The organism is Microcystis flos-aquae FACHB-1344, assembly GCF_014698375.1.
Taxonomy (GTDB): Bacteria; Cyanobacteriota; Cyanobacteriia; order Cyanobacteriales; family Microcystaceae; genus Microcystis; species Microcystis aeruginosa.
On the sequence record NZ_JACJSW010000090.1, the window covers coordinates 1 to 41,058 of the forward strand.

34 protein-coding genes, 1 tRNA gene, 1 other RNA gene and 1 pseudogene are annotated in these 41,058 nt (G+C 43.1%); 22 read left to right on the forward strand and 15 right to left on the reverse strand.

What is annotated here, in order from left to right:
• Nucleotides 1-357, forward strand: a 357-nt coding sequence (locus H6G48_RS06730) for a DUF4351 domain-containing protein (RefSeq protein ID WP_242034559.1), incomplete at its 5' end; no start/stop codon positions are given.
• A 29-nt stretch (nt 358-386) separates the two neighbouring features.
• Here the strand turns inward: H6G48_RS06730 and priA are convergent.
• A complete protein-coding gene (gene priA / locus H6G48_RS06735) occupies nt 387-2,876 on the reverse strand; it encodes a primosomal protein N' (protein WP_190720350.1) in 2,490 nt (829 codons plus the stop codon).
• Nucleotides 2,877-3,490: 614 nt separating this feature from the next.
• On the opposite strand from priA, the gene H6G48_RS06740 reads away from it, so the two are divergent.
• The 4 genes and pseudogenes from H6G48_RS06740 to H6G48_RS06755 all read left to right on the forward strand — a co-directional run bounded on the left by H6G48_RS06740 (nt 3,491) and on the right by H6G48_RS06755 (nt 6,461).
• Nucleotides 3,491-4,624, forward strand: a complete 1,134-nt coding sequence (locus tag H6G48_RS06740; RefSeq protein WP_190720354.1) for an RNA polymerase sigma factor, RpoD/SigA family — start codon at nt 3,491-3,493, stop codon at nt 4,622-4,624.
• A 115-nt stretch (nt 4,625-4,739) separates the two neighbouring features.
• Complete coding sequence (locus H6G48_RS06745; protein ID WP_190720357.1) at nt 4,740-4,943, forward strand: ribbon-helix-helix domain-containing protein; 204 nt, start codon at nt 4,740-4,742, stop codon at nt 4,941-4,943.
• Nucleotides 4,944-5,103: 160 nt separating this feature from the next.
• Nucleotides 5,104-5,283 (forward strand): annotated as a pseudogene (locus H6G48_RS26160) (type II toxin-antitoxin system RelE/ParE family toxin); the annotation flags it as partial.
• 17 nt (nt 5,284-5,300) lie between these two features.
• Nucleotides 5,301-6,461, forward strand: coding sequence for an aminotransferase class V-fold PLP-dependent enzyme (locus H6G48_RS06755; RefSeq protein ID WP_190720360.1), 1,161 nt, complete (start codon nt 5,301-5,303; stop codon nt 6,459-6,461).
• A 190-nt stretch (nt 6,462-6,651) separates the two neighbouring features.
• On the opposite strand, the gene H6G48_RS06760 is transcribed toward H6G48_RS06755, so the two are convergent.
• Entirely contained in the window at nt 6,652-7,428 is a 777-nt protein-coding gene (locus H6G48_RS06760; RefSeq protein WP_190720363.1) for an RNA polymerase sigma factor SigF, read from the reverse strand.
• A 572-nt stretch (nt 7,429-8,000) separates the two neighbouring features.
• Nucleotides 8,001-9,077, reverse strand: coding sequence for a Holliday junction branch migration DNA helicase RuvB (ruvB, locus tag H6G48_RS06765; RefSeq protein ID WP_190720365.1), 1,077 nt, complete (start codon nt 9,075-9,077; stop codon nt 8,001-8,003).
• Nucleotides 9,078-9,100: 23 nt separating this feature from the next.
• Between ruvB and hisF the strand changes: the two genes are divergently transcribed.
• From hisF to H6G48_RS06785, 4 genes are all read left to right on the forward strand, one after another.
• Nucleotides 9,101-9,865: an imidazole glycerol phosphate synthase subunit HisF gene (gene hisF / locus H6G48_RS06770; protein ID WP_190720367.1), complete on the forward strand. Its 765-nt coding sequence runs from the start codon at nt 9,101-9,103 to the stop codon at nt 9,863-9,865.
• 244 nt (nt 9,866-10,109) lie between these two features.
• Nucleotides 10,110-10,310, forward strand: a complete 201-nt coding sequence (locus tag H6G48_RS06775; RefSeq protein ID WP_190720369.1) for a hypothetical protein — start codon at nt 10,110-10,112, stop codon at nt 10,308-10,310.
• A gap of 119 nt (nt 10,311-10,429) precedes the next feature.
• Nucleotides 10,430-10,502: transfer RNA gene (locus H6G48_RS06780), tRNA-Ala, on the forward strand.
• Between the two features lie 130 nt (nt 10,503-10,632).
• Nucleotides 10,633-11,730 (forward strand): AI-2E family transporter, encoded by a 1,098-nt coding sequence (locus tag H6G48_RS06785; RefSeq protein ID WP_190720428.1) that lies wholly within the window; start codon nt 10,633-10,635, stop codon nt 11,728-11,730.
• 105 nt (nt 11,731-11,835) lie between these two features.
• Here H6G48_RS06785 and H6G48_RS06790 read toward each other — a convergent pair whose 3' ends face one another.
• A complete protein-coding gene (locus H6G48_RS06790; RefSeq protein ID WP_190720371.1) occupies nt 11,836-12,675 on the reverse strand; it encodes a reverse transcriptase-like protein in 840 nt (279 codons plus the stop codon).
• 231 nt (nt 12,676-12,906) lie between these two features.
• Here H6G48_RS06790 and H6G48_RS27135 point away from each other — a divergent pair, with 231 nt between their 5' ends.
• The 4 genes from H6G48_RS27135 to H6G48_RS06810 all read left to right on the forward strand — a co-directional run bounded on the left by H6G48_RS27135 (nt 12,907) and on the right by H6G48_RS06810 (nt 15,681).
• On the forward strand, nt 12,907-13,149 hold the full coding sequence (locus H6G48_RS27135; protein ID WP_190720373.1) for an Asr1405/Asl0597 family protein: 243 nt from the start codon (nt 12,907-12,909) through the stop codon (nt 13,147-13,149).
• A gap of 44 nt (nt 13,150-13,193) precedes the next feature.
• Complete coding sequence (locus H6G48_RS06800; RefSeq protein ID WP_190720375.1) at nt 13,194-13,769, forward strand: (2Fe-2S) ferredoxin domain-containing protein; 576 nt, start codon at nt 13,194-13,196, stop codon at nt 13,767-13,769.
• A gap of 293 nt (nt 13,770-14,062) precedes the next feature.
• Nucleotides 14,063-14,917 (forward strand): formyltetrahydrofolate deformylase, encoded by an 855-nt coding sequence (gene purU / locus H6G48_RS06805; protein WP_190720378.1) that lies wholly within the window; start codon nt 14,063-14,065, stop codon nt 14,915-14,917.
• A gap of 113 nt (nt 14,918-15,030) precedes the next feature.
• Nucleotides 15,031-15,681, forward strand: a complete 651-nt coding sequence (locus H6G48_RS06810) for a DUF3782 domain-containing protein (RefSeq protein WP_190720382.1) — start codon at nt 15,031-15,033, stop codon at nt 15,679-15,681.
• Between the two features lie 36 nt (nt 15,682-15,717).
• Here H6G48_RS06810 and H6G48_RS06815 read toward each other — a convergent pair whose 3' ends face one another.
• The 6 genes from H6G48_RS06815 to zds form a co-directional block, all read right to left on the reverse strand.
• A complete protein-coding gene (locus tag H6G48_RS06815) occupies nt 15,718-16,989 on the reverse strand; it encodes an MFS transporter (protein ID WP_190720385.1) in 1,272 nt (423 codons plus the stop codon).
• 9 nt (nt 16,990-16,998) lie between these two features.
• An RNA gene (gene ffs, locus H6G48_RS06820) (signal recognition particle sRNA small type) lies at nt 16,999-17,095 on the reverse strand.
• Between the two features lie 86 nt (nt 17,096-17,181).
• Nucleotides 17,182-18,318, reverse strand: a complete 1,137-nt coding sequence (locus tag H6G48_RS06825; RefSeq protein WP_190720388.1) for a DUF58 domain-containing protein — start codon at nt 18,316-18,318, stop codon at nt 17,182-17,184.
• A 388-nt stretch (nt 18,319-18,706) separates the two neighbouring features.
• A complete protein-coding gene (locus H6G48_RS06830) occupies nt 18,707-19,726 on the reverse strand; it encodes a long-chain acyl-[acyl-carrier-protein] reductase (protein ID WP_012267666.1) in 1,020 nt (339 codons plus the stop codon).
• A gap of 147 nt (nt 19,727-19,873) precedes the next feature.
• The gene (locus tag H6G48_RS06835; protein ID WP_190720391.1) at nt 19,874-20,569 is read right to left on the reverse strand and encodes an aldehyde oxygenase (deformylating); all 696 of its coding nucleotides are present in this window, start codon (nt 20,567-20,569) and stop codon (nt 19,874-19,876) included.
• Nucleotides 20,570-20,796: 227 nt separating this feature from the next.
• Entirely contained in the window at nt 20,797-22,257 is a 1,461-nt protein-coding gene (zds, locus tag H6G48_RS06840; RefSeq protein WP_190720393.1) for a 9,9'-di-cis-zeta-carotene desaturase, read from the reverse strand.
• Nucleotides 22,258-22,393: 136 nt separating this feature from the next.
• Between zds and H6G48_RS06845 the strand changes: the two genes are divergently transcribed.
• Nucleotides 22,394-24,832, forward strand: a complete 2,439-nt coding sequence (locus tag H6G48_RS06845) for a glycosyltransferase family 39 protein (RefSeq protein ID WP_190720396.1) — start codon at nt 22,394-22,396, stop codon at nt 24,830-24,832.
• Nucleotides 24,833-25,695: 863 nt separating this feature from the next.
• Here H6G48_RS06845 and leuC read toward each other — a convergent pair.
• The 3 genes from leuC to H6G48_RS06860 all read right to left on the reverse strand — a co-directional run bounded on the left by leuC (nt 25,696) and on the right by H6G48_RS06860 (nt 30,829).
• The gene (gene leuC, locus H6G48_RS06850; RefSeq protein ID WP_190358647.1) at nt 25,696-27,096 is read right to left on the reverse strand and encodes a 3-isopropylmalate dehydratase large subunit; all 1,401 of its coding nucleotides are present in this window, start codon (nt 27,094-27,096) and stop codon (nt 25,696-25,698) included.
• A gap of 279 nt (nt 27,097-27,375) precedes the next feature.
• The gene (locus tag H6G48_RS06855; protein WP_190720399.1) at nt 27,376-28,374 is read right to left on the reverse strand and encodes an MraY family glycosyltransferase; all 999 of its coding nucleotides are present in this window, start codon (nt 28,372-28,374) and stop codon (nt 27,376-27,378) included.
• A 157-nt stretch (nt 28,375-28,531) separates the two neighbouring features.
• The gene (locus H6G48_RS06860; protein WP_190720402.1) at nt 28,532-30,829 is read right to left on the reverse strand and encodes a RelA/SpoT family protein; all 2,298 of its coding nucleotides are present in this window, start codon (nt 30,827-30,829) and stop codon (nt 28,532-28,534) included.
• A gap of 223 nt (nt 30,830-31,052) precedes the next feature.
• Here H6G48_RS06860 and patD point away from each other — a divergent pair, with 223 nt between their 5' ends.
• From patD to H6G48_RS06880, 4 genes are all read left to right on the forward strand, one after another.
• The gene (patD, locus tag H6G48_RS06865) at nt 31,053-31,409 is read left to right on the forward strand and encodes a heterocyst frequency control protein PatD (RefSeq protein WP_002759645.1); all 357 of its coding nucleotides are present in this window, start codon (nt 31,053-31,055) and stop codon (nt 31,407-31,409) included.
• A gap of 75 nt (nt 31,410-31,484) precedes the next feature.
• Nucleotides 31,485-33,110 carry a dipeptide ABC transporter ATP-binding protein gene (locus H6G48_RS06870; RefSeq protein ID WP_190720406.1) on the forward strand — a complete coding sequence of 542 codons (1,626 nt, stop codon included), beginning with the start codon at nt 31,485-31,487 and terminating at the stop codon, nt 33,108-33,110.
• Between the two features lie 115 nt (nt 33,111-33,225).
• A complete protein-coding gene (locus tag H6G48_RS06875; RefSeq protein WP_242034560.1) occupies nt 33,226-33,411 on the forward strand; it encodes a hypothetical protein in 186 nt (61 codons plus the stop codon).
• Entirely contained in the window at nt 33,405-35,540 is a 2,136-nt protein-coding gene (locus H6G48_RS06880; RefSeq protein ID WP_190720409.1) for a glycosyltransferase, read from the forward strand. Before H6G48_RS06875 ends, H6G48_RS06880 begins: the two co-directional genes overlap by 7 nt.
• A gap of 85 nt (nt 35,541-35,625) precedes the next feature.
• On the opposite strand, the gene H6G48_RS06885 is transcribed toward H6G48_RS06880, so the two are convergent.
• Complete coding sequence (locus tag H6G48_RS06885) at nt 35,626-35,781, reverse strand: hypothetical protein (protein WP_190720412.1); 156 nt, start codon at nt 35,779-35,781, stop codon at nt 35,626-35,628.
• Between the two features lie 31 nt (nt 35,782-35,812).
• On the opposite strand from H6G48_RS06885, the gene H6G48_RS06890 reads away from it, so the two are divergent.
• Both H6G48_RS06890 and H6G48_RS06895 read left to right on the forward strand, forming a co-directional pair.
• A complete protein-coding gene (locus tag H6G48_RS06890; protein WP_190720415.1) occupies nt 35,813-36,778 on the forward strand; it encodes a M48 family metallopeptidase in 966 nt (321 codons plus the stop codon).
• 233 nt (nt 36,779-37,011) lie between these two features.
• On the forward strand, nt 37,012-37,278 hold the full coding sequence (locus tag H6G48_RS06895; protein ID WP_190720417.1) for a DUF6761 family protein: 267 nt from the start codon (nt 37,012-37,014) through the stop codon (nt 37,276-37,278).
• A gap of 95 nt (nt 37,279-37,373) precedes the next feature.
• Here H6G48_RS06895 and dacB read toward each other — a convergent pair whose 3' ends face one another.
• Nucleotides 37,374-38,264, reverse strand: coding sequence for a D-alanyl-D-alanine carboxypeptidase/D-alanyl-D-alanine endopeptidase (gene dacB, locus H6G48_RS06900; protein ID WP_190720419.1), 891 nt, complete (start codon nt 38,262-38,264; stop codon nt 37,374-37,376).
• 280 nt (nt 38,265-38,544) lie between these two features.
• Here dacB and H6G48_RS06905 point away from each other — a divergent pair, with 280 nt between their 5' ends.
• Together H6G48_RS06905 and H6G48_RS06910 are read left to right on the forward strand one after the other, a co-directional pair.
• Nucleotides 38,545-39,525, forward strand: coding sequence for an ABC transporter ATP-binding protein (locus H6G48_RS06905; RefSeq protein ID WP_190720422.1), 981 nt, complete (start codon nt 38,545-38,547; stop codon nt 39,523-39,525).
• 137 nt (nt 39,526-39,662) lie between these two features.
• On the forward strand, nt 39,663-40,769 hold the full coding sequence (locus H6G48_RS06910; RefSeq protein ID WP_190720425.1) for a universal stress protein: 1,107 nt from the start codon (nt 39,663-39,665) through the stop codon (nt 40,767-40,769).
• The last annotated feature ends 289 nt before the right edge of the window (nt 40,770-41,058 follow it).

A 41,058-nucleotide genomic window follows, 5' to 3' on the forward strand; every position in this document is an offset into this window, starting at 1 on the left:
GCTTCTTTAAACTTATTGTATAATCTGAGTAGAAATTTAGAAGCGTTATCGAAAAAAACACAGGAGGATAGGGAGTTTATTATGCGTTTAGCTCCACTTTACCAACAGGATAGAGAACAAGCGGTTCAAGAGGGACTGAAAAGAGGACTACAGCAAGGTGTACAGCAGGGTCTTGAACAGGGTAGAATTCAAGAAGCAAATCTTGTTATTAGACTTCTTCAACGACGTTTCGGGGAAATACCGCAAAATCTAGAAGAAACCATCCGTAATCTTCCTGTGGAGCGCTTAGAAGACTTAGGACTCGCTTTATTAGACTTTGACACTTTGACGGATTTAGATAACTGGTTGCATCCGTGAGCAATGGCGATCATCTCATTCAACCTTGATTATTCTATAGTTAAGGGGTCCACATCGATCGCCATACTTACCTTGGGTAAAACTAAGCTTTTCAAAGGACGCAAAATACCACCGATATCCGCCTTTTCTCCTGATAATTTTAACAGAATTTGCCAGCGATAACGGTTAGCCACGCGCATAATTGTTGCGGGTGCAGGTCCCAAAATATCCCAATCGGAACCCAAATTATTAACACATTCCTCTGCGACATTTTCGGCACTTTTCTGGACTGCTTCCCCATCTAAACCACTAAAGCGAATTAAGACTAAACTGCCGTAGGGAGGATAATTTAAACTCTCTCTGTGCATTAATTCCGTCTCGACAAAACCCTCATAATCGTGGGTTTGCACTGCTCTAATCACGGGATGTTCAGGGGTATAGGTTTGGATAATTACCTTTCCTTCTCTTTCTCCCCTTCCTGCTCTCCCTGCTACTTGGGTGAGGGTTTGAAAAGCGCGTTCGGAGGCGCGATAATCGGAGTGATAAAGTAAACCATCGGCAGCCATAATTCCCACTAGGGTAACTCGCTCGATATCTAATCCTTTGGTGAGCATTTGGGTTCCGACTAAGACATCGAATTCACCATCAGTAAATAGTTTTAATAGTTCCCGGGGAGCATTTTTGTTGCGGGTGGTATCACTATCAAAACGCAAGCAGCGCAAATCAGGAAATTCTTTGCTTAATTCTTGGGTGACTCGCTGAGTGCCAGTACCGAAAAATTTTAGATAGGGAGAACCACATTCAGGACATTGTTTCGGATGAATGCGACCATAGTTGCAGTAGTGACAGCGGAGTAATTCTTGCGCTCCCGGTTCGGTGTGGTGGTAGGAGAGAGAGACATCACAGTGGGGACATTCCAGCACATAACCGCAACTTCTGCAAGATACAAAAGTACTATGTCCCCGACGACTGACGAATAAAATTGCCTGTTCTCCCTTGTCGCGCAGGGTTTCCAGAGATGAACGCAGGGATTGACTAAACAGGGAACGATTGCCTCGTTGCAATTCCCGTCGCATATCGACGATTTCCACCCGGGGTAAGGGGCGATTTTGGATGCGATCGGGCAAAGATAGGTAAAGACTAGGATTAACTTGGGATTCTAGCCATGTTTCTAGGGATGGTGTGGCCGAGCCTAAAATTACGGGACAATGGTTTAATTGAGCGCACCATTTAGCCACGGTACGCGCGTGATAGGTGGGGAGTAATTGGGTTTGTTTAAAGCTGCTATCGTGTTCTTCATCGAGGATAATCATGCCTAGGTGGGGTAAAGGGGCAAAAATCGCCGATCGCGTCCCGATAATGACTTGCGGGGTTCCTGTCAACATCTGTCGCCAGGTATCGTATCTTTCTCCTTCCGAGAGGGCGCTATGATAAACATAGACTCGATCGCCAAAACGGGCCACAAAGCGATCGGTTAGTTGCGGTGTTAATCCAATTTCGGGGACTAAAACCAAGGCAGATTTACCCGCTGCTAAGACAGGTGCGATCGCCTGTAGATAGACTTCTGTTTTACCCGATCCCGTCACTCCGTGTAAGAGGACGCTTTCACCACCTTTCAGGGTTTGAATGGCTTCTAGGGCTTGTTTTTGACTAGAAGTGAGTGTTTTTGGTTGATCCCTGCTCATAATCGCCGAGGATAAGCGCAGAAATTCCCGGTCCTCAATCACCACATAACCCTTGTCAATTAGTGGTTTAAAATGTTTTGTCCCCGCAAGTTGTGCCAATTCTGGCAGCCACATTTCTCCACCCTGGTGGCGTAAAATTTCGACAATTTTGCGCTGATTTTCGGTTAAATCAGCAGGAAAGTCGGTTATTAGCAGGGTAATGGCTTTTTTTTGTTTAATATTGGGACTTTTGGGTGCTTCTAGATAACTTTCCACCCAACCGCGCTTAACTAAGTCTCGAATACCGTAATTAGCATTTTTGACTTTTTCTTGCAGGTATTTCGCCGAATAATCGCCTTCTTTTTGATTCTTGAGCAGGGATAAAATCTGACGGGAGAGGGGAGTACAAAAAACTTCCCCACCGGGGGGAATAGCTTCTGGTTTTAATCTGATGCGACGTTGGGAACTTCGCAGTAAACCCTTAGGTAAAGCGACGCGAACAACGGTGATTAAATCCGTCGCGTAGTATTGGGCGATTTTCGTCAATAACTGCCAATAATTATCGGGGAAAAAGCCCTTAGCAATCACATCTTCCACGGGACGAATTTGATTTTCTTCTAGTCCTGCGGGCAAATTTTCGAGAAATCTAAGAGCAATTCCCCCAATTACCTGAGAACCGAAGGGAACGCTTAAAATATCGCCAATTTCTACCGTTAAATCCGGGGGGACACTATAGGTTAATATTTGCTGATCCTCTTGACTATCTCTAGGATAAGGGCGATCGACCAAAACCTCTAACCACGGTTGCCCAGTTGTGGTTAATTGGTAAGGTGTGCGAGGTTCCGCTACAGTTAGAGTAGCACAGCGATCGAGCATGGTTATCAGTTATCAGTGGGAAGTGGCAAGTGGCAAGTGGCAAGTGGGGAGAATGAGGTATTTAAATTATAGTTTAAAGCTTGAGGGGAATAAAAATAGCTAATTTTCTCTAAAAACAGTTTAAATATTGCTTTTTTGCCCACAAATTTTGATTTTTAACTCTTGCAGTCTCCCCAAAAGAATTTTTGGCCACCCTTAAGCATTGATAAAGTTAATGATAATTATTGACTATTAGCTATTGAATCAAAGCATAGTTAGTCAAAACTTGAGAATAGTTCTCAATAAAAAAAGCGAAGAATAGTCATAAAAAGCTGACTGCTATCTTGATTGTTAAGAAGCGTGATCTTTATCTAGTCAAATACCAAAAACCTTAGTTAGAGTGTATGAGTAGAAACACAAAAAGCTTCTCCTATTCACCAGAAAATCTTATTGTCTGGTTCGGCGATTTGTAACCATCGACACAGAATCGCGCAATTGTATCCCAGAAATGGCCGCCATTAATTAAGAAAACGTTTAAAAAATCTGCTCCCCGAAAATTCAATGTAACAATCAGCCCATTGGGAGAAATTGAGTTTTTCCCTGCTATTATAATCCCACTCCATCCATAACTGCTTATGAAAATCTCTAAACTAGCCTCTGATGATAATTTTAATCAAATCATTGCCCTGGAGACAAATCCTTTAGAACTAGACAGCGTGGATTTTGCTGAAAGAACTGACGAAGATCTGACTGAACCTTTACCGGAAACCCTAAAAACCACTCGTAAGGGTAGTGGAACTGGATACGATAAAGGCAGCAATGAAGATACTGTTGGGGCATTTTTTAAAGAAATGGCGCGTTATCCCCTGCTTAATGCGGAAGAAGAAATTGAATTAGCCTACTCGGTTAAGTTTCTGATGGAAGCGGAAGAAGTGCGCCAAAAACTACAAGAAAATTTACATCGTCCCCCGACGAAAACGGAATGGGCAAGCGCTTTACAATTAGATAATGAACGTCAACTGGAAAACCGTCTTTATCGCGGACGAACAGCTAAACGGAAAATGATTCGTTCTAATTTGCGCTTAGTGGTTTCTATCGCTAAACGCTATTTAAATCGCGGGGTTCCTTTCTTAGATTTAATTCAAGAAGGTGCGATCGGACTCAACCGTGCGGCCGAAAAATTCGATCCCAATAAAGGTTATAAATTCTCTACCTATGCTTATTGGTGGATTCGACAAGCAATCACCCGCACCATTGCTAACGATGCGCGGACAATTCGTTTACCGATTCACATTGTTGAAAAACTCAATAAACTCAAAAAAGCGCAGCGCATTCTCAAGCAAGATTTACAGCGCAATCCCAATGAACGGGAACTTGCGGAAGCGTTGGAAACGACTCCCGAACAATTGCGGCAATTATTACAATTGCGTCGTCAATCTCTCTCTTTAAATCATCGTGTAGGGAAAGGAGAAGATACGGAATTAGTGGATCTGTTGGAAGATGATGATCTACAACTTCCCGAAGATAAAATGAATGAGATGATGATGCGTCAAGAAATTTTCGCAGTTTTAAGTGATGTTCTCACGGAACGGGAAAAAGATGTTATCTCCCTCCGTTATGGTTTAGCTACCAGTCAACCCTATACCCTAGAGGAAGTGGGGGGAATGTTCAATTTATCTCGGGAACGAGTACGTCAAATTCAAACTAAAGCGATGCGAAAATTGCGTCGTCCTCAAGTCGCGCGTCGTCTGAAAGGATGGTTACATTAATAATTTTTTCTAACTCGTTCTCTCCTCTCTCCTTTTTCCTGGAGAGCTTTTTTTGTCGATATTTAGCTTAAAATTAAGGTAAAGTTGATTTTCTCAGTAGATAGTCATAATACCTATGAACCGACATCTCCAACGGAAAGTGAAAACGGGAAAATATCAATCTCCCCAAGAAGTCATCGACTTTGCTTTGCAGTTACTCGATGAATACGAACAAATAACTGATGCGGAATGGAGAGAAGATATTCGGCAAAAAATAGATAAAGCTATCGGGAGCATCAGAAAATCATCCTCTCATAGATGGAGAAACTTTTGTCACTGAAATTATCCATCGTTTTCAAACCATGGGAGATTAATCTAAGATGGGTCGTTATGTCATAAATATACTAGCTAGTCAGGATCTGAATACAATAGCTGATTACTTTGCTAGTAATAATGTGGAAGCTGGTGAGATTTTTTTTTAAGAATTTAATCGCAAGTGTCAGCAATTAGTTTTATTCCCCCAAAGTGGTAAAAGCTATGCTTATATCCCTAAGGATTTAAGAGAATTATCCTTAAAAAACTATATTGTTTTTTATCGTGTCTTAGGAGAAGATATTGAAATTCTTAGAGTTATTAGTGGTCGTCGTAATTTCTCAGCTATTTTTTCTAGTTCTGAATAATTTTAAATTAATTCAATATGTCCAAAAACTCTTGGTTAATTCCCGATGATATTTATTTTCTCAACCATGGTTCCTATGGTGCAACCCCTAGAATAGTCTTGGATTATCAGCAACAATTGCGGGAACGAATGGAAAGGCAACCTTTAGCATTTTTGGGGAGAGAATTAGAGGGTTTATTAGATATTGCTAGGCAAAAATTAGCAGATTTAGTCGGTGTCAATAGCGATGATTTAGTCTTTGTTCCCAATGCAACCACAGCAGTGAATGCGGTATTAAATTCCTTAATTTTTCAGGAAAATGAGGAAATTCTGATCACCGATCAGACCTATAATGCTTGTGCTAATGCAGTTAAACATATAGCTAAAAGATGGGGTTTAAAGGTAATTATCGCTAAAATTCCCTTTCCCGTGCAGTCCCCTTTAGAAATTAGTCAAGCAATTTTAGCATCAGTTTCTCCCCGGACAAAATTAGTAGTTTTAGATCATGTCACCAGTCCCACGGCCCTAATTTGGCCAATCGCAGAAATTGTGCAAGAATTAAATAATCGGGGCATTGATACTCTCATCGATGGCGCTCATGCTTTAGGTTTTTTACCCCTTAATATCGGGGCAATTAATCCCACCTATTATACTGCTAATTGTCATAAGTGGTTATGTAGTCCCAAGGGGGCTGCTTTTCTCTATGTGCGCGGGGATAAACAGGCAATAATTCGACCTTTAACTATTAGCCATGGAGCGAATTCCCCTCGACAAGATCGCTCCCGTTTTCAGTTAGAATTTGCTTGGATGGGAACCGATGATCCCACCGCTTATTTATCAGTGCCAAAAGCGATCGAGTTTTTAAATTCTCTCTCTATTGATGGTTTACTGGGTCTGATGGCGAGGAATCGTAATTTGGTTTTAAAAGCCAGAAATTTGCTTTGTCATGCCTTAGAGGTCAATTATCCCTGTCCAGAATCAATGATCGGATCAATGTCTTCAATTCTGATTCCTAGTTATGCTTGGGCAGCAGAAGATTTATCTAGGCAACTGTGGGAAAAATATCAGATTGAAGTGCCGATAATTCCCTGGGGAGAAGCATCATTAATTGTGAGGATTTCTGCTCACTACTATAATTCGATCGAGCAGTATGAATATTTAGCTGGGGTTTTAAATTACTTGCTATTGCAGCAAAGATAAGCGGGGAGCGGGGGAAAAAATCCATAACTGAGTTTTTAAAGTTGGATTGGGAGTTAATGATGCTATTAAAAACGGATTTGGTATGAAAACTCAAATCCGATCCCTGATAGCTGTCTCGGAGTCTCGGAGTCTGGGAGTCTCAACCAGGAAATTAATTTTGCACAACTACTGATGATAACCGATAATTGGTCTAAAATACTTCCTGGAGCATGGTTTCCTTGAGCATTTCTAAACCCTTTTTCACCCGACGGGAGACGGTAACAACACTAATGCCTAATTGTTCGGCGGTTTCCCGTTGAGTAAGATCCTTAAGGAAGACAAATTCGAGAATATGACGGGTTTTGTCTTCTAATTGAGCCAGTGCCTGTTGTAAACGAATGCGATCCTCTTGACAAAGTTGAAAGCTGCGATAACGGGGATCGGGAACGATGTCTTTTAAACAAGTATTATTATCTTCATCGTTATTAACCGTCGCATCGAGACTAAGAGGTTCACGATTTTGGAAAGCCAGTTTTACCTCTTGCCATTCTTCGAGGGAAATATTTAAAGCGCGGGAGATTTCCGTATCATTGGGTTGACGATTGTAGAGGGACTGGAAATCCCGACGCACATTTGTCGCTTGTCTGCCTAAATCTAACCAACGACGAGGAATACGAACTGTATAACCTTTATCGCGCAGATGGTGTTGAATTTCGCCGCGAATATAGGGAATGGCGAAGGAGCTAAAAGCATGACCTTTGCTGCTATCAAAACGATTGATCGCCCGAATTAGCCCCATACAGCCAACCTGCACTAAATCTTCGTAATTTTCATGGCATTGATTAACCCAATGATGAGCTTCCCTTCTGACTAATCCTAGGTTTAACTCCATAATTTGATCCCGTAACTTATTATCTCCCGTTTTTTGGTATTTTTGAAACAGGGTAAGAGTTTCCAGTTTAAGATTTTCTTTATTTAGGACAGACATAGGGCGCTAACAGACTTAAAAAATATTGACTATAAAAGCTCACTATTGCAATTGGCTTTGACAAATCCCAATACAGTCTAGATTAGAAGCGGCAAGCAATGTCAACAATGTAACTTACTACGATCATTATGATACGACCTTTATCTAAAGACTTGTGTGATTTGACGCGGTCGACCAAGTATTTAAAGACACAGATAAGCTGAAACCCAGGTAATTAGGGTTTGCGGCAAAAAGTTGTTACCAGGAGCAGGGCGTGGGGCGTGGGGTGTTGGATGTAGGGTGTGAATTTTCCCCCGGAAAAAGTCTTAATCCAACAAGGTTTTTAGATTTATTCAGCCAGCCCTATCTAGGGTTGGCTGAAAAAGTAGGGGCGAAGCATTCGGATAGAAAATCTACGGTTTCAGCGATAGGTTATTGTCCGAATGCTTCGCCCCTACAGGACGCGATCGCCGATCAAGATGTAAGGTTTTTGAGCCACTAGCTTGAAAATCTTGCAGCTGCTTCGCCAAAAAGCCCCAAACCCGATACCTCGTCTATATTTCACATTTATTCAGCCAGCCCTATCTAGAAAACTAGAACTCAAACAAAGGTAAACTCCGATCCTTATTTTTCGGCAATTTCGCCAGTAAACCTAAATGTTCGTAGGCGGCTGCCGTCACCACGCGACCCCGGGGAGTACGATTAAGATAACCTATTTGTAATAAATAAGGCTCGTACACCTCCTCGATCGTCTTGGCATCTTCTCCCGTGGCTGCCGCTACCGCTTCCAATCCCACGGGTTTACCTTGAAACTGTTGGATCATCGTCTTTAATACTAATCGATCGGTCCAATCTAAACCCATAGAATCGACATTTAATTGATTTAATCCCTCATCGGCTAACTGGGGGCTAATCATAGTTTCTCCCTTCACCTGCACATAGTCGCGCACTCGTTTTAATAAACGATTGGCAATGCGTGGAGTTCCCCGACTGCGACGGGCAATTTCGATCGCACCCGCTTCAGTAATGGGAATATTAAAAATAGTAGCACTTCTGAGAATAATTGCCGTCAATTCCTCAACTGTATAGAAACGCAGACGTTGAATCAGTCCAAAACGATCGCGTAAAGGGGAAGTTAAAGAGCCAACTTTGGTAGTAGCACCGATTAAAGTAAAGGGAGGTAAAGAAATACTGCGAATTTTCGCCGCTTGACCCTTGCCAATCGTCACATCCAGGCGATAATCCTCCATCGCTGGGTATAATAACTCCTCCGTCACCCGATTCAGTCGATGAATTTCGTCGATAAAAAGAATATCCCGGGGTTGAAGATTGATCAGGATGCCGGTAATATCCCGGGGACGCTCTAAAGCGGGGGCGGCGGTAATGCGGCAATTTACTCCCATCTGGGCCGCTAAAATTAAAGCCATGGTGGTTTTTCCTAACCCCGGCGGTCCGTAGAAGAGTAAATGATCGATCGCTTCTTGTCTAGCTTTGGCCGCGGCGATGGTGACTTTTAGATTAGCCTTTAAGTCCTGTTGACCGATATAATCCTCTAGGGATTGCGGACGAATCTGCGCTGCTGCTTTTTCCGTTTCTTCTATAGTGGGATTGGGAGTGAGCAGATTTTCCTCGGCAGCCGGGGGGGAATTGTGCGATCGTTTGATGGCCATTGTTACAATCAAGAGTCTAGGATATGTTAGCGAAGCGGATTTTGCCTTGTTTGGATGTCAATAAAGGTCGGGTAGTTAAAGGGGTTAATTTTGTCAATCTTCAGGATGCTGGCGACCCCGTGGAGTTAGCCCGCTTGTATAATCAGGCAGGGGCCGATGAGTTGGTTTTTCTTGATATTACTGCTACCCATGAAGATCGCGACACGATTATTGATGTAGTCTATCGTACGGCGGAACAGGTTTTTATTCCTCTGACAGTGGGTGGCGGTATCCAATCCTTAGAAAATATTAAAAATTTGTTAAGAGCCGGGGCCGATAAAGTCAGCATTAACTCGGCTGCCGTGCGCGAGCCGAAATTGCTCGATCGAGCCAGCGATCGCTTTGGTCAACAGTGTATTGTGGTGGCGATCGATGCTAGACGACGTAAGGATGGGCATAACCCCGGTTGGGAGGTTTATGTTCGGGGTGGACGCGAAAATACGGGTATTGATGCTTTATTATGGGCGCAAGAAGTGGAAAAACGCGGAGCGGGTGAGTTGTTAGTTACCAGTATGGATGCTGACGGCACGCAAGCGGGTTACGATCTGGCCTTGACAAAAGCGATCGCTGAAAGGGTGGAGATTCCTGTGATTGCTTCGGGAGGAGCGGGTAATTGTCAGCATATCTACGAAGCATTGACGGAAGGGCGGGCGGAAGCGGCTTTATTGGCTTCTTTGCTCCATTATGGTCAATTAACCATCGCTGAGGTCAAAAATTATCTGCAAAATCAACAAGTACCCGTGCGTTAGCCCGAAAATGAGGGCAAGATTTGCAGAACTTAATCTAGTGATTGAGTCGGTTTTCCTGGCAAAGGATTTCTTCAGGCTGCAACCCAAGAAGAGCAAGGTTTAGACCTATTACTGAAAGCTAACGGCCGACGGCTGACAGCCCCGATCGAGAAACTGGCAAAAAATCCCTGTTTTTAACTTCAGTCCGATTATCCCTGGGGAAAATTATGTATTAGAATAGATGAAAGTTAACAAAATTTAAAATATGTTAGTTCCGATTCTCATCTTTGACCTCGGTCTTGTGGCTTGGTCATTGCATCTGATGCAGCAAGCGTTCGACAAGCAAGAGTTTTCCTTGATGCTGGCGGGAACCTTAGTGGCAGCAGCGGCAGCAGCTATGTTAGTAGTTTATTTCCTCATGGGTCACTGTTTAACCTATTTAACCCAAATTTCGGCTCCTGTCTAAATGGGGGCGATTGTTTCACCATTGTCTTATCAGCGATCGCCTTGGCAGTGACAAATTTTTTTCTCGTCACCCCTTGACAAAATAATTCTATTTAAGCTATATTCAAAAATGGTCTTCGCGGGGTTATAGCTCAGTTGGTAGAGCACCTCAATGGCATTGAGGGGGTCAGCGGTTCGAATCCGCTTAGCTCCATAAGGTTAGGATAAGAGTTTCAGGGTTGCTTAGACCAGAAAAGTAACGAGGAGATGCTAGATTGAAAGAGGATTTCTGGTTAGAAAAGTCTCTTTTTACCTCGATACTCTCTCAGGACAAAATTAGTTATATGATAGAGCTTTTTAAGCAACTACCTCGTTGGTTGCGGCTAAGTCTAGTTTTTCCGCTCTTATTTCTCAATGGTTGGTTATTATTCCAATTATTTAGCTATCTAGAACCCTTAGTCAGTATTTTTGTCACTGCTAGTTTACTAGCTTTTGTCTTAGATGTTCCCATCAAACTGCTGCAAAGACGCGGGGTTAATCGCAGTGGTTCGATCGCTATTGTCTTTTTAATTGCCCTATTAATTTTGATTGTTTTAGGTTTAATTTTAATTCCCCAGATTGTCGAACAATTAAGCAGTTTAATCAATAGTTTGCCCCAGTGGATCGAGTCGGGAACCGAACAGATACAAAATTTAGAAAAGTGGGATAAAACTCAGAAATATGCGATTTATATCGAGCAATCAATCACCCAGTTATCGGAACGACTAACCAATGTTTTACAAACTCTTAGCACTCAATTACTGAGCTTTGTGCTAGGAACTATCAACAGTATCTTAAACATTCTATTTGTTCTGGTTCTAACCGTCTTTCTTGTTCTCTATGGCGAACAAATTTGGGAGGGAATTTTTAGCTGGATTCCTGCTCCCTGGAATCTCAAATTAAGAACGATTATTCGTCAAACTTTTGAAACCTATTTTGCCGGTCAAACCATTTTAGCGGGAATTCTCAGCCTTGCTCAAATTTTTGTTTTTGTGATTCTCAAGGTTGATTATGCCCTATTATTCGGTGTGGCGATCGGTCTAACTACATTAATTCCTTTTGCCAGTGCCTTCACCATTATTGGCATTAGTACCCTACTGATGTTTCAAGACTTTTGGTTAGGATTAAAAGTTTTGACCCTGACCATTATTGTCGGTCAAATTAATGATAATGTCATCGCCCCTCGGTTAATGGGAGGTATGATCGGACTTAATCCCGTCTGGATTATTCTATCTCTTTTTATCGGTGGCAAAGTGGCAGGAATTCTCGGTTTATTGATAGCAGTTCCCATCGCTAGTGTGCTGAAAAGTACTATCGATATCATCCGCTCGCAGCAGCGGGAAAAAGAACCAGTAGTTTTCCTAGAAGAAACGGTGAAAAATTCCTCAGAGGAGGGCAAATAATAATAAATCCTGTTTTTTCAGTGAACAGTAAACAGTAAACAGTAATGAGTGAATTGAAAACTCACATCTGCTAACTGATAACTGATAACTGATAACTGATAACTGTTATGAGCGGCTAATTTCTTCGAGAATAGCCATCGCTTCTGTCACCCTATCCCTAGGGATAAATAAATGATCGTGATAATAACCAGAAATGACATTGACGCTAATTGCTGCTGCGGCCAGTTTCTCGCTAATTACCGCTAAAAATCCCACCGCCGCTAAACTAGAATGCACAGAAAGAGTAATTTGTCTATAAATATATTTGTACTGTAAATTCTTGCGATCGGCTTGCTGACGGGGAATAATCACCGTTATGCCTTCCTCTTCCTGAAATTGGCAGATAGGGGTTAATTGTAGCTGTTCTAGTCCTGTTGCTGTTAGGGAAGAAAAAACGAATTCTTCGGTATTTAGGACTGGTTTCAGGGATTGGAGCAGAATATCGAGATTAGTTTCGCCTTCCTTTGGTTTTTCTGGCGATTTTTTCGCCGCATCCAGACAATGATTGGCAGCAGCGTCAGCCAAACTATTTTTAGCTCGTTCAATCCAGCGCCAGCTAATGCGATCGAATCGGGCAACTAATTGACAAGCACGCTGATAAAAGGGACGTAAACTATCGCTTTTTACCTTCCAGTCTCCCTTAACTTGATTGATGACTAATTGACTGTCTCCGCGAATTTCTAGGCTTTTTAAGCCTAATTCTTGGGCTTTTTCCAATCCAATAATCAATCCCGTGTATTCGGCCTCGTTATTAGTGGCTCTCTCCATATATCTAGTCGTGGTCAAGGAATTACCCTCGGCTAAAACTATTACCGCTGCACCGGCTGCTCTCCCCGGATTGCCGCGAGAACCACCATCAAAATAGAGAATTGCTGAATTATCGGTTTTTTGAGCTTTTTTATCCATAATTTTCGTCAATAAATCTTGTTATCTCCATTTTTATCTCTTTGACAATTCTAGGCGGTAGCGATTCTGGGATCGGCAAAGCGGACAAGGCAACAATAGCAAGATTTTAGCCGATCGCCGCTACCGGGTAACTTTTTTTCTTCAGGTTATTGATAATTATTTGCAGTTGTCGGTTATACTGAGAACATCAGCCTAGAGTTATATTGCTAATAGTTCTCAATTAAAAGCCCCATGAGTATAGACAAATTGCCATCGGAAGGTGAGAAAATCTTCCCTCTTAGTGCTTGGGAGCGCTGGCAGCTCTACCACCGGCTGCAGGCCCTGGACATTGAAGATAAATGCTCGCTCCATAAGCTTTTGCAGGTTCGCATCGATAGCCCCGCTCAACTTTTACAGCTGTGGATTGTCCTGCGACAGGTAGAGGCTTCCCGAGGCTGTTTAATCGATTGGCTGGAAACCTGTTGGCAGGCATAATCCTTGAGAAAAATTAGCAATCTGAGAGTAAAAAGTGAGAAAGTATGTCAAAATCTACAACTACCATGGTTCCCTTTCAAGTGGTCGGTCAATTCCTCGGTTTTGTCCTCAAGGACGGATATAAGGTAAAATACCTGAGAATCAGTGTTGATAAACGAGAATATTGGTTTAAGCCCGAAAAAACACTGCGAGACCACATACCTCTCAATATTGCTCTCCAATCATGGCTAAAAGTGACGGGAGAAAGTAGTCTTTGTTCAAAGAAGGGAAAATTAAAACTGAGGGTACTAGGGATCGAGCATTTATCTGGCGAAAAAAACCCAGAAGTCGCCCCGGCAAAAGCGAAAAAAGCCACCGTCTTAATCTGTCAGAAGTCCGATTGTTGGAAAAATGGCGGTGCGAGAGTCTGCCAAAGGTTAGAGAGTGATTTAGAGGAAAAAGGACTGGGAGAAGCGGTGAATATTAAATTAACTGGCTGTTTAAAACAGTGCAAAAAAGGGCCGAATCTGGTGGTTATGCCCGATAAAAAGCATTATAATCAGGTAGCTCCCCAAGATGTCCCCTCCCTAATCGAGCGGCATTTTGCCACTTCTGAGCAAGAGAATACTGTATCAGTTTAACCGGAAATTTAATCGGTGATCGCTATTGACAAATGCTCTTTTTTGTGCAAAAAAGAGACTGGGTAGGCTGCCCGCGCATCTAAATTGGTCTATGGGCATAGGGAAACGCCGGAACTGCGGAACGGTAATGCCTCTTAGCTTGTCTAAAATTGTCCTACAGCCGTTCTCCGATAGATGGGGTACGTTTTTGCGACTGAAATCTTTACTTCGGCAAGGTTCAATTTATACTTTACCTTGACGAGAAAGGCCATACATTAGGGGATAGAAAAGTCAATTCTTGCCACCGATAATTTATGACTGGTACCACTGCAACCTTGTTAATTTCTTGTCCCGACCAGATTGGTCTGGTGGCGAAAATCGCTAATTTTATCTATGCTAATGGCGGCAATATTATCCACGCTGACCAACACACGGATTTTTCGGCGGGATTGTTTCTGATGCGGATAGAATGGCAATTAGAAGGGTTTAATTTACCCCGTGGGATGATCGAACCAGCTTTCGCCGCTATTGCCAAACCTTTGCAGGCTAGTTGGTCCTTACATTTTTCCGATACTGTCCCGCGTCTAGCTATTTGGGTGACAAAACAGGATCATTGTCTCCTCGATTTATTATGGCGACAACACGGGGGAGAAATTAGGGCAGAAATTCCTTTAATTATTAGCAATCATCCAGAATTACACTCAGTTGCCAATCAATTCGGTATTGAGTTTCATCATATTCCCATTACCGCCGAAACCAAGATTGAACAGGAAGCCAGACAATTAGAGTTACTGCGGGAATACCGGATAGATTTAGTGATTTTAGCTAAATATATGCAGGTTCTCACTCCAGATTTTATTAACTTTTTCCCCAATATTATCAATATTCATCATTCTTTTTTACCGGCTTTTGCCGGAGCTAATCCCTATCAACGGGCCTACGATCGAGGGGTAAAAATTATTGGAGCCACCGCCCATTATATCACTGCCGATCTCGATCAGGGGCCAATTATCGAGCAGGATGTGGTCAGAGTTAGCCATCGCGATACCGTAGGAGATTTAATTCGTCAAGGTAAGGATTTAGAAAGGGGGGTGTTAGCGCGAGCGGTACGTTTACACTTGCAAAATCGCATTTTGGTTTACGCTAATCGCACGGTAGTGTTCGCTTAAAATGGGATAAGATGTACTGGACAAAAAAGACATCATTGCGGGTTAAAAATTAGGAAGTATCGGCGCAATTGACTAAAATAGCAATAGACCAGAGCAGAAGGAAAAAATTATCTATGGCAACTACATCCGAAGACGTATGGCGACTCTTAGCCGAATTAACTACCGCTCAAAAAGAAACTGACCGACAACTCAAGGAAACTGACAAACAACTCAAGGAAGTTAGTCAACAACAGAAGGAGACTGAACTACTATTGAAGGAAGTTAGTCAACAACAGAAGGAAAACGCCCAACAACAGAAGGAAACTGACAAACAACTCAAAGAACTGGGCAAACAAATTGGGGGACTCGGTGCCAAATTCGGCAGCTTTACCGAAGGACTTGCCCTTCCCTCAATGGAAACGATTCTCAGACAACGCTTTGGTATGGAAGTTGTTAGTCCCAGTGTGCGCGCCAGTAAAGAAGGACAACACCTAGAAATTGATGTTCTTGCCTATAGCAATGGTGAGCTAAATACTGCTTATATCGTTGAGGTTAAAAGTCATGTTAGACAGGAAGATATTACACAATTAAAAAGTATTTTGCAACGGTTTCGCCGCTTTTTTCCTGAACACAAAGATAAAAAACTCTATGGCATATTAGCGGCGGTGGATTTATCCCCAGAATTACGCGAAAAAATTCTGCAAGAAGGGCTTTATGTGGCTCAGATTCATGACCAAGTATTTGAATTAGATATTCCCGATAATTTTCCACCTCAAACCTATTAAATAACCCTGCCCTAGGAAAAACTTTTTCAGTAAGCTTTATTGTAATTGTCCGCGCAGAGCATAACGATCTTTTTCTAAACCAAAAGCGAAGAGAAAAGAATGGCGTATGGTGGGGTTAGAGAGAGTAAAAAAGAGAAAGAGAGCGATAACAGCTAATCCTGACGATAAACTAAACATAGTTTTGTAGGAAATTGCTAAAACCCCCAGAATTGGACCGGCTAAGGCTGTTCCCACATCAAAACCGCCGATACAGATAGAATAGGCCCGGCCGCGTTCTTGGGGCCCAGAGCGATCGGAGATTAAAGCCAGTAACATAGGGAATAAAATCCCCCCTCCCGTACCTTCGAGGATAGCGGCTAAAATTAAATCGGAAGGAGATCGGGCAGAAGATAGAATCAACATGGATAAACCATAGCAAAAAACGCTAATAGTGATGAATAAACCCCGTCCATAGCGATCGCTGGCTCCTCCCGACAAAATCCGTCCGATTACCCCCGATACTGCCGCACAGCTGTAGAATAGACCAGCACTGACAGGAATCTGATTTTCGAGGAGAAACAGGGGTAAAAAAGCGACTAAACCGCCGAATAAAGTACCGACCAATAGAAAAACTAAGGTAGGGACTAAAAAAGCTCGCTCTTGACATAATGCCCAAAAACTGCGCTCGATTGTCTGATTTTCTGCCTTCATTTGGGCTAATTTTTTCTTGAAGTCCGGTTCTTGAATGGAGAAACCCAAGAGAAAGGCGATCGCTCCTGAAGCGGCGGAAACTAGAAATAAACCGTTATAACCGATCGATTCGTAGAGATAACTGCCTAAAGCTGGACCGATTCCCATGCCTAGGGGTGCAGTTAAGCTCATATAACCAATTATCTCTCCCCGTTGACGAACGGGGGAAAAATCCACCACTAGGGTACTGTAACCAGTGGTAAAAGCAGCGATACTGAGGCCATGGTAGGCGCGGACGGCGAATAAAGAGGAAAGATCGCGAAAAAATAGATAACCGAGGGGTGCGGTAGCGGCGACAATAGTTCCAAATAAAACCACTAATTTGCGACTGCGGCGATCAACTAGATTGCCTAACCAACTGCGCGACAAAATTAAACCGATGGCAAAAGACCCCATGACAAAACCGATATCTTGTTTGCTACCGCCTAGGGAGTCAATATAGGTGGGGAGAGTGGGGACGAGAGTGGTGATACTTATCCAGAAAAACAGCGCCGTGACGAAGAGGATGAGTAATTGACGACGAGTTTCGGCAGTAAGCGATCGAAAAGTTTTGAAAGCGTTCACAACAGCGACCGTCACAGGCAACAAAAAGACCCGGAGATCACGCCAGTCACAAGCATCCCGTATTGCTGCTACCTTCCGGTCCTGACAAGGTTAAGGCGTTGCGATCGCATGAGTCCGAGTCTTTTTTATCATAACATCTTTTTCGGGGATACCGGTATTTTTTTCCGGAGAATTTCCTCTCAATCTAGACTGTGAACGGAAATTTCCTCAACGAGGCGGTTTTTGCAATTGTTGTTGTAGAGAAGTTTCCGGTTCGATCGCCAATCCGCTAAACTGTCGGATTAAGAGTGAAGGACTCTCCCTAGAATCGGCAGCGAGGAAAAATAACCAACGGCTGCCGGGGGTGAGTTGTTCGATGGAATTGAAGTTACTTGTCAACCAAATTACAGGTAAATTAGGCAGATTGGCATTTTTTTGACTAGCTTTTGCCTCTATACCGGCTAAAGTTTCTAAAATGATCCTCTCCCCGTGAATTAAACCCGTTTCACCCGTCCAGAGTTTCACATTTAATTGCCGACGATGGGCATAAAAATAGAGGGAAGCAGCGGCAATAATCGCCCGTTCAAAACTGTCTTCTTGCCAATCACAGAGGGTATCCAGACAGATAATCACTTCCTGTCCTCCCGTTAACACTTCTAATTCCCGAATTTGAAATTCTCCCAGACGGGCGCTAGTTTTCCAGTGAATTAAACGGGTAGAATCACCCCGGCGATATTGTCTCAGGTTACGAGTAAGTCCTTGACTAGCCCTTTGATAATAGCGATTATTTTCTAATTTTTGTTCCATCTCTTGACCAAGGGAATCGATCAGGGGACATTGTTGTAAGGGTAAAATTTGGGGATAAACTAAAGCTTTAGCCGCTGCTTGCTGACAACGACGACACCAAAATAAACCGAGAGGGGCTGCTGTTCTTAATTGTACTTCTTGCCAGTGATAAATACCCCGTTTACTGGTGGGTAAATAATAAGTCCAACGATGGCAACTTTTGGAGGCAATCACTTCTATTGGGGTTATTTTTGGCTGATCGAGAACTATAGGCAGGATATCTGTCACTTCTAACAGATTTATCGGCTGATTGCTAGTATTTTCTATCTCTAGGCTAATACTAAGATCGTCTCCCGCACTTACGGGTACAATGGCAAGACGACGCACTTTCAGGGGAAGAAGGGAACGACGGGGTAAAATTATCGATAAAATTAAAACAGCGATCGTCGTGCCACAGATAGCATACAACCATCCCGCCATGGTATTGGTCGCAGCTCCGAAAAAACACAGGGTAATGCCAATGATTACCCCACCACCGTAAGCGGGTAAAATACCGCGATCTTCTAACCAAGTTTTCATAGGGTTTAGTGGTTTTGTCGTCTTTGCTAGAAGGCTAAAAATCAGGCCCACACTTCTATAATTCCCCCAAAAGTCATGAGAAACTATCAAGGATATCGGACTGATCAGCTAAGGAAGTTCTCTTCCTTGCCACTCTTGCCATTTTTCTTAACAAAACTTAACAATTGATGGCAAAATTTTGCTTGCTTTTGTCGGCAGATTTTGGGATAATATTTTTAAAAGAGTTTATTCATAATGGGAATCTAAGCAGTCTGCGATAAACACAAACATCCCATTATAAGACAATCATAACCCAAGCCGCCGGCAAAGTCAAGCACTCACTCCTAATTATTTGTCGCCTAAAACTTCTAATTCCGTGGTCGGTGGGGGGGGGGGTTGGGGATATTAATTAAAATAACAAAGGTTGAAACCCGTGTTTGCGGGAAGCTGCGCCGATTTGTTCCATTTTAGGGACGGTAATTTGATTGCGTCCCCAGGAAAAATTAGTTTGCCAACCCTCCAACTCTAATAAAATCGCCTCGGCAAAACAGGCAAACATTTGACGAGAGGGAATATCCATATTGACGATTTTCATAATTTTCCAGTCAATATCGAGGGAATGCTCGACAATGCCGCCCTTAATCACCGAAATATCGGGGGCATTTAACACCGTGCCTAAATTTTTCGGATAACCACCATCAATAATAATGCAGGGGCGCTTGAGTTTATCTGGATCAATTTCCACCCCTTTAGGCAGACTAGCCACCCAAACAATGATATCAGCCAGGGGTAAAGCCTCCTCTAGGGGGAGAATTTTACCGCGTCCTAACTCCTCTTGCAGAGATTGTAAACGCTCTTGATTGCGTGCCACACATATTAGTTCTTTTGTATCGGTTTTTTCATTTAACCAACGACAAACGGCGCTGCCGATATCTCCAGTTGCCCCGCAAACCACGACGGTAGATTGAGCTAAATCGATGCCCATTTTTTCAGCGAGGGTTTCTACTTGAGTGCAGATGACGTAAGCGGTGTGGGTGTTACCGGTGGTGAAACGGCCAAAATCTAGCTCGATATTCCGCACCTGTCGATTATCTTTGAGATTAAATTCCTCGAAAATAATTGAAGAAAAACCACCGAGTGCGGTGATGTTGATATCACTTTTTTGAGCGAGTGCCATGGCATTTAGCACCTTACGAATAGCAGACTTTACCCAACGATTCGACAACATCTCCGGTAAAAAACAGGATTCGATATATTTTCCTCTGATGGTTTGCCCCGTGATGCTGGTGACATGAAAATCATCGACAATTTGCGGGGGGGCAGCGCACCAAAAATCTAATCCCTGGTTAGCATATTCAGGATAACCTAGATCGTCGGCGACCGATTGGGCGTGTTCTAAACTGGTAAGATGACCTATAAGACCAAACATTGATTGTTCTTTCGTTAAACTAGATGGCACTAGATAAAAATTAGGATATTGCTAAGAAATCGTTAAGACTCTTAAATATAATACACAAAAGAGCCGCTCTGTGTTGAGCGGCAGCAGGGGAAAAAAAGAAATCTCGATGCTCAAGCTTTAGACAGCAGTTAATCCGTAGGCAGACATCCGCATGATATCACGGGTGCTGAAACCGATATTGCTTAAAGCTTCCCCGTAGCTAATCATAAAGTCTTCCACGAGGGCCTCTTTTTCCATCCCGAGGACGCGAGCATCATCCTCGACTTGATTGAGCATTCTCCAGACAATGGGCAGATTAGCGCGATTTGCCGCTTCTAATTCCTCTTTAGCGGTTTCAAAGTTCGCTTTTAGCCATTCTTCGCCAAAATTGAGATGTAAATATTCGTCTTTAACTACGCCTTCAGTAATTTTACGGGCAAAAGGATCAGCAACAGGAATATAAATATTATAGGCAGCGATCGCGAAAGCTTCGATAATCAAAGATTGGATTAATAAACAGGTGACAACTTTACCTTCTGCGTAGGCAATTTGGAAGTTATCGTGCAGAGAGGCAAAGAATTCTCTGGCATAATCCATATCAGGAGTGATTTTCAAATTTTGGCCGCAAGCTTGAAAACCTTTCATGTGACGGTTTTCCATTTTTGCCAGACGGTGTAACTCTTCTTTGTTATCGGCGAGGATGTCTGCTAATTGAATATAATTGCTATTGGCCTCGTATTCGCCTTCAATAACGATGGCATTAATGCGACTATAGGCTGATTTATAGGTTTCGCTGGTGAAATCAAGCTCTAATGGTACAGCAAGCTCTGGCATAAACTCGATTGACTCCTATTTCTGACGAGATTTTTCCGACGTTCTTTCCAGTCTAGGGTAAGCCTTCTAGATGGAGTGATCTTTTTACGAGTCTAGCTTGATCGGTCTTTTTTGTATAGCTTGCCCTGAGGCTGACTTGCCAAGTTAGCTATAGGGGTTATCTTTTGCCACTGAAAACAAGTCTAGAGGCAATCCCTTCTCAAGAGACGAGATTGCTGGCTGTTTAATCAAACCGTGGCTAAAGATTTCCGGCGCTCGGCCTGTTGTAGGATCGCTTTGGCTGCCTGTTTACCCGATAAAGTGGCTCCTTCCATGCTATCAATGTAATCCTGTTGGGTATAACTGCCAGCCAGGAAAAAGTTAGCAATAGGAGTCGCTTGCGAGGGACGATAGACATCCATCCCCGGTGCTTCCCGATAGAGACTCTGGGCTAATTTCACCACACTAAACCAAGTCATATTTAACTCCCGCGAGGAGGGAAATAACTTGTGGACTTGCGCTAAAACCTGCCAGGCGATATCTTCATTTTTAGCTTTAATAAAAGGATCCCCGGGGGTTAAAACCAACTGTAATAAAGAACCTTCTCCGGGGCGATAATAATCCCTAGGACTGGTGAGAGCAAGATCTGCAAAACAGGAAAAATCCGCTTGGTGGGTGTACAAAAGATTATCAATTCCCACCGCTTTTTGCAGTTGTCGGCGTTTTTCGGCATCATTTAACTCCGTCACCCAACCGTCAAAACGCAATTGTACCGTGGCGACGGGAACAGCTTCTAGTCGGAAAATATTGTCAAAAATCGTCATTTTCCGCCAATCTTGGGGAATAAGACGCTGAATACCGGGGACATCACCAGCGCAAACATAGGCATCTGCGGTGATAGTTTCCGTGGTTTCTCCGTTAGCGACGATCAGGCCATTAACTTGCAGATTTTCGCCCTCTCCAGAATAGAGAATTTCCCGCACTTGACGACGGGTAGAGATTTGGGCTCCCCGGGCTTCCAGATAGTTAATAATCGGTTTATGCAGGTATTCGTGGGGGGAACCTTCCAACATCCGCAGGACGGAAGCTTCGGTTTTAGCGGCAAAAAATTGGAAAATCGTCAGCATACAACGGGCCGAGATATTTTCCGTATCGATAAATCCTAAGGCATAGGCGATCGGATTCCACATTTTTTTTAAACTGCCTTCATTACCGCCATGGCTACGAAACCAATCGGCAAAGCTAATCGAGTCCAGATCCCGAATCGTTTTCATTGCTCCTTGGAAGTCTATCAGACCGCGGACGATGGGACTGGTACCTAAGGCCAGAGAATTAAAGATTTTATCGGCTGCTGAGAGTTGGGAGGAGGTAAAAAAGGCTTTTAAACCGTTAAAAGGCGCACCTGCGACGAAACGGAAGTCTAATTCGCCGATTTTTCCCCCTTCGTTGATAAAAGTGTGGGTGTGTTCTTTGAGTAGTAGGGATTGAAAAGCGCCCACTTTTTTCATTAACTCAAAAAGATTATAGTAACAACCAAAAAAGACGTGCAAGCCCATCTCGATGTGATTACCGTCCGCATCTACCCAACTACCGACTTTTCCCCCGACAAAGGGACGAGATTCTAATATTTCTACTGTACAGCCCGCATCGACCAGATCGATAGCTGTTGCCATTCCCGCTAATCCCGCACCAACGATCACCACTCGCATTTGTCAAGTTCCTGTTACAATTTTTCACTAAATCTTTATTTTACCCGATCGGTCTGGTGTTTCTCGCTGGCGATTTTTTCAGGGTCACTTGAGAGCGTGGCAGAATAATTGACAGTTGCACTAGGGAGAAGTCATTTTGAAGCGATCGCTAGATAGGAGACAGGAATTAATTATTGTCACTATTATTTGGATATTGGGGATATTAGTCGATAGATTCTGGTTTAGTCTCGATCATACTATTCCTGCTTGGGATCAGGCCGATTATCTCAACGGTGGGATTATCTATACCCAAGCTTTCCAAAATCCGCGCTGGTTTGACGGGGATTGGTGGCGCAGTTTATGGCTAATGTCCCCGAAAATTCCCCCTTTAACCTATCTTTTAACGATTCCCTTCTTTAATCTCTTTGGTATTAGTCTTGACGCGGGTATGTGGGTAATGGCTATCTATAGCGCCCTACTGCTCTTTTCTGTGTACGGATTGGGAATTATCCTCTTTAATGGGACTGTGGCTTTATGGGCGGTCTTAATCTGTCAATTTCTTCCCGGTTTATACTATTATCGCCTCGAATATCTCTTAGATTTTCCCTTAGCGGCAATTGTAACGTTTTCCTACTTATGCTTGACATGGTGGCGATTTAGTGGTCAAGGCTGGCTAAAAGCGATCGCTTTCGGGATTTCTTTCGGTTTAGGGATGTTAGTCAAACAAACCGCCCTATTTTTCCTCTTTTTACCGATTTTGTGGGTATTGGGCGAAAATCTCCGGCGAAAACGTTGGGGCAATCTAGCGCAATTAATGCTCAGTTTTTTGACGGCAGCACTGTTAATGTTTCCCTGGTATCGGACGAATTGGTTATTAATGTTAACCGCGGGCAAACGTGCCACGGTAGATTCGGCGATTTTGGAGGGAGATCCCCCTCTTACCAGTCCAGATGCCTGGACATTTTACGCCCAAGTTTTACCCTATTTTCTTTCTTGGGTATTGTTATTAGTTCCCCTGGTGGGATTATTAATCTCCTTACGTCATAGAAAAACCGAAGATAAGGTTAATCGTCCTGTGTGGATTTGGTTAGGAGTTTTTCTGCTGGGGGGATACCTATTATCATCCCTCAATATCAATAAAGATGCTCGTTATATTTTGCCGCTTTTACCGACTTTATCCTTAATTTTATCCGTTGGTTTATTATCTTGGCGCGGTCGTTTTGCCCCCGCTATCCGTTGGGGAACATTAACTATTGCCGCTATCCTCACCAGCTTAAATTTATTCCCCTTGGGGGGAGATATAATTACTAATGTTTTTAGTCCCGAATTGCAACACCATCCCTATTTAAAAACCGGCTGGCAACAGGAAGAAGTAGTTAAAGAGATTCTAGTCGATTCTCCCTATCTTCGCAGCACCCTAGGGGTTTTACCTTCCACCCCCGAATTAAATCAACATACCTTCTCTTTCTACGGTGGTAAACATAATTCCCAGGTTGCCGGCAGACAGGTGGGAGTTCGGGAAGAAGATATCGAAAAGGATGTCAATTCTTTAGATTGGTTTTTAACTAAAACTGGTGAACAGGGTTCCGTCCCCGATGTCCAGAAAAAAATTGTTAATCGAGTCGCCACTGGGCCAGATTTCCAAGTGGAGAAAACTTGGCAGCTACCGGATGATAGTACCCTTTCCCTACACCGTAAAATAGCCCCCTCCGTCACGGTTAAACCCCTTGAAACTGCACCAAAACAGGTGGAATTAAGAGAGATTGCCCTTGCCGAAAAAGCCTCTCCTAATCAACCAATTTCTGTGGTTTATAAATGGGCAGGAGACTGGCAACAATTAAAGTCAGGGATAGTAATTTTAACCTGGCAAGAAGTGGACGGTAAGGATTATTGGATGCACGATCATGGTATTGCTATGGGGAGATTAATGGCAGAAAAATTAACTCCAGAAGAGCAACAAAAGGGTTTTGAAGTCACTGAAAAAACCGCCATGCAGTCGGCAGCAACCCCCGGAGTTTATCGCTTATCTGCTGTCTATCTCAATCGGGAAACTGGCGAAACCTATCCGATTAAAACTAATGCTCAAATTACTATCGATCCTCAAGTTCCCAAGTTAGCAACGCCCCAATTAGATTTAGTCACCCAATTGCGCTTAAAGTCTGCTAATATTGGTCAAGGATTAACGGGTATTGAGCCAATTTTTCAGTTAACTAATCGTATCAATCAATACGATTCGATTCAGGATTATGTGCTGCAAGCAGACAAAGCTTTTTCCTATCGTTTACAGCAACAAAACCCCCCCGATAAATTATCTTTAGCCTACGGATTAGCAATTTCTAAGGTACTACAACAGGATGTAGCAGGGGCAATAAAAGCCACGGAGGAAATGATTAAAATTGACCCCTATAATCCCTATCATTATGCTTATCAAGGTTTTATTTATCTCTACGATTGGCAACCGCAAGCAGCCCAAAAAGTCTTAGATAAAGCTAGACAATTAAATCCCGATAGTGAGGAAATTAAGACTTTAAATGCAGTGGCTGCCTTGATGGGGGGAAATCTCGTTAAAGCTTGGCAATTATGGCAATCAAATTAAAATAGAGTGGGAAGTGGGAAGTGGGGAAGTGGGGTGTGGGGAAGTGGGAAGAATAAATAAAAATAATCTCCTGACTACTGACTACTGACTACTGACTACTGACTACTGACTCGGAGACTCCTGACTCGGAGACTCCTGACTCCTGACTTCTAACCCAATGTTGGACAAAGATAAGTAAAAATTATTGATTTACTGCAAAAACTTGAGAATATTTAAATTAACATTCCGCAATATTTATAAATTCTTAAAAATTAATTGAGAAAGATTTTTATTTAACAACGATGTTATGATAGTTACAGCGATTTTACTGAATTTCATAATGGGTTATTCTGTGCTTTTTTGGGCAGCAATGGTTGAAACCCTTGCCACACCTAGAAGGTGATCCTAATTAAGACGGGTAAATCAGTCAATTTCACCCACAACGATGATCTTTTTTTTGTGTAGTTTTATTGCAAAAAAAAAGTTTTTTTGACAAAAAGCACAAAGTATGATAATTAGTCGTGCAAAATTAATTTCCTAGTCGAGACAGAAGACAGGAGACAGGAGACGGGAGACAGCTATTAGGGATCGGATTTGAGTTTTCAGTTCTCTGTTTGCTCACATCAGCAGAAGTCTCACGGAGTAGTGGCTTAGATGTGTAATTAATTTTGCTTAGGTACTTAATAACCCAAGGTATTTCTGGTTGCGAGTAATTATTGTAGAGAAGGGAGAAGGGGAGAAGGGAGTGAGAAGTGGGGTGGGGAAGTGGGGAAGCTGTCTCATCGCCCTATCACCCCAAAACCCTATCACCCTATCTCCTGCCTCCTGACTCGGAGACTCCTGACTCCTGACCCCAGTAACAAACTTTTTGCCGCAAACCCTATTTAATTTAACAACTCCCTGGGATCGGTGACTTCCCCTTTAATCGCTGCCGCTACCACCATCGCCGGACTCATCAACAAAGTACGCCCGGAAGCGGAACCTTGACGACCTTTAAAGTTACGATTGGAGGAGGAGGCGCTGATCTGATCTCCCTGCAATTTATCGGGATTCATGGCTAAACACATGGAACAGCCCGCCTCGCGCCATTCAAAGCCCGATGCTAGGAAAATTTGGTCTAATCCTTCTGCTTCCGCTTGTTTTTTGACTCTTTCGGAACCGGGGACGATAAAAGCTTTCACATGGGGGGCAACACGATGACCTTGGGCAAATTTGGCCGCTTCGCGCAGATCACTGATCCGGCCGTTAGTACAGCTACCGACGAAGCAGACATCGATTTTTGTGCCTTTAATCGGGGTGCCGGGGGTGAGTTTCATGTATTGATAGGCTTCCTCTGCGATCGCTCTTTCACTTTCTGGTAAACTTTCGGGAGTGGGAATGATTTCGTTAACCCCGATTCCTTGGCCCGGAGTAATCCCCCAAGTAACTGTGGGTTCGATTTCACCGGCATCGAAGACCACCACATCGTCATAAACCGCATCGGCATCGCTTTTAATGCTTTCCCACCAATTAACCGCACTTTCCCAGTCTTTGGGCGCAAAATCACGACCTTTGAGGTAATCGTAGGTGATTTGATCAGGGTTGATATAACCACATCGGGCCCCACCTTCGATCGCCATGTTACAAATCGTCATCCTTTCTTCCATGGACATCCGTTCAATTGTACTACCAGCATACTCGTAGGCGTAACCAACACCGCCTTTTACGCCCAATTGACGGATAATATGGAGAATTACATCTTTAGCATAGACACCGGGGTTTAAATCGCCGTTTACCTCCACTCGACGCACTTTTAATTTCGATAGGGATAGGGTTTGGGTAGCAAGAACATCGCGTACTTGGGAAGTGCCGATGCCAAAAGCGATCGCCCCAAAAGCGCCGTGGGTGGAGGTGTGGGAATCACCACAGGCGATCGTCATCCCCGGTTGGGTTAGACCCTGTTCAGGAGCGATCACATGAACTATGCCCTGATTGCCGGAACCGATGCCATAGAAAGGAATATGATTGGTTTGAACATTAGTTTCGATCGCTCGGATCATTTCCTCGGCCAAATCGTCAAGGAAAGGACGCGCCTGATTTTCGGTGGGGACGATGTGATCGACGGTGGCAATAGTCCGTCCTGGAAATAATACTTTTAAACCCCTTTCTCTCAGCATCGAAAAAGCTTGGGGACTGGTGACTTCATGGACTAGATGCAGTCCGATAAATAACTGTGTCTGTCCACTGGGAAGAATCTTAACCGTGTGTGCGTCCCAGACTTTATCGAATAATGTTCTTGCGCTCATTGACTTTGGAATGATAGTCATCTCCTTGATCATATCAGCTAACCTTGGCCGATAAGTATTAATTTTTTCTTTTCTCTTGGTTAGGAGGGATAATAGGTGAATCGCTCTGTTTTTGCCAGCTTAAAACCATCAGTTTTTGAGTAAAATAAAAGACTTTAGCCAATAACTATTTGAGTGATTACTGCTGCTCCTTACCCCCCGTTTCCTATAATCTTTCAAGAGGATTTAGTCTAACATTCTCTAGGTTTGAATAACCCCTCAGTCCATAGCAAAAAAAAATTATTCTTTTCTTGTCACCGCTAAATTATGATCGCTAACTTTCCTGTTCAGATAAATTTCTCCGAGAAAAATTAATCCTAGAATCAGAGGTAAACTCAGCCATGATCCTAGTATTCCTAGGGAGTTAATACTAATAGCAATCAGGAGAGTTACCCCCATATAAATAATTGCTACTTGTGGATGAGACAAGCCAGATTTTTGTAATCTTTGATAAAGGTGAATGCGGTGAGCTTGGAAGATATTTTCCCTTTTTAATAATCGACAAATAAGGGTATAAATAGCATCACCAATCAGAGGTAAAGTGATAGTTAAAGCTGACCAAGCCTGACTTTGATTGCCCTGGTTATTAAGTAAAACCATAGCGACAATTGCCCCCAGACTGGTGCTACCCACATCACCCATAAAAATTTTCGCTGGCGACCAATTCCAGAGGAGAAAACCGCCTAAAGCTGCCACTAAAAGCCATAAAATTGGTTGCTGAAAATAGAGAGCGAGAAATCCTAATTGTACCGCCGTACAGCCAGCCACCAAGCCATCGAGACCATCCATAAAATTATAAAAATTAATCATCGCGGTCAGGCCGATAATTGTGAGAATAATAGCCAAAACTTTGCCGCCAAAACCCAAATCTAATAGCCACGATTGGGGAAAAGCACCGAAAAAAGTGACCGCAACACTAGCGGAGGATAACTGCACTAAATAGCGAATACTAGAGGGAATACTGCGACGATCATCGAGAAGGCCGATAATAATTAAAGGAGTCAGGGACAACCACAGGGGAATGAGAGGTAGGGAAGGAGGAAGGAGAAAATAACTGAGGCCGCCAGTCAGAGCAAAAGCGACGACAAAACCGAGTCCACCCCCCCTAGGTGTGGGTTGACTATGGCTGCTACGCTCATTGGGAATATCTAACAATTGTTGGCTAAAACGTTGTTTAATCAGGGCAACCACCAGAAAACTAATCAGAAAACTGATGACTGAGAGTAGGGATAATAACATAGGGATTTTCGCACTCAGATTAATTATCGATCCTACGTTGTTCGGTGACAAAAAGTGCCGATATTGCCATCGTGGTTTTAGTCAGTGTCAGCATCCCACTTCCAAAGCTAAGGCACTCTGAAGTTTGGGGGATATTAGCAGAAATTTTAGGTTCACCCTACTCTCGATCGCTTTTTACCTGACTGATGCGACGAACGTTTAAAACATCGCTCATCAGCTTAATTTGAGTAACACAGCGTTCAAATTGTTGCAGGTCTTTTACTTCAATTTTCAGGGAAATTAAAGCGGGTTTACCGAAATTAGTCTTAACTCCGGCATTGCGAACGTTAATATTTTGGTCACTTAAACGAGAGAGAATATCTTTTAAAACCCCGACGCGATCGATCACTTCAATCTGAATATTTACTGGATAAGTTGGATAACGTCCCTGGTCATCTAGGGGGTTCCAACTAACAGGAATTAAGCGTTCAGCTTCGGCTTTTTCCACATTCGAGCAGCCCTGACGGTGAATCACAATACCTTCCCCTGCATGGGCGACTATACCGGTAATATTTTCCCCTGGTAAAGGACAACAACAACCAGCCAAACGATAGACTAATCCCTCCACACCGGCGATCGGTGATTTACTAACGGGTAAAGCCCTTTGAACGGGAGAAGGTGGTAGAATCAATTGGGAATCAGTCAGGACATCGGGCGGATTTTTGACCGTTAAAATTTCCTGTTGATTTTTAACTGTTTCTTGCAGACGATTAACCACATTTTTTAGGGTAACTTCGCCGTAACCCAAAGCCGCCAATAAATCATCTACTGCCACATAATTGCACTGTTTAGCCACCGATTGCATTCGTTCTGATTTTAGCAGGGCATCGAAGCCAGTTTTACCCAATTCTTTCTCTAATAAATCACGACCCCGGCTAATATTTTCTTCTCGGCGCGATTTTTTGTACCATTGCCGGATGCGATTTCTGGCGCTAGGAGTAACGACAAAATTTAACCAATCTAAACTAGGGTGACTATGCTTGCTGGTGAGAATTTCCACCAGATCACCATTTTGCAAGGGAGCATCAAGAACTGACCATTTACCATTAATCCTTGCCCCTTTCATCTGATTACCTACTTCGCTATGAATATGATAGGCAAAATCTACCGGTGTTGCGCCTTGGGCGAGGGCCACCACATCACCTTTGGGGGTGAAAACATAGATATCTTCTTCAAAGAAATTATTTTTGAGGCCATCCATGTATTCTTGGCCATCTTTAAGGTCTTTTTGCCAGTCGAGCAGATTACGCAGCCAAGCGAATTTTTCATCCGCAGCGGTTAAAGTTGTTTGACTAGAACCGGTTTCTTTATACTTCCAATGGGCTGCAATCCCGTATTCAGCAACATGGTGCATTTCTAGGGTGCGAATCTGCACTTCTAGGGGACGGGCATTTAAACCAACAACGGTGGTATGGAGGGATTGATAACGGTTAGCTTTTGGTAAACCGATATAGTCTTTAAAACGGTTAGGAATCGGAGTAAATTGGTCGTGAACTATGGCTAAACAACGATAACATTCCTCTTTGGTTTCGACGATAATGCGGACGGCGGCTATATCATAAATCTGCTCGAATTCTTTGCCCTGATTGTGCATTTTATGATAGATGCCGTAGAGATGTTTGGGGCGACCCTGTAAATCAAGAACTTTTATGCCAATTTCTTGCAATTTTTCCCGCAATGTGTTAGTGACGGTTTCGATGCGGGCCTCTCGATCGATACGTTTTTCCGATACCAATAACTGCACGGTGCGATAAGCATCGGGTTCGAGGTATTTAAAGCATAAATCCTCTAATTCCCATTTAAATCTGCCAATCCCTAAACGGTTAGCCAGAGGAGCAAAGATTTCTCTAGTTTCTAGGGCGATGCGTTGCTGCTGTTGCGGGGTGAGGTGTTCGAGGGTTTGCATATTGTGCAGGCGATCGGCTAATTTGACCACGATAACGCGGATATCTTGAGCCATCGCCAGGAACATTCGGCGAAAATTCTCCGCTTGCCGTTCAGTTTTGCTAGAAAAGTTGAATTTGGAGAGTTTTGTCACCGCTTCCACCAAATTACGCACCTCGACACCGAATCTAGCCTCGATTTCTTCGGGGGTGACTTCCGTATCTTCCACCACATCGTGAAGGAATCCCGCCGCGATCATTGCCCCATCACCCCCCAGATCCCGCAGTAATCCCGCCACAGCTATGGGATGGGCGATATAGGGTTCCCCGGATTTGCGATACTGGCCCTCGTGGAGTTTGTGGGCGAAATTAAAAGCCCTAGAGATTAAATCGATATCGGGATTCTGGGGGTCGTTTTCGTAGGTAATCAGGCATTCTTTCAGCCAATCGGGTAAAACTAACGCTTTTTTCGGTTCCGTGGCCCGGGGAAGGGCGGTGAGGGTTTCCGGTTGGATGGCAGTGATGGCGTTCATGGTTAGATCGGGGGGATAATAGGGGGGGGGAGGAGACGGATAACTAGAAAATTATTAGGCCGAAGGGATGCCAGATTACTTAACTCTCTAACACTGGAATCGGATCGATCGGCGAAAAGGGCGGGATTCTTTTAAGTTTTTGTCTCTGATCGGGAAGAGGACTTGCAACCGTGACGGCAAATCGTTAATCTTATGTAACAAATTCTAACGCGCTTTGTATTGGATGCTACCGACAAATTACCATCAAGCCTACAAATCTTTGTTAAGAAAACTGGAGGATTTCAGTCTTGCCCTTCTGGATGGGGATGCTTCCACGGGGTTACAATCTTTTCAAGCTTTACAAACCTGTCTAGAAGGGGAGATATTGTCACTAAATGATGACAATTTCAGCCCAGAGGTGGCTAATCGTTGGCGCGCGCTCCAGACGGAACTATATCGATCGTGGCGATTGCTGGAGACGGATTGGTTATTTTTGGCCTCGGCGCGGCAAGGACGGGAGAAACGTTTACAGATAATTAGCGAGCGAGTGGCGACTTTAAAGGGGTATTGTCGGGTTTTGTTAGGGTCAGTTGTCGATTAGCAATTAAATGCTCGATCGCCGTTTGTGTGGCATACTTGACCCTAAGTCCTAACTTTTATCGTTACCGATCGCGTCATGTTGGAAATTAAAGACCTAAAAATTGCCTACCCGACCGAATTAAGTTCTCCCGCTTGGGCGATCGATGGGGTATCTTTTAGTATAGGCAAAGGGGAAACTCTGGGATTAGTGGGTGAATCTGGTTGTGGAAAATCGACCATCGGTAAGGCTATTTTAAGGTTATTACCCAATCGCACTCACGTGGAAGGTGAGATTACCTTTGAAGGGCGATCGCTTTTATCTTTATCTAGCAAACAGTTAGAAAAGTTTCGCGGGGAAGCGGTGGGATTAGTCTTTCAAGATCCGATGACGCGACTGGATCCGCTGATGACTATTGGCGATCATTGTGTGGAAACTTTGCAAGCTCATCGGGGAAATTTAACCTATCGTCAAGCTAAAAGTCAAGCTTGTACTGTCCTAGAAAAAGTGAAAATTCCCGCTAATCGTTGGTCCCAATATCCTCACGAATTTAGCGGGGGAATGCGGCAAAGAGTGGCCATTGCTTTAGCTTTATTATTAAACCCTAAGTTAATTATTGCCGATGAACCCACCACCAGTTTAGATGTGACGGTTTCGGCGGAAATTCTGCGGGAATTAAAGCGTTTATGTAGCGAGGAACAGATGGGATTATTGTTAATTTCCCATGATTTAGCGCTGGTGGGAGAATATTGCGATCAATTAGCGGTGATGAAGGGGGGCAAAATTGTCGAATCGGGAGCGGTAAAAACAGTTTTTAATACACCTCAACACCCCTACACCCGTTCTCTTTTGGCCGCCGCTTTACACCTACAGTTACGGGAGGAAAAATCAACGGCAATTCAAGGCAAGGAAACGGTGTTAAAGGTGGATAATTTAAAACAGTATTATACCCTAGAAGGTAACTTTTTAGATAGCTTTTTAAAGAAAGACAAGAAATTTATTAAAGCGGTGGATGAAGTCAATTTTGAACTGTATCGAGGGGAAATCTTCGGTTTAGTTGGGGAGTCGGGGTGTGGGAAAAGTACCCTATCGCGAACCCTATTACAGTTAATTAAACCCACCGGGGGAAAAGTGGAATTTTTAGGAGAAGATTTAACCCCTTTGTCGGCGGAAAAAATGCGTCCAAAACGGCGCTTAATGCAGATGATTTTTCAGGATCCCCTCGCTTGTCTCAATCCTTTAATGACGGTGGGAGAAAGTATCGCCGATCCGCTTTTTATCCATCAAAAAGTTAATCTAGAAACGGCTAAAAAACAGGTTTTAGAAATGTTAGATCGAGTCGGGTTAACACCAGTAGAGGAATTTTATCGACGCTATCCTAAGGAGTTATCGGGGGGACAACAGCAAAGGGTAGCCATTGCTCGCGCTTTAATTACCCATCCAGAATTAGTTATTTGTGATGAACCGGTTAGTATGCTTGATGCTAGTGTCCAGACACAGGTTTTAGAGTTAATGTTAGAGTTACAAAAGTTATTTAATCTCACTTATTTATTTATAACTCATGATCTTTGGTTAGCGAGATTCCTCTGCGATCGAATTGCGGTGATGACTGCGGGTAAAATAGTTGAAATGGGTGACACTGAACAGATTTTTAGCCATCCCCAACACCCCTACACTCAAAAATTAATCGCCGCAGCCCCGAGAATTTATCCCGACAGCAACTAAAATCGCTCTAGGGGTTTATAATTGTTATTGTCTAGATATAGTTAGGAAAGACAAAATGGCCAGACAACTTCAGATAACTCTCCCTGAAGATACCATGCAACTTCTCGATTAATGGTTGGCGAGTAGTGATTATCCTGAAAAAGAATATAATAATTTAATTAATGAAGCGATTAAATTATATATTTTGGAACAACAGAGAAACTACCTCGATCAACAATTAAAAGAAGGGGCTATTGTTAGAGCAAAAAGAGATTTAAATTTAGCACAAGATTGGTTTTCTCTAGAGGAGTATTTATGGTAATAATGATTATTTTCAAAGTTAAAAAACTGCTGAAAAAATTTGTCTTTAGTCTCCAGGAGGAAGGATGGAAACCAGCGCTCAAAAAGACGAAACGAAAAATTATCAAAATTCTCACAGGAAAGAGTTCCTCTGAATTTGAAGAACAGGTGATCGAAAGTGCTAAATTAGCTGAACCCCGACCCCTAGAAATTGCCAGTAGTGATGATCCTTTAGTCTCGATTATTATTCCTGCTTATAACCAATTTGCCTACACCTTTAACTGTCTGGAATCCTTGAGTGTTAACCTAGGTTCTGATTTAGCTTATGAAATAATTATCGTTAATGATGCTTCCAGCGATGAAACTTTAGAACAATTAGCAACTTTAGTTAAAGGAATTAAAGTATTAACTAATGCAGAGAACTCTGGTTTTATTCGTTCCTGTAATTATGGGGCTAGTCAAGCAAAAGGTCAATACCTATATTTTCTCAATAACGACACTCGTATTCTAGAAAATTGTCTAGAAAGTTTAGTGAAATTAATTATCAATAATCCCCAAGTTGGTGCGGTGGGTTCCAAGTTAATTTATGCTAATGGTAAACAACAAGAAGCGGGGGGAATTATCTGGAATTCTGCCGATGGTTGGAATTATGGACGCTTAGATAGTCCCGAGGAACCGGAATATAATTATGTCCGTCCCGTGGACTATTGTTCGGGAGCAAGTTTATTAGTTCCTACAGATTTATTTAAGCAATTAGGTGGTTTTTGTCAAGACTTTATCCCCGCATATTACGAAGATACAGACTTATGTTTTGCCCTCCGAGAATTGGGTTATCAAGTCCTTTATCAACCCCAATCTAACGTCATTCACTACGAAGGAATCACCTCGGGAACAGACCTTTCTAGTGGGATCAAACAATATCAAGTTATTAATCAAACTAAGTTTCGAGAAAAATGGTCAAAGGTATTAACTAAACACCTAGATAACGATGCTAATAATGTACCCAAAGCTGCCCGACGTTTACAAGGAAAAACGACAATTTTAGTCATCGATTCCTACGTTCCACTATACGATCGAGAATCCGGCTGTGTGCGTTTATTAAATATTCTTAAGCTACTGCTCAATTTAGGCTATTCAGTCATTTTCTTTCCCGATAATGGCTATCCCGAACAACCCTATACTTCCGTCCTGCAACAGCTGGGAATTGAAGTTATTTATGGCACACCACAAAGATATAATCTAGAAGAAAAATTAATCAAATATTTACCCCTGATAGATGGAGTTTGGTTGTGTCGTCCCGAATTGTGCGATAAGTATATGGATTTAATTCGCTTAAAAACAAAAGCACCAATTATTTATGATACAATTGACCTGCATTTTCTACGTTTAAAACGACAAAAAGACTATCTCGATCCCAGTTACCAAAATACTAGCTGGAGTTGGCAAACCTATCAGAAATTAGAGTTAAACTATGCTAATCAAGCGGAAGCAACCGTAGTAGTAACCGAAGACGAAAAGCAGGTATTATCCTCTTTAGGAGTGAAAAATGTTTGGGTAATCCCCAATATCCATGAAGAAATTTCCCTGTCAGAAAAAGTTGCTTTTGACCAGCGATCGGGGTTAGTATTTATTGGTAGCTACAATCACCCTCCTAATATTGATGCAGTTAAGTGGTTATGTTTAGAAATTATGCCCTTAGTTTGGGCATTCCGTCCTGACATTACCGTTAATTTATTGGGAAGTAACCTCAAGGATGAAGTGAAAGAATTAGCCAATGATAAAGTAATTGTTACCGGTTATGTTCCCGAAGTGGAACCCTATTTCCAAAAGAGTCGGATTTTTGTCGCACCCCTGCGATTTGGTGCGGGAATGAAGGGTAAAATAGGTCAAAGTCTTTCCCTAGGATTACCGACTATTACCACAAAAATTGGTGCCGAAGGTATGGGATTAATTGACCACCAAGATGTTTTAATTGCCGATACTGCCGAGGAATTTGCCCAAGCGGTGATCGAACTCTATGATCATAGGGAATTGTGGCAAAAACTCGCTGATAATTCCCTAGAAACTATTAAGAGATACCAACCCGCTACCGTGCAAACTAACCTACAAGCTTTGTTATCGAATCTAGGAATTATTGCTAAGGATAGTTAACAATAAAAAAGCTCATTTCTTCCACAGGTCTATTCTATGTCACCGAAATAAACTCTAGAATCCGCAATTTTGCAGAATTAAAAACCTATTGAGAGGCATTACTGATTTGATAAACGCCAACTTTTTCTAGAAGGAATTCCTGACTATAATGCCATAGGTTGCCTCGAAAAAGTTGACAAGACAATCTTAAAAACTTGGCAATTAATGCCCGTTTATTTCTGACTAACGACTGAATTATCATCTTTACCTTTACCCTTTTTCCTTGAAAAAATATGCCAACTTATCGTGATATCTCCAGTCAAGCTTTTAAACATCCCCTAGATCAGCAAGCTGAACAGGCCTTAAGATCAGTTCCAGGGTTTGATTTATTAGCGAAAAGTTTTTCCGAATATCTCTATGAACGTCCCCAGCAAATTTTATTAATGGGCAATGATCTAAAAGTCGGCCCGCGTCAATACGCCACTTTATACGGTATATATCGCCAATGTCTGCGGGATTTAGATATGTCTCCAGAACCGAATCTTTATGTCAGTCAAAACCCTTCAGCGAATGCCTATTCTTTAGGTTCGGAACATCCCTACATTGTCTTTAATACTGCCCTTTTAGACCTCTTAGATGAAGAAGAAATTAGGGTAATTCTTGCCCACGAATTAGGTCATTTAAAATGCGATCATAGTATTTTAATTCAAATGTCTTTTTGGGTGATGGGGGCGGCTAATTTCCTTGGGGGCATCACCTTAGGACTAGGAAAAGCCATTACTACCGGTCTAGTTTATGCCTTTTATGAATGGCGCAGAAAAGCCGAATTATCAGCAGACAGAGCGGCTTTATTAGTTAGCGATGATTTAAATTTAGTCCTGAGAACTTTAATGAAATGTGCAGGAGGAAGTCAAAAATACCTGCATGAATGCAACTTAGAAGAATTTATTCGTCAAGGGGAAGCCTACCGACAATTAGACCAAGATAACTTAAACCAGATTTATAAATTTCTCATTTATAATGGCGGTAATGGTTCCTTTTTAACCCATCCTTTTTCCGTGGAAAGAGTGCATTATCTACAGGAATGGTTTAACTCGGAATCCTATCGTCAAATTCGCCGGGGAAACTATGCCAAAACAGGGGTTAAAAGCTCAATTAATGTTGATGCTAATGATAGGGAAAGCGAAAGATTGCAGCGACAAATAGCAGAACTACAAGCGGAAATTGAACGGGCAAAAAGACAAAGAAACCATGAATAATCTATACGAAGGCAGGAGGCAGAGGGCAGGAGGCAAAAGGCAAAAGGCAGCTTTGTTCTCCCCACACCCCACACCCCACACCCCACACCCTTTACTGATCACTGAAAATACCCCCGCCTGTGTTTTGCCGATTTGGTGAGTACAATAGAGGTATCGGGGACCGAGAATAGCAATTCTCCCTACGATTATCCATAAACACTTACCCCCACTCTCTCTTTTTTGTTCTACTGCCCATGCTCCAAGATACCCAATCTATTCGTTACTATCAAAGACTAACCGATGACATGGTGGATCTTTGGCACCGTGGCTCGCGTTTTGATGAGATCCGGCTATATGTAGAAGGCTATTTAGCCTGTTTACGCCATTCTAATTCCATAGAACCCTATCTAATTCATCGTCTCGAAGCAGAAATCTTTCGCTTCCTGCGAGATCCTTCCAATTTTGAGTATCTCTCCCCCCAAACCCAAACCCAAACTGAGGCAGATTATGGCTATTATTAACCTTTACTCTTGCCTCTTGACTCTTGCCTGATCTCCACAAGCAACTTAAATGCGCGGACAGCTGACCAGGACAAATGGGGATTTTTACCAGCGCTCTACTGAGCTTGACAGGAACGAGATGCGGTCATCTGTAGAACAATAGTATCGATCGCTTTCACCAGGGCCTGTCCAGAAACCCGTTGATTATTAACGATAATGCTAAATAACATCGGTCCTTGGTTGGGGTGTTCTAGATAACCCGATAGGGCCCGCACACCGGTAAGAGTGCCGGTTTTAGCGTAAACTGTGCCAGTAGCGGCCGTCTGACGCATTCGGTTTCTCAGGGTGCCACTAATTCCCGCCACTGGTAAGGAAGCATAGAAAGTGTCGCGATTAGGAGAATAATACATCATCCGCAAAATTTCCACGATCGAGCGGGGAGTAGCGGTATTCTGGCGGGATAATCCCGAACCATCGGCTAAACGAAAACCACTGGGATTGATGCCCAATTGTGCCAAGATGGCAGTAACATTTTTAGAACCGCCGATAAAGCGAAAAAGAGTTTCAGCGTAGAAATTATTACTTCTCTGATTAGTGATATTAACCCAATCGCGCAGGGATTTTTTCTGAATTGTCGTTTCCGGGTTCATCACCTGTAAAGCGGCAGCCGTGGTAAATAACTTTGTATTAGAAGCAGGGATAAAATAGCGATCAGCGTTATGACTATAAATAACTGTTTGGCGATCGATAGATTCGATTAATATACCCCACTGATTGGGAGCTTGACCGATAATTTTATCGATATTTGCCCCAATCAATTGAGTACAGGTATTATTATTGGTGTTATTGTTTTCTGGCGGGGGAACGTATAATTCTATGGATTCGTTCGACGAGGAAGGAGCGGGATAAACAGACAGATTAACTTGAGCGATGCTAGGGTAGGCCAAGGCGATAGTGGCTACACTGGCCACTGTCAGCGAATTGAGGCTATTGAGGAGTTGTTTCATGCTGTGTTTGTGTAAGAGTCTGGTTTCCGTAAGCGTTCGCACTATTGTACCAGTTGCCGCTCAAGTGTCAAAGTTACCTGTCTAACAGATTTTAGCGGCTAATGCACACCAATGCCAGAGAAGAAAGCTGGCAATAGCCTGGAACTGCACTGATACCCCTTCTCAAGACCAGTTGGAATTTTTCTGGGTTCCAAAATCGTGCTATTTTGATACCGTTGACATTGCTGGTGACAATTTGGGGATAATAAAAGCAAAGTGTAGGAAAAGGGATATCAGACCCATGTATTCTGTCTCAGATGATTCCAAAACAATGACGAATACCAGCCGTCAAACTGTGCTAGAGACGTTAAACTTACAAAAAACTTATCGGACAGGATTCTGGTTAAATAAAAAAATCGAATCCTTGAAAAACTGTACTTTAATTGTCCATGAGGGCGAAACTTTTGGATTATTAGGCCCGAACGGGGCCGGCAAAACCACACTCTTAAAAACCCTTTTGGGGATTGTCCGACCCACTTCCGGACGGGCCTTGATTCTCGGTCAACCAATTGGCGATCGCTCGGTCAGGCAACGCATCGGCTATCTTCCTGAAAATGCCTACTACTACGACTATCTCACCGGCTGGGAATTCCTACAATTAATCGCCGGCATTTTTCAAATTCCCTCTTCTGTGCAGAAAAAACGCATTCCTGAATTATTGGATTTAGTGGGATTAGACCGCAAAACTGCCCAGAAAAAACAATTGCGTCAATATTCTAAGGGTATGACGCAACGGATCGGTATAGCCCAAGCATTAATCAATGATCCTGAATTAGTCTTTCTCGATGAACCGATGTCGGGACTGGATCCTATCGGTCGCTATCAGGTGCGAGAAATTATTCAATCCCTCAAACAACAGGGGAAAACCATCTTTTTTAACTCTCATATTCTCTCCGATGTGGAACAAATTTGCGATCGCATTGCCCTGTTGGCCCGGGGAGAATTACTCTGTGTCGGTTCCCTCGAGCAAATTCTCGGTCGTGCTGATGTCTATCAGGTGATTGTTCAAGGTGGTAGGGAGGAGCAACTGCAGCAATGGATACTCGGGTTGCATTGGCGCGATCATTGTTGGCACGGACAATTACAGGGAGAACCCGCTGCTTTTCTGGCTGCCCTGCCTAGTATGGATGCTCGCTTGATTAGTCTTAATTTAGCTCGTGCTTCCCTAGAAGAATTTTTTATCGACCAATTACGTCAGCGCGGTATTACCTCTAGTCAATAAGCACTCTCAGAGCAAATCCGTTGAGTATAGGCTACTTATGAGGACAGGCAAAAGGCAAAAGAGGGAATAGATAATCAGTTTTTAATAACTGGATTTAGTATTAATCTGTAAGGCAAGTTGCCAAAAAGGAGACGAGCGTGCGACGGGGAAGACATAAAATTTTTATCGGCATGGCCCCGGGGGTCGGGAAAACTTACAAAATGCTGGAGGAGGGGCATAGCCTCAGAAAGCAGGGAACCGACGTGGTGATTGGACTGCTTGAAACCCACGGCAGGAAAGAGACCGCCGAAAAAGCTGAGGGACTGGAAATCGTACCGAGAAAAATCCTAGAGAAAGAGGGATTCACTCTCTCGGAAATGGATACGGAAGCGATTATCGCCCGCTCGCCGCAGCTGTGTCTGATCGATGAATTAGCCCACACGAACGCGCCTGGTTCGGAGCGAGAGAAACGCTTTCAGGACGTGGAGATAATTTTATCCCAGGGAATCGATGTTTACTCGACAGTGAATATCCAGCATATCGAGAGTTTAAACGATCTGGTCGCCCGAATCACCGGGGTGGTGGTGCGGGAGCGAATACCCGATCGAATTTTGGAGGAAGCTGATGAAGTGATCGTGGTAGATGTTACTCCCGAAACCCTAGAGGAAAGATTATTAGCGGGAAAAATCTACGCTCCCGAAAAGATCCAACAATCTTTAAATAATTTCTTTCAACGGCGCAATTTAATCGCCCTCCGGGAACTCGCCCTGCGCGAAGTGGCCGATACGGTAGAAGAAGAAGCGAGTAATTCGACCAAATTCATCGGTCAATCCTGTCCCGTTCACGAACGGGTATTAGTCTGTATTTCCACCTATCCCAACTCTTTACGATTATTACGTCGGGGAGCGCGGATAGCGGGGTATATGAACGCAGAATTTTTCGTGATTTTCGTCGATAACCCCGATCGCTTTCTCTCCAAAGAGGAGGCTTTACATATCGAAACCTGCGAACGTTTATGTCGAGAATTCGAGGGTAAATTCTTACGGGTTAAAAGCTATCAGGTGGCCGAAGCGATCGCAGAAGTGGCCGAACGGGAACGGATCACCCAGATTGTGATCGGGGAGAGCCTTCAATCGCGCTGGAAGCATTTCATCAAAGGTTCTTTCACCCAAAAACTCATGCGCCTGATCTGGCAGAAAAATATCGATCTTCACATCATCGCCACCGATCCAAAAGTACCAATTAGGGGTTTGCTGAAAAAGTAGGGGCGAAGCATTCGGGCAATAACCTATCGCTGAAACCGTAGATTTTCTATCCGAATGCTTCGCCCCGACAGGATGCGATCGCTCATCAAGAGGCAAGGTTTTTGAGCCACTAGCTTGAAAACCTTGCAGCTGCTTGGCCAAACAGGCCCCTAAAACCCTTTACCTCGTCTATATTTCTGGACTTCCCCCGTATAAATATACTAGCTATGGCTAAAAGTCTTACACAGCCTGAGTTAAAGCAATATAATACTAATGGACTACTGGACACAAACTCCGGAAGTCCTTACGC

Coding starts and splice junctions, on each gene's coding strand:
- H6G48_RS06855 (WP_190720399.1), bottom strand. CDS start 28,374: ATGTTATTATCCCTACTCTCAGTCATCAGTTTTCTGATTAGTTTTCTG.
- ruvB (WP_190720365.1), bottom strand. CDS start 9,077: ATGGCCATCAAACGATCGCACAATTCCCCCCCGGCTGCCGAGGAAAAT.
- dacB (WP_190720419.1), bottom strand. CDS start 38,264: ATGAAACAACTCCTCAATAGCCTCAATTCGCTGACAGTGGCCAGTGTA.
- H6G48_RS06745 (WP_190720357.1), top strand. CDS start 4,740: ATGAACCGACATCTCCAACGGAAAGTGAAAACGGGAAAATATCAATCT.
- H6G48_RS06835 (WP_190720391.1), bottom strand. CDS start 20,569: ATGCCAGAGCTTGCTGTACCATTAGAGCTTGATTTCACCAGCGAAACC.
- priA (WP_190720350.1), bottom strand. CDS start 2,876: ATGCTCGATCGCTGTGCTACTCTAACTGTAGCGGAACCTCGCACACCT.
- zds (WP_190720393.1), bottom strand. CDS start 22,257: ATGCGAGTGGTGATCGTTGGTGCGGGATTAGCGGGAATGGCAACAGCT.
- H6G48_RS06870 (WP_190720406.1), top strand. CDS start 31,485: ATGTTGGAAATTAAAGACCTAAAAATTGCCTACCCGACCGAATTAAGT.
- H6G48_RS06860 (WP_190720402.1), bottom strand. CDS start 30,829: ATGAACGCCATCACTGCCATCCAACCGGAAACCCTCACCGCCCTTCCC.
- H6G48_RS06825 (WP_190720388.1), bottom strand. CDS start 18,318: ATGAAAACTTGGTTAGAAGATCGCGGTATTTTACCCGCTTACGGTGGT.
- H6G48_RS06830 (WP_012267666.1), bottom strand. CDS start 19,726: ATGTTTGGTCTTATAGGTCATCTTACCAGTTTAGAACACGCCCAATCG.
- H6G48_RS06790 (WP_190720371.1), bottom strand. CDS start 12,675: ATGGATAAAAAAGCTCAAAAAACCGATAATTCAGCAATTCTCTATTTT.
- patD (WP_002759645.1), top strand. CDS start 31,053: ATGCTACCGACAAATTACCATCAAGCCTACAAATCTTTGTTAAGAAAA.
- H6G48_RS06755 (WP_190720360.1), top strand. CDS start 5,301: ATGTCCAAAAACTCTTGGTTAATTCCCGATGATATTTATTTTCTCAAC.
- H6G48_RS27135 (WP_190720373.1), top strand. CDS start 12,907: ATGAGTATAGACAAATTGCCATCGGAAGGTGAGAAAATCTTCCCTCTT.
- H6G48_RS06890 (WP_190720415.1), top strand. CDS start 35,813: ATGCCAACTTATCGTGATATCTCCAGTCAAGCTTTTAAACATCCCCTA.
- H6G48_RS06740 (WP_190720354.1), top strand. CDS start 3,491: ATGAAAATCTCTAAACTAGCCTCTGATGATAATTTTAATCAAATCATT.
- H6G48_RS06880 (WP_190720409.1), top strand. CDS start 33,405: ATGGTAATAATGATTATTTTCAAAGTTAAAAAACTGCTGAAAAAATTT.
- H6G48_RS06810 (WP_190720382.1), top strand. CDS start 15,031: ATGGCAACTACATCCGAAGACGTATGGCGACTCTTAGCCGAATTAACT.
- hisF (WP_190720367.1), top strand. CDS start 9,101: ATGTTAGCGAAGCGGATTTTGCCTTGTTTGGATGTCAATAAAGGTCGG.
- H6G48_RS06895 (WP_190720417.1), top strand. CDS start 37,012: ATGCTCCAAGATACCCAATCTATTCGTTACTATCAAAGACTAACCGAT.
- H6G48_RS06760 (WP_190720363.1), bottom strand. CDS start 7,428: ATGTCTGTCCTAAATAAAGAAAATCTTAAACTGGAAACTCTTACCCTG.
- H6G48_RS06905 (WP_190720422.1), top strand. CDS start 38,545: ATGTATTCTGTCTCAGATGATTCCAAAACAATGACGAATACCAGCCGT.
- H6G48_RS06775 (WP_190720369.1), top strand. CDS start 10,110: ATGTTAGTTCCGATTCTCATCTTTGACCTCGGTCTTGTGGCTTGGTCA.
- purU (WP_190720378.1), top strand. CDS start 14,063: ATGACTGGTACCACTGCAACCTTGTTAATTTCTTGTCCCGACCAGATT.
- H6G48_RS06800 (WP_190720375.1), top strand. CDS start 13,194: ATGTCAAAATCTACAACTACCATGGTTCCCTTTCAAGTGGTCGGTCAA.
- H6G48_RS06785 (WP_190720428.1), top strand. CDS start 10,633: ATGATAGAGCTTTTTAAGCAACTACCTCGTTGGTTGCGGCTAAGTCTA.
- H6G48_RS06885 (WP_190720412.1), bottom strand. CDS start 35,781: ATGATAATTCAGTCGTTAGTCAGAAATAAACGGGCATTAATTGCCAAG.
- leuC (WP_190358647.1), bottom strand. CDS start 27,096: ATGAGCGCAAGAACATTATTCGATAAAGTCTGGGACGCACACACGGTT.